Origin of the sequence: Acinetobacter sp. UBA801, assembly GCA_002296655.1 — a bacterium.
Classification (GTDB): domain Bacteria; phylum Pseudomonadota; class Gammaproteobacteria; order Pseudomonadales; family Moraxellaceae; genus Acinetobacter.
This window is the reverse complement of record DBIN01000029.1, coordinates 1-52,135: the sequence shown is the minus strand read 5'-3', so window position 1 is coordinate 52,135 and position 52,135 is coordinate 1. Positions and strand designations below refer to the sequence as shown.

Genomic DNA, 52,135 nt, shown 5'->3' with positions numbered 1-52,135 from the left:
GTGATGACACCGCGTCAAATTGAAATATTGGTGATTTTGGCACTTTGCCCACAAGGCATGAGTTTAGATACTTTACACCAAGCCCTATATGGTGAGCGTAAAGTTAGTATGGGGACGCTAAAAGCTGAAATGTCACAATTACGTGATATTCTAGGCGGGATGCTTGGTTCGCGTCCTTACCGAGTTTTGGCGCATATAGAAGCCGATTTTTTACAAGCCGAGCAGGCTTTAGATGCAGGTTATGTGCAGTCAGCCTTGCAAACGTGTGCAGGGGTATTTTTGGCGAAAACTGAAAGTCCATTTTTATGTGCATGGCGAGATTGCTTAGAATCTCGCCTGAGTGAAGCCATTTTTAATGCACAAGATACCGATGCATTGCTAAAACATTTGGCACGCAGCCCTGAAGCGATTGACGCGGTGGAACGTTTAATTGAATTGATGCCAAAGCATCATCCTGCACATCAAATTTTATTAAAATACAAAGCCTAAAGGACGACTCAAGTCATTTAGGCTTTCATTTCACTGTCCTTTAGTTTTTATAGCCCTTTGCGGTTTAACCAGTCAAACAAGGACTGATACACTTCTGCACGGACTTCGGGCGCAGAAAGTACCAAATCATGCACGCCATTTTCAATTTGGCAAAGCTGAATATCACCATGCATGTGATGCCCATATTTTTGCATATCTGCAACATCTAAAATTACGTCAGTGCGTTGCGCAATCTCATTCCATTTGCGTGGATAACTACTTTGACTCGCATGCATAATTAAGGTGGGTACACCCAAATGCACACTGGCATGAATTTCTTTTTGCGCTTCATGAATTGCACGTACAAAACTTAATCGTACTTTTGGATAACGCGGTTTCTTCCATTCCAAATTAAATAACCATTCACCATAATATTGTTTGTGTAGACTTGGTACATAAAATGGATTAAGGCGGCTTGGAAATTTCATTTCTGGCAGCAATTTGCCCAATTGGCTTAAACGAGGAATGCCGAATTTTTTCTCAATCTCGCTCATATTGAAATCATAAAAAGGGCTGTTGCACCATAAACCACGAATCAGTGGATGATTGGGGTGATGTGCCACATATAACGTGGTGATTAATCCACCTGTTGAATGTCCCGCCAAAATTACAGAATCATGTTCTTCTGTGGCAATTTGCTCAAGTGCAGCGGAAATTTCTGCATCATATTCAGACAAGCTGCGCACATTGTACCAATGTTGATGTGACAAATGCGAACGCCCATATTTACGCAAATCTAAGGCATAAAAGTCATAACCGTGCTGATTAAACTGGTGTGCCATTTCAGTTTGAAAAAAATAGTCAATAAAACCATGAATATAAAGTACGGCTTTACGGGTTTCCTGTTCAGCCTTTTTGCGTACCAACGTCGCAATGACTTTGCCTTCATAATCGGATGGAAAATCTAGCGTCATTTGTTGGTAATCTGCACCCAAAATATCGGGTTGATAGCTTGGTGTTGTTTTTTGTTTTTTGCTTAACAGCATAAGGTGCTCGTCATCCATTTTATTTTGTCTATATCCTTGATGAGCTGTGCGCATTTGTCAAATTGAATTATGCAAACCCTCTGCATCTAAATCGGTTTAGTTTTATGCTGTGAGTTCATTTTTATTCTGAACAACAAAAAAAGCAGAACGCATCTGAGATGGTTCTGCCAAAGGGAAGGATAAAAAAATAGCAACAGCGGAAAGTTGAAATAAGGATGGGAGATGCTGAGCAAATCGTGATTCACTCAGCAGGAGATTCAAATTACATCGCGGCTTTAAAAATTTCGACCACTTGTGCATGATTGGCTTTACGTGGGTTGGTGAGCATGCAGGCATCTTTTTGTGCATTTTCAGCCATAATCGCCAAGTCATCTTCTTTAACGCCTAACTCTGCTAAACCTGTTGGAATGCCAATTGAGCTAGATAATTCACGAATCGCATCAATCGCAGCATAGGCAGCTTCGGTGGTAGTTAATCCGTCAGTATTGACTCCCATCAATTTTGCAATGTCTGCATAACGCTCTGGGCAAGCAATCAGGTTAAATTCGCAAACATGCGGTAATAAAATCGCATTACAGACACCGTGCGGCAAGTTGTAGAAACCGCCGAGTTGATGCGCCATGGCATGCACATAACCCAATGAGGCGTTGTTGAATGCCATACCTGCTAAATATTGTGCATAGCTCATGGCATCACGCGCTTCAATGTTTTCACCATTTGCCACGGCAGGGCTGAGCCACTGGCTAATCATACGAATAGCTTTTTCCGCACAGGCATCGGTAATAGGATTGGCTGCAGTTGAAACGTAGGCTTCTACAGCATGGGTTAAGGCATCCATGCCTGTTGCTGCGGTTAAACCTGCAGGTTTGGCAATCATGAGTTTTGGATCATCAATCGCGATGAGTGGTGTGCAGCGCCAATCGACAATTGCCATTTTAACGTGCGTGTCGGTGTTGGTAATAATACAGAAACGGGTCATTTCCGATGCTGTACCTGCAGTGGTGTTAATAGCAATTAGCGGGGTCATTGGCACGGTACTTTTATCAATGCCTTCATAATCACGAATATGCCCACCACCTGCGGTCACTAAGCCAATGCCTTTGGCACAGTCGTGTGAAGAACCACCACCTAAAGACACAATAAAGTCGCAATGATTGGCATTGTAGGCATCGACACCTTTATGCACGTTAATGTCGGTTGGATTTGGCTCTGCACCTGCAAAGATATGGCTGGCAACGCCTGCTTCGGTGAGGTAGCCTGCGATGGTATCGGCAACGCCAAATTTAAACAGTCCTTCATCTGTCACAATTAGGGCTTTTTTAGCGCCTAAATTTTGTGCTCTTACGCCAATTTCTTTGGCACAACCAGGGCCAAAGAGTGACACACAAGGAATATAAAAACCGTTAGTTTGGTCTGCAATATTTTTAAAAGCCATGCTCAGATTCCTTCTTGCATTGGATATTGGAATAATGTGTTGTTATCGCGGTGTTGAACCGTGATTTGAGTATTCAATGCTTTGTTGTGAAATCCTACCTACCAAATACCAACCCTATTTGCTGATGAAAGAGTGAAAAATAATTAATTGAAAATTATGGAGTTTTAATTTGTTTTTTATCTGGAGTTGTGTGCAGTCTATAGGCAAGAGCACAAATCTTGTTTATAGTGTTTTTGTATCTCTCATTTTAAGGTGTGGATACAGCTCACAAATGCTTCAGATGTAATTTATTTAATAAGTGGTTTAATCTAGATTAAAAAACATCAACTGTTTATGATGGAAAATAAAAAAATAGGAATGTATCACCAGATGGATCTAGTCGCTGCAATTAAATAAAAATAAGATGCAACTTAGATAGACCGTACTTAAGCATGAGGAGTGTGTATGCAGCCAAGTCGCCAGCATAGCCAATTGCATGCCGTTGCACAGCAATTGGTACGTATTTCCAGTGTGGCCGCAGAAATATATCAAGATCAAATGCAGCTAGTTGGGCATCTCACTGCACAAAATATGTTCCGTATTGATCCTTTGCAGCATCGGGTTGAATTGCTAAACGGTCTATTTAGCCTTGAAATTTATCCGCCTAAATCTAACTCTAGTTTAATTCAGACGCAGTTTGAGTTTGCGGGGCAGTATCAAGAAGCGTTTGAAGATTTTTTTCTGCATGATTTACAGTTTCATACGGGCGATTTAAAGCCACAACACTCCTTATTTTTACGCAATCAGGCGCAGCAATTAAGACATCTAATTATGCAACAAGCCTATATGTGGGTGGATGGTGCTGCACGTGTTCAACAGTTGCTGCTGCATTTAGATGGTGTACAGGCTCAGATTTTAGATCAAGCCTTGATTCAGTCTGATTATGCCCAACACGCTGTTTTTACAGGTGCTGTACAGCATGGTGCGGTCATTCCAGAGGAAACTTTGACTGCTTTATCTGCATTGTGTGCTTTAGAATTTATTGAGGGTGATACCTTTTTGCCTGTGCAAGCCTTAATGCACAGTTATGATGATTTTTGTTTTAGTGCAGCACAGTTTTTGCCTAAAGCCATGTATCGTATTTTGGCGGTGTCCTTTCCTGAGCGTTTTAATTTACAAGATTTAATTGACCATCAGGATGATATTCAGTTGTTGTATCGGCATGCCGAAGAACATGGTCATTTACTGGGTTTTGCCCGTTTAATGCACCGAGAAGTGTGGCAGCGTTCCGATGCATTGGCAAAACCGCATTTCTTAAAATCCTGTCCTTTAATTTGGCAAAAGAAGGTTGCCAAACTGCCGTTATTTGATTACCCACGAGCGGTGAACTGGCTGTTTAAACAGTCTGCACCAGTGTTGGATTGGCTCAGTTTAAATATGCAGCATACCAGTGTGCGGGTCGCAGTGACTGCGCTCAGTTTTGTCGATTGTAGTCAGGTACATCCACGTATTATTTTAGCGACATTGCAATATTTTCAATATTCTGCGGCGCGTATGTTTATTCAAAGCTGTAATGTGTATGCGACACAGCAGGCGTGGTTTGCGCATGCACATAATGTCAGTCTAATGCCACATGGTGAAAAACAATCTGTAGATGATCCACGAGTTGCGATTAGTCCTTCTATTTTGTATTTGGATGAATGGATGAGTTTGCTTAAAACCGTGGCGCAGCAAGATGAGCATTTGGTGAAGCATGTATTTAGGCGTTTAAGTCGTGTCATGCAAAGTTATATGACTTATTTGCAGCAAATCACACAGGATTTACCACCCGCTTTGTTGGATTATATTCAGCCCGAGAGTCAGCAGCAGCGTGACTTTTATACGGTATTGCAGCGTTATCAGCTTCAACCCGATAATTTTAGGCAGCGTTTTTATTTACGGGCGCAACATACGCGAGTTTCAGTGTTTGACAGTTATGTGCGTGACTATTTACTGGAATATTTTGCAGCACATACGCATATTCCTAAAAGTTTGAGTTGGTTGGGGTTGTTTCATCAGGCGGTGCGTTGGCATCAACAGGTCTACAAAGCAGAGCTGATGGCCAAATTAAAAAAGGAAATTCTGTGCAGTGCATGGCAGGCCAAAAGCCCTATGACGACGCTAAAATTTTCAGGCTGGTGCTTTGAAGAAATGACTCATCTAGACCGTATTATTGAAGAATCACAAAACTTTAAACACTGTTTGGCACTTAGCTATGCCAAGCTAATGAGTGAAGGGCAATATGTGGCGTTTCACATGGCATCGCCACATTATGCGCAGCAATTGACCTTGGGTTGTCATTTTCGGCAAGGACAGCTTGAATTTGATCAGTTGGAATATCCGAATAATCAAAAAGCGGAACAGTTACTGGTGACCATTGCAGAGCAGTTTATTGCATGGCTGAATCCACAATTGCCAGCTAAAGCATAAGACAACAGTTGTCGTATTCGCAGACTTGAGCCTTAACTTTTGGGCAAAAACTCGTTAGGCTATAGCCGTTCAGCAATGGTATAGGTCTTATGAAACAGGAAACTGCACTTAAACTTTTAAAAGCAGGTGAAAATGTCTTTTTAACAGGCTCTGCTGGTGCGGGTAAAACCTATACCCTGAATCAATACATCAATTATTTAAAAGCGCGTAAAGTACCTGTAGCGATTACAGCATCTACAGGTATTGCTGCAACGCACATGAATGGCATGACCATTCACACGTGGGCAGGCATTGGCATTAAAGACTTTTTGTCCGATGCCGACCTGAAAAATATGAAAGAGCGCAAATATCTCAAAGAACATTTAGAAAATGCGCAAGTGCTTATTATTGATGAAATTTCGATGCTGCATGCCAAGCAGCTGAATCTGGTCAATCAGGTACTGAAATATTTTAAGGAAAGTGATGAAGCCTTTGGTGGGATTCAGGTGATTGTTGCGGGAGATTTTTTCCAGTTACCGCCTGTGGGGAAAAACGATGAGCGCAATCGTGACAAGTTCTGTTTTATGTCAGAGGCTTGGGTCGAAGCGAAATTTCGGGTTTGTTATTTAACCGAGCAGCATCGTCAGGGCGACGATTATTTAAATGACATTCTCAATGCAATTCGTGCACAAAGAATTGATCATCAACATCTTCAGGCTTTGGAACACACCCGTCATCAAGATATTGGCGACACTTTCACGCGTTTATATACGCACAATATGGATGTGGACAATATCAACTTTAAGCATCTGAATGAAATTGAAACTGAGAGCAAGCAGTTTGATGCCGTGTGTGATGGCAATGAAAAGTTGATTGAAACGCTGAAATCATCGGTACGTGCGCCTGAAATTTTAAATCTAAAAAAACATGCCAAAGTGATGTTTGTTAAAAACAACTTCGATATGGGCTATATCAACGGCAGTTTGGGTGAAGTGATTGGCTTTGAAGAAGATGATGATCACGGCATTTTGCCTAAAGTAAAATTAACCGATGGCACGGTATTACTGGTCGAGCCTGAAACTTGGTCGGTAGATAATGATGCAGGCAAAACCATTGCCAGTTTTCAGCAAATTCCGCTGCGTTTGGCATGGGCAATCACTATCCACAAATCACAAGGCATGACTTTAGAAGCGGCAGAAATCAATCTTAGCCATACTTTTGAAAAAGGGCAGGGTTATGTGGCCCTGTCACGTTTAAAATCGTTAAGCGGTTTGCGTTTATTGGGATTTAATAGCCAAGCTTTGGAACTCGACAGTTTGGCGATTAAGGCAGACCGCCGTTTTCAGGAATTGTCTGAAGAAGCTGAAACGCACTATGCGCTGATAGATTTAACTCCACAACATAATGCATTTATTCGTCACTGTGGTGGCACGTTGAACGAAACCGAAATTTTGCGCAATGAAAAGAAAATTGCCAAAGGTGGAAAAACCAATTATGCGACTGCTACATTGGATGAAACCCGCGTTTTATTTGAAGAAGGTTATGATATTCAAGATATTGCAGTTGAACGTGGTTTAACGCCTGCAACCATTATCAACCACTTGGCACGTTTGCAAAAAGAACAAAATCTGGATATTTCAGTGGCACATCCAGGTGATGAAGTGGTGGAAGAAGTCCGTAAAATTTATAAGCGTTTAATGAAGCGTCAAAATGCCGAGCACTTTAGCGAGGATGGTGCAATTAAACTGCGTCCGATTGTTGAAGCGACTAGTCCACGCATGGGCTATGATCAAGTGCGTTTAGCATTGCTGTTTATTCAGTAATTTATCTATTCAGATGATGACGTATACTGCAATTTTGCATTAAAAATGCCCGCTAAACGTCACATAAAATACTATCGTTTTAAGAAAAACTTCGGTTAAACTGCCATCACTGTAAGCCTTAAATATAATATTCGGTATGGCATTTACACCGTGGTACACCTTACGAAAATTTGTCTATAACAACTTACACGACGATGATTATGAAACATGGTTTAGTCGTTGCATTAACTATTTTTTAATTTTACTGATTTTAGGCAATGCCAGTGCGGTTATTTTAGAGTCAGTGAATGACGTCTATCTTGCCTATCAGGTATTTTTTAACCATTTTGAAAACTTTTCCATTGCAGTGTTTACGCTTGAATATTTGCTGCGGATTTGGAGTATTGCTGAAAAAGACCCATTTATTTCGCCATGGAAACAGCGGGTAAAATGGCTGACTAGTGGTGGAGCAATTATAGATTTATTGGCAATTTTACCTGCTTATATTAACTTCTTTGTACATCTAGATTTACGTTTCCTAAGAATTTTACGTTTACTTCGTTTGTTAAAGCTGACACGTTACTTTGTATCATTGCAAATTTTATTAAGAGTGATCGAGCGAGAAAAAGGGTCATTTCAGGCAGTTATTTTTATTCTCTTTATTATGATTGTGATGTCTGCTGCAGGTGTCTATGTGGTGGAAAGTAAGGCACAGCCTGAAGCCTTTAGCTCGATTCCTGCTTCGATGTGGTGGGCAGTAGTAACCTTAACTACAGTTGGTTATGGCGATGTCACACCCATTACACCTTGGGGTAGAATTTTAGGTGCATTAATTACGGTATTGGGTGTCGGCTTGGCAGCATTGCCCGCAGGTATTTTAGCCACAGGTTTAGCCAACGAACTTGAACAACGCAAGCAGCATTTAGGGCTGAAATTTAGAGAGCTATTGCAAAATAGTGAGATTGATTTGTTAAATGATCAGGAAAAAATTGAAGATTTACGCAAACAAGTCGGTTTAACCACTGAGCAAACCCAAGATATTTTATTGCAGTTAATTCGTGAACGTCGTGAACAAGAGTTGCGTTTAGAACAAGAACCTTATAAATACTGCCCGCATTGCGGAGAGAAGTTGTCGGAGTAAGCTAGGCTTGGGTTAAAAATTTTAAATTCTAGTTTGGCTCTACACATAGGCAGCCTAAAATATGTGTGCTTAAAGCCATACTATTTTTAAGGAATTGTATTGATTTCGTAGTAAATATCATCGAAAAAAATAAAGATGAAGGAAACTCATTATTCACATGATAAGATTAAATTAATTCATTATTAAATTGAATCATGTTTAGCTTTGTTTTTTATTTGGCAAAATAAAAATGCGACCTAGGTCTAAACATACAGTCAATAAGTTGAAAATTAGGAACAAGCAATGCTTGAAATTCGCCACTTAAAAATGCTGTCAGCCCTGCGTGAACATGGCTCTTTGGTTGCTGCTGCCAATGATTTATGTCTGACACCATCCGCCATTTCTCATCAGCTCAAAGAGTTAGATCATTGGTATGGTGTTGAAGTGGTGAACCGCCGTAGCCGTCCTGTGACATTTTCCAATGTCGGGCAGCGTTTACTGAAACTGGCGGATGATGTCCTGCCACAAATTCAAATTACCCAAACCGATATTACCCGCATTGTGCATGGGCAAACGGGGCGGATTATTTTTTCTTCAGAATGTCATAGTTGTTTTGACTGGTTGATGCCGCTACTGAATCAATATCGACAGCAATACCCAGATGTAGATTTAGATTTTGCTTCAGGTTTTGAAGCCAATCCGCATGAATTATTGCAAACTGCAGAATTTGATTTGTTGATTACTGCAGACCCGATTGCTTTAAAAGGTATCGAATATTTTCCAATTTTTGAATATGAATCGCGTTTGGTATTGTCAAATACCCATCCGCTCGTACGAGCTGAGCGCATTACCGTACAGGAGTTGGCAGAAGAAACCCTGATTACTTATCCTGTCGATAAACATCGTTTAGATATTATGTCTAAGCTATTCATTCCAGCCAATATTCAGCCTAAAGCCATTCGTACTACAGATTTAACCCAAATGTTGATTCAATTGGTGGCGAGTGGACGGGGTATTGGCGCATTGCCAGATTGGGTGGTGAATGAATATGAGCAAAAAGGCTGGGTGACTTCACGTCGTTTAGACTGCGTTTCTGCGGGAGGATTACGCCGTACTTTGTATGCGGGTTATCGTAGCGAGGAAAAAGAAAAGAGTTATTTTGAAGGCTTTTTGAAGCAATTAGAGAAATTTTCCCAAAAACGCACGCAGTATTATTCGAGTTAGAAGTCATACGATCCGCATTGTATAGTGGCTGCCAATAAATGCTAAAATCTCAGCTCATCTAAATCTAGAATAAAAACAGTGAGATGTTCTTGCTAAACTTGCCTTGGGACAATTATGGGAGAGCGCAGAGTTCGGTATGTTGGCTGACAAAGAATTTTTGGATTGTTGCTTCTGGTTTTATGGCAGCCATGCATATTGGCAAATTGCCACCGATTTTGCCCATCCTACGTGCTGAGCTTGGAATTAGTCTGGTTCAAGCGGGTTTTTTACTGTGTTTGGTAAAAGCTTCGGGCATGACTTTGGCTTGTTGCTAGGTCGTTATACCGCAAAAATTGGCTTAAAACGCTGTGTACTATTGGGCTTGTTATTATTGGTAGGTGCAAGTTTTATTGGTTGTTTTGTGGATAGATTTTCAGCGTTGTTTAGTCTGCGTGTTATTGAAGGTTTTGGTTTTTCCTGACTACACTCAGTGGCCCTGCATTTTTTGAAATTGGGTGATATAAGATGATTAATCTAAATATAATCATCTAAACTAAACGACCCAAATCAATATTAAGAATAGCCAATAAACAAGGTCAGAATCCCCGCAGCAATTAGTGGGCCGACAGGCACGCCACGTAGCACAGCAACACCAGCGACTGTACCAATCAATAAGCCTGCCACCACATCAGGTTGATTGGTCATGAGTTTTACTCCACGGCCACCCAACCATGCCACAAAAATACCAATTGCAATTGCAAGTAAAGACTTCCAACTTAGAAATGATTTTAGAATTGCTTCACCCGGAAGTTTGCCGCTGGCAATCGGTGTTAGAACACCAATGGTGAGAATGATAATGCCCAGATTTAAGCCATGCTGCTGCAAGAGTGGAAAAAATTCACTGAGCGGCGTAATTCTAAAAACGATGAGTACTGCTGCGGCAATGGTCACAGCTGTATTTTGGCTGAAAATACCACACGCGAGTAGGACGATCAGCACCACCAGGTTAAGGTCTAATTGAGAGAGCATGGTGATCCATAAAAGGGGAAACTGGAAAAGTATAGCTATTGTAGCGGTTTTCAATTGCAAACGGGCAATCTACGTACTGTGGCCAGAATTTACAGTGTATTTGGTTTAGAATAGTTACAGTAAATGTACTTATACTTTTTATTATTAGGTCGCTCATCATGTTGTTGGAAAAAATGTTGCAATCACAAGGCTTTGGATCACGTAAACATTGCCAGCAACTCATTAAAAATGGCGCAGTCACCATTATGGGCCAAACCCAGACCAATCCTAAATTTATATTAAAAATTGCGCCTGAAACGGTTTTGCAATTTTCGGTGTATGGACAAAATTATCAATATCGTGAAAAGGTCTATATTGCCTTACATAAACCACAAGACTATGAGTGTTCGCATCAGGCGACCCATCATTTTAGTGTGTTCGACTTGTTTGATGATGTTTTGCTAAATCGTGGTTTGCAATGTGTTGGACGTTTAGATCAGGACACCACAGGACTGTTATTGCTGACAGATGATGGGCAGTTTTTGCAAGCCTTGACTCATCCAAAAAAACACGTGGCAAAAGTATATGCTATGCACACCGCAGCCCCGATTAATGCGATACAAATCCAGCAACTTGAGCAGGGTGTCGCATTGCGCAATGAATTAGGGTTATTTGCGGCAACAGAGGTGCAGCAATTGGCAGAACATGCGTTACAGATCACCATTCATCAAGGCATTTATCATCAAGTTAAACGTATGCTGGCAGCGGTGGGCAATAAAGTAGAACAATTACATCGTCAGCAAGTTGGTGCATTAAACTTGACTGATTTGGCTTTAGATGTGGGTGAATGGATGTATTTAAGCCCTGAACAAGTCGAATTGGCAAAAAGCCGTATGGAATAAGTGAATTTCTACTGAGTTTTACCAATCGCTTACGCTAGCTAAAATTTATTTTTTGCCTAAAGCTGCACCCGCAAGATCAGGTGACTATTTTAAAAAACAGTGATAAGTCTGGAATTCATCATCTTTGACAAAGCCCATCTTTTCATACAATTGGTGGGATTGGTAATTACTTTTTTGCGTTTCAAGGCTGATGCGCAACGCATTTTCATGGCGTGCAAATAAAATCGCAGTATCAATGAGTTGTTTAGCCGAACCTTGTCGTCTAAAAATAGGGGTAACATAAACATCATCTAAAATATAGTAGGTCGAACAGGCAACTGAAGAAAAGCCTAAATAAAGTAATACAAATCCAGTGATTTTTTGATCTTTAATATGAATGAAAATCACACTTTCTTGATTTTCAAAACGCTGTTTTAAGAATGCTGCAGAAAGGCTTAAATTCGAGGATGCACCATAAAACTGACGATACTCATCGAACAATACAGCAAGTTGGTCTAAGTCTTCTAAAGTGGCGCGTTTTACAATCATTAGGATACTCCATGCTTTTTTATTGTCCTTGCATGAAGCATAGCTAAGTTTTTAAAGTAAATTTTTAAAGAATTGTTTAAAAATGCAACACTGTTAATTTTTGTCAGTTTCACCCAAAATTGCATTGAGTTCATCAAACAAGTCTAAATGTTCATCATCGAGTTCAAAATCTTGCACACTATTATTGCCAATTACAACTGCTTCAGTATTTGGACTTACATCCACTAACGTTGCTTTTTGCTCTTGTTTTAATTTACGTAACTTAATCAATTGTTCCAGATTAATATTCTGATTTTCTATTGAAAAGGGGATTGATTTAGTAAGCACGACTTGCTTAAAGAACAAGCGCACCGCTTGCGCAGGCGTAATCCCTAACTGTTTAAACACAGCAAAGGCCTGTTTTTTCTCTTGAGAGTCCAAGCGAACTTGGTAGACTTCAGTTTTTCTCATAATTTTTAATAGAAGGAAATAGATTTAAATTTTAGCAACATTGTAAACAATTCATTTGTAATTTCAATATGACTACAACGAAAATCCATTATTTTGTAATGACAAATATATTACAATGTCAGTTCTTGCTGTGCGCTAAAGTGGAATTGTTGCAGGCTAATCGGGTCAAAAAAACTTAAATGCTTGGCTAGCAATTGTAGCGGTGCAGAAAAATCATCTGCTTGTTTGTGCTGTAAGATGGGATAAAATGGGTCGTTTTTAATTGCAATGCCTAAGCTGTTTAAATGCACACGTAGTTGGTGTTGCTTGCCTGTTGTCGGCATTAATTCATATTTTGCCCAATTCTGATTATGTTCAAGCAAACGAATTTCTGTTTTGCTGTTTGGTGTTCCTGCCACAACTTGCATCAAATAAAAAGGTTCGCCTTTTTCCATGCGTAATTGCACGGTACAGGGCAGTGGCAAATCAGCTTGATAAGGTGCAATTGCATGGTAGGTTTTTTGCACTTGACGTTCTGCGAATAATTGCTGATACACTGCCCGAGTTTCAGGTTGCTTGGAAAAGAGCACCACACCTGCAGTTTCACGGTCTAAACGATGAATAGGCGTGAGCTGCTCATTCTTTGTTTGTTTTTTTAGGCGTACTAACAGAGTTTCTTGCACATATTGACCCGTAGGGCTCATGGTCAAAAAATGCGGTTTATCTACAACCAATAAGTGTTCATTTTCAAATAAAATTTGATGCAGAAAAGGCACAGCAACTTCATGCGCTAAAAAACGATAATAATAAATATCCTGATGCGCGCTATAAGGTGTGTTTAAATTTAAACGCTTACCTTCTGCATCATAAACTAAACCATCCTTAAAGCGTTGTTGCCATTCCTGTGCAGAAATATGGGCAAACTGGGTACATAAATAATGAAAAATTGAGTCAGGTTGTGTGCTTAATTGGGGTAAATGCAATTTGCTGGCACTCACACCATCTAGCATGGGGGGAACAAAGGTGTTGGAATGTGTCGATGTCATCTAAAAATTGCTCATATTCAGGTGGGGGAGTTTCTTTTTCATCATATTGTAAATAGCCTAAGCAGTTCGGGTGTTAAGCTCAATAATATTAAGCCATAGCCATGTCTCAACGTGTCATAAATTGTCCATATTTACACAGTTTTATCCATCAGTACATAGGCTTTAAAGCAGTGCGATGCTATCATAATTGGTCTTTTGAATCATGTCGTGAGCGTTATGCAGTATTCATTTAATTTGGCTTTAAATAATGAGCAAGATACCCAAAATTTGGCGCAGGTTTTGGCAACGCATTTTCGTTCGGGTGTGATTTATTTAATTGGTGATTTAGGTGCAGGAAAAACCACTTTATCGCGTTATTTTCTACAGCATTTGGGGCATCAAGGCGCGGTTAAAAGCCCGACTTACACTTTGGTAGAACCTTATCAAATTCAGGGGCAAGATATTTTTCATTTTGACTTATATCGCTTAAATGATCCTTATGAATTAGAGCTCATGGGTATCCGTGATTATTTAGAAACCCCAAATGCCTTGTTTTTATTTGAATGGCCATCAAAAGGTGGTGATGAAATTCCACCTGCAGATCTGATCATTGCAATTAAAAAATCGGAAGATGAATTAAGCCGTTCCGCAACCCTAAATTCATCTTCAGCTGAATTACAACAAGCTTTGGAGCAACAATTTAATCATGCCTAATGATGTGTTAAATCTACGTCGGATCCACACGCTTGAACCTGCCTTAGCCAACCAAATTGCTGCAGGTGAGGTGATTGAGCGTCCTGCCTCTGTGGTCAAAGAGTTACTCGAAAACTCCATTGACGCAGGTGCAACCGAGCTGATTATTCGTGTGGCACAAGGCGGTAGTACACTCATTGAAATTATTGATAATGGTCGTGGAATTCATGCTGAAGATTTACCTCTGGCGGTGACTCGTCACGCGACCAGTAAAATTCAAACGGCCGATGATTTGCACGCCATTGTTAGTTTAGGCTTCCGTGGTGAGGCGTTGGCTTCCATTGCAGCGGTATCGCGTTTGACTTTGGTCAGTAGCCAAACTGAAGATGGTGTAGGCTATCAGGTTGAAGTCAATGGTACTGCTTTCGATCACCAAGATATTCAAGCTGTCGCCGCACCAAAAGGCACGCATATTCGGGTACAGGATTTATTTTTTAATGTGCCTGCACGTCGTAAGTTCCTGAAAAAACCAGGTACAGAATTCGGGCATATTGAAGAAATTGTCCGTCGTTTGGCATTGACACATTTTGATATTCGTTTTGTGCTAGAGCACAACGACAACATTAAACTGAATCTACCCATAGCAGACAGTGGTGAATTGCGATTTCAGCGCGTGCAGCAACTTTTAGGTCGGAGCTTTGTTGAAAATGCCTATTGGATTGATGCCGATAGTGTCAGTATGCGCTTATCGGGTTGGTTGGGGCACCCTTCCGATGCACGTTCACAAGCCGACTTGCAGTATGTGTATGTAAATGGACGTATTGTAAAAGACAAAACCATCTCGCATGCTTTGCGTATGGCATACGAAGGTATTTTGCATGGACATCAACATGCTGCGTATTTGCTGTTTTTAGAAGTTGAGCCTGAAAATATTGATGTCAATGTGCATCCAACCAAGCATGAAATTCGCTTTTTAAATCAGCGGGAAGTGCATGAGTTTGTACGACATTATGCCAAAGAAACCTTAGCTCAATTTCAAACTGCAACTGCAGATTTAGCCACAGCCATGAAAGCTGATCCTGTAGAACAAGCTGCGCCTTATGTGGTGCAACCGCGTTATCAGGAACAATTTTTACTGCACAAACATGCCGAGGCGAATCCTCACAATTCCGCAAATGATGCAGCAGATGCATACACTATGCAGCCCGATTCACAAGCGGGAAGTGAGTTACTTACCGATTTTAATCAGAGTCAGCCTCAGATAGTTCAATATAACCGACCTGTGCAGAGTAATTATCAAGGTTCACAACCGCTCAACAATGCTATAAAAAGCTATCTCGCGCCTTTACGTGATCTAGATCAAGACTCAGCTAATCTTGGGCAAACAACCACAACACCTGCAGTGGATGAGCATCCACTGGGCATTGCAATTGCGCAACTGCATGGAATTTACATTTTGGCGCAAAACAGTGAAGGCTTGATTATTGTAGATATGCATGCCGCACATGAACGAATTGTGTTGCAACAGATGAAAGCCGCTTGGGATAAACCTGAGTTTTGGACTTCGCAGCAATTGCTTATTCCCAAAGTCATTAGTATTAGCCGTATGCAGGCCATGCGAGTGGGCGATTTAAAAGAACAATTGGCGCGATTGGGCTTGGAAATAGACCAATATGGGGATGAACAGGTCATTGTGCGCGGTGTACCTGCAATTTTGCATAAGGCAGATTTTGCTGAATTAATTCCTGAACTACTTGATGATTTAGACCCGAATGATGAAGCGCAAGCCTTGGTACAAAAGCGCGATCATATTTTGGCGGGAATGGCATGCCATAGCGCTGTACGTGCACATCGGATGCTTAGTCTTTCTGAAATGAATGCCTTATTGCGGCAGATGGAACAAACCGAATTTGCTAGCCAATGTAATCATGGTCGCCCGACTTGGCGTGCCTTTCCATTGGCTCAATTAGATAAACTTTTTGCTCGAGGAGAGTAGCGTTACATGTCAAATCAATTGCCGGTCATCAATTTAATGGGACCAACTGCAAGCGGTAAAACTGCTTTGGCATGTGAGTTGTATGAACTGGGGCATTTTGAGCTGATTTCAGTCGATTCTGCGCTAGTTTATCGAGATATGGATATTGGTACAGCCAAACCGACCAAAGCAGAACAGGCGCGCTATCCGCACCACTTGATTGATATTATCACCCCTCTTGAAGTGTATTCTGCTGCACAATTTGTTGAAGATGCCTGCACCTTGATTGACGATATGCATGCGCGAGGCAAAACCCCAATTCTAGTGGGCGGAACCATGCTGTACTTTAAGGCATTGCTTGAAGGTTTATCTTCAAATTTACCCCGTGCCAATTACCAAGTGCGTGCTGAAATTGAAGATAAAGCTGCACGCGAAGGTTGGGAAGCCGTCTATGCAGAATTATGTAGGGTAGATGCATTGGCAGGACAAAAATTCAAAGTGTCCGATAAGCAACGTATTATTCGTGCTTTGGAAGTTTACAAATTAACAGGTACACCGATTACCCAACTTCAAGCGGAACAACCTAAAAATGTACCATATCGTTACACTTTTCATAACCACGCCTTAGTGCCTGATCGGGTAGAATTACATCAGCGTATTGAAAAACGCTTAGAGATTATGTGGGAAATGGGTTTTTTGAATGAGGTGCGCCATCTTATTGAAAAATACGATTTAGATGCAAATTTACCCTCTATGCGCTCTGTCGGTTATCGTCAAGCTTTAGAATTTTTGCAAAAAGGTGATGAAAGTCGCGAAAAAATGCAGGAAATGGAGGATAAGGCGCTATTTGCAACACGACAACTTGCGAAACGTCAATATACTTGGCTCAGATCGTTGCAAGAATCGCATAAATTTCACACATATTTTACGATAAAGCAGGCTCAAGAAGACTTGCGAAACTGCTACGGATAAAGCAAAATTTACACACTGTCTTTTTTATAATTTTTAATTGAAAAATAAAGATAGTTTTTGCGCTGATTTTTAATTATTTTTGGAGTTATAACATGTCTAAAGGTCAAACTTTACAAGATCCGTTCTTAAATTCTCTCCGTAAAGAACGTATTCCTGTTTCCATCTTCCTTGTGAACGGTATCAAACTACAAGGTCATATTGAATCTTTTGACCAGTATGTTGTTTTGTTGAAAAACACAGTAAGCCAAATGGTTTACAAACATGCAATTTCTACAGTTGTTCCTGCACGTAACCCACGTCCAGCAGGTGCACCAGCAGGCGGTCAAGGCGCAGGCTTTGGTGGTCAAGGTGGCGGCTTTGGCGGTCAAGGCGCAGGCTTTGGCGGTCAAGGTGGCTTCGGTGGTCAAGGTGGCGGCTTCGGTGGTCAAGGTGGCTTCGGTGCTCAAGGTGGCGGCTTCGGTGCTCAAGGTGGCTTCGGTGCTCAGGGTGGCTTCGGTGGTCAAGGTGGCTTCGGTGCTCAAGGTGGCTTCGGTGGTCAATCTACAGGCGGTTTTGACAACGATTCTAAATTTGAAGAATCTCAAGAAGACGACAACAATCGTTAATTGATTTTCTGAAAAAAAGCCTCTCATTTTGAGAGGCTTTTTTATGTCTCGCTCTTTTTTCTGATCAATTTACAGACTTTGATTTATAAGCTTGAGTAAGGCTGCGTGTTGCTTAAAGTCGGACGGATGAGGAGATAAGTTTGAGCAACTTCGCTTGAAAATAATAAAACCAGTGCAGTGACACTGGTTTTGATTGTGATCTAAAGATTATAGGCGCTTAGGAGTTCTTTTTACGATCTAAGCTTGGGTCTTTGATTTCCACAAATGCATTGTTACGTGTTTCACGTAACCAACTGTCTAGTTCAGTATCAAATTGACGTTCACCTAAAATTTGACGTGCCATACGCTCTTGGTACTCACGTGTCATATCTTGCTGACGAGTATCGGTGACTTGTAATACATGCCAGCCAAACTGAGTTTGGAATGGGGCGCTAATTTCGCCTTTGGCGGTATTTTTCATTTGGTTTTCAAATTCAGGTACCATCACACCAGGGTTGACCCAACCTAAGCTGCCGCCATCACGTGCAGAGCCTGCATCGTTAGAAAACGTCGCAGCCAAGGTTGCAAAATCTTCACCTGCTTTTAAGCGGTTGTAAATGCTGTCAATCATGTGTTTGGCATTTTCAGGGCTAACCACTTCTGTCGGTTGAATGAGGATGTGGCGAGTTTGATATTGAGGTACCAATGCACGTTGTTCAGTGCTTTTGCGCTCTAAGAGCTTGACCACATGAATGCCATCACGGACTTCAATCAGTTCACTGGTTTGACCCACATTTAACGGTGTAATGCGTGCAGCAAGTTCTGCAGGAATATCTGTTAGGTTGCGTAAACCCATGTCTGCAGACTGTACGGTTACACCATTGCCTGTGTATTTTTTGCTAATGGTTTGAATATCATTGCTTTGTGCCAATTCAGCTTTTACTTTTTGCGCAACTTGTGCGGCATTTTCTGTTCCTGAAATACGCACATGCAAAATATGTACTTGATTGCCTAATGCTGCTTGACCTTGTGGGGTTTTCAGGAAATTATCAACATCTTGGTCGCTAATTTGGATACGTGACATTACGACTTGTTGACGTAAGCGATTGATTGCTAAATCTTCAGCAATACGGTTACGTAAAAAAGCATAACTGCCTGGCGCAGATTTATCTAATTTTTGCTGAAAAGCTTCTAGGCTGTTTGCGCCATTTTGCTGTGCAACTTTTAAAACTGCTTCATTTAAAGATTTTTCATCGGCTTTAATATTATAGCGTTTGACTTGTTCTAATTGTGCTTGGCGTACAATCAGTTGCTCTAAAGCTTGTTGTTCTAAAATGTGTTGCGGTGGAACAGGGCGCTTTTGCATTTCCAGTTGTTGTTTGAGTTCAACCACGCTTTGCGCTAAATCACTTTTTAAAATGACACTATTGTCAACTACAGCTACAATTTGATCATTCGCAGCAAATGCAGGCAGCGCTGCTGTCATGCAAAGTGCTAAGGTTGATGCTTTTAAAAATCGTTTTAACTGTTCTGTCTTCATTAACGTTGTGTCCAAGATTGATTAATTTTATTAAAACCTAAAATACGGTTTTCAAGCAAAGATGCAAGTTTATTATTGAAACCGCCTAAACCTTTCAAATTTAATTCTGCCATAATGGCACGTTTTGGTTTTACACCGACATCGGTAACTTCATCTAAATCATTATAGTAAGAGCGACCATAAACTGAGATGCCCCAGCAGCACGACTCATAGTTCACACCCAGTAAGTATTCACGCGCAACGCTGTTGTCTAGGTCATATTGCGCATGACCTAAAATACGCCAGTTGTTGTGAATAGGCTGAATAAACGATGCCACAACTTGATCATAATGATCTTGACGGTTTGGAATAACACGGCGGTTAATATAACCAAAGCTATACAAGTTGCCTTGATCACCCGTGTAAAGCATATTGACACTGCGCTGTGCATTATCACCATTAGACATCCAAGCTGCATTGGCACCGATGCTGAGGTTTGGGCTTAATTGGCTGGTGAGGCTGACAATTGGCCCTGTACGGCTTTGCGTATCAAAATCATCGCTGGTGTTTTCTAGTGTGACACGACGGTCTTCAAAGTAAAAGCTTTGACCAATTCCTGCTCTAAGGCGTTCTAAGCCAATTTCATCAAACAGGCTATAGCTTAAACCCAAAGACAAAAAGTTGTTATCTTCTAAACGGTCATGACCATAGAAACGGTTTGGACTGAACAACTGGTCATAATTAATCGAAGCCGTTGCAGAGTCAAAGTTCGGGTGGTCGTTTTGATTGCGGTACGGTGCATAGGCATAGAACGCACGAGGGGTGATGGTTTGCAAGTAGCGACCATCTTTTTCAAAGGTAATCCCTGTGTCCAATGTAAATTGTGGCACAGTGACAGATTCACTTTCACTAGATGAGTTGGATTGATTCAACGCATTTCGAGTGTCTTTGTTATAGAAGGTGTTGATGTTACGTAACGATACTTCAGGAATTACAAATGACCACGGGTTGCGGTAGTTATAACGCACTGCAAAGTCGTTATAAATACGGGTGCCGCTTGGTTCGGCTACATCTAATGCACCAATGTCTTTTTTGAAGTAAGCCGTGTCGTTATTAAACTCGACTTGGAAACCTTGAGGGTTGCCTGTTTTATAATTTAATAAAAATTGTGGTAGGCGTGCATAAGGGCGGTTTTCATAGGCAATAGATTGATCCAGCGTTTGGAAATCTTCAACTTTGAGCTGAGCTTTTAAGCCAGGAATACCATTGCGATAGTTAAGTTCCCAAGCACGACGTAAATTAAGATCGGTTTTGGAGTTAGGGTTATTATTTAAATCCGCAAAGTAATCTTTATCTGAAGCATAGTTGTATTCAAGATTGGTCGAAAACTGATTGTTAATTTTCCAGCTGTGTAAAAAGTGCAAGTCTTTACGGTCTTGGTCGTCATATTTGGCATCTGAAGCTAAATAACCACCCCAGATTTGGCCTGAACCAAAATTTTCTGTTAAATAACGGAATTCACCCTCTAGCATTGCACCACGATCGGCAATATAACGCGGGCTAACGGTAGCATCAAAATTCGGTGCAAGGTTTAAATACACAGGAACAGAAAGCTCAACGCCACCATCGTTGGTAAAGCCAAAACTAGGTGTCAAAATACCTGTAGTCCGGCGGTCATCAATTGGGAAATTGAAGTAGGGTACAGCCAAAACAGGAACATTCTTCACATACAATTTGGTGCCACGTGTTTCACCACGTCCCGTTTCCTGATTCAGCTTAATTTCATTGGCTTGAATTTTCCAAGTTGGCGCTTGTTCAGGTGGACAGGTACTATAAGTGGCATTATTTAGCACCATCGTGTTGGTTGAGGTGCGTGCAATTTTTTCTGCCATGCCGTGAGCATGTTGTTCTTCGGCAATATAGAAACTGTTGTTTAAGTCACCTTGCTGGGTTTTCAGGTTGTAATTAATTTCATCACTTTGCGCCAGTAAGCCCGCTTGCGCCATTTGTACCCGACCTTCGGCTTTGGCAAAGGTCTGAGTTTGATCAATGGTAATTTTATCGGCACGAATTTGACGACCCTCTTGGTCAATCACCACATTGCCCTCTAAGACTGAATCGCCATTTGGGTCATAGTGACCATAATCTGCAGTCACTGTAGAAGTTGCATTTTCAGCATCTGCCGCAACAGTACCCGAGCTGATCGGCGTTAGCCACGCACCTTCACAATAGGCAGAACTTTGGCTGTGACCAAATTGTTGTTGTGCTTCAGGTGCAGCTTTATCAACATAATATTGCTCAAAGAACTGCTGCCCAGGATAAGCTTCTTGTATGGTGTGCTTAAGCTGCTGGTTATTGAGATTTGTGACAGATGAAGTCTGATCTGTGGTCTGCGCATAGCTGGAAACAGAGTGACCACATAACAGAGTTAAGACCGCAGTCGCTAAAGGATTAAATTTAAACTGATGCTTCATTTATCTCATCAACCAAGAATGCTTAATCGCAATTAATTATTGTCGCATCATAGAGAAAAAGCGCAGAAGTAGCTACACTTAGCACTTTAAAAACTCAGCCTGTATTAGAATTTATTGCAAATGAATACACAACGCGAACAATTGATACAAACATGGATAACATCTGTACTTGGTTCAGATCAATTTGAAACTCATTTTTTAGCAGGTGATGCAAGTTTTCGTCGTTACGCACGAATCAAGTTGAATAATAAAACATTTATGCTCATGGATGCACCACCAGAAAAAGAAGATTGTGGTCCTTTTGTGACGATTGATGAATTTTTTGCTGCCCATGGCGTGCGCGTGCCAAAAATTGTAGCCAAAGACCTGACACAAGGCTTTTTGTTGCTTGAAGATTTTGGCGATGTTTTGTTATCGACCTTGCTAAATGATCAGACTGTAGATGACTACTATGCGCAGTGTTTTAAACAGTTAATTCAATTGCAAAGTATTGATGGTGCGGCACAATTCCCTGAATATTCCTATGACAAATTGATTAGTGAAATGGAGTTGCTCACTGATTGGTTATTGCCAGCCTTACAAATTCAGCCAAGTGCGGAAGAAAGTGCCTTAATTAAACGCACTTTTGCTATTTTAGCCAATGCTGCCGTGGCACAACCGCAAGTGATTGTGCATCGTGATTTTCATAGTCGTAACTTAATGAAATTAGGCGATGACACAGAGCTTGGTGTGATCGATTTTCAGGATGCGGTCATTGGTGCAGATACATACGACTTAATTTCGATTACCCGCGATGCTTATGTGCAGTGGAATGCAAAGCATGTTTATCGTTGGTTTAAAATGTTCTATGATTTGTTACCAGAAACATCTAAACAAGAACGCGATTTTGAACAATTTAAAAAAGATGCCGATATGATGGCGATTCAGCGTCATATCAAAATTTTAGGTATTTTTGTGCGTTTATATGAGCGTGATGGCAAATCGGGTTATCTCAAAGATTTACCGCGCGTGATGTGGTATTTATTGGAAGAAAGTAAGCCTTATTCAGAATTACAACCATTTATGCACTTTATTCACACGACTGTGATGCCAAAATTTATAGCAAAATATGGTCAGTATGAGGTGGTTGCCTAAATGAAAGCCATGATTCTTGCTGCAGGAATGGGCAATCGCATGCGTCCTTTAACGCTGCATACGCCTAAACCTTTATTGAAAGTCGGTGGAAAGCCTTTAATTGTGTGGCACATCGAAAAATTACAAAAGATTGGTGTGCAGGAAATTGTTATCAATACGGCATGGTTGGGTGAAAAACTCGTAGAAGCTTTGGGTGATGGTTCACAGTTTGGTGTGAAAATTTTGTGGTCGCATGAAGGCCAAGGTTTGGAAACAGCAGGTGGTATCATCAAAGCATTGCCATTATTGGGCAATGAACCTTTTATATTGGTGAATGGCGATGTTTGGACCACCATGGATTTTGCGCCATTATTAAATGTGCAGCTTCAAGATGATTTGGCACATTTGGTTTTAGTGGAAAATCCTGTGCAGCATCCACAAGGTGATTTCACTTTGGCTGCAAACAAGGCCTATACTTTTGAGCAAGCACGCTCAGGTGAAAATCTGACTTATAGTGGCGTAGCAGTGATGCATCCGCAAATGTTTGGCGGTTTGGAATCAGGTAAGCGTCCGCTTGCACCATTGCTTAAACAAGCCATGCAGGAAGAAAAAATTTCTGCACATAAATTGCAGGGTGTTTGGATGGATGTTGGCACTCCTGAACGATTAAATGCGCTAGATCAACAAATTCAGCAGGGTGTGTACGCTTAAGTGCATATTCACTAAGCATTCGCCCCTATGACTGCAACTATAAATCGGTATACTTCCATTAATTTTTTCGAGATGTGAATTGTGATGCATTTGTTTTTTCAGGAACTCAAGCAAGGTAGTCAGGCTTTAGGTTTAGAGCTCAGTGATGAGGCTTTAAATTTATTACTCAAATACCAAGATGCTTTGGTGCTATGGAACAAAGCGTACAACCTCACTGCAATTCGTGACCCGAAAGAAATGCTGGTTAAGCATTTGCTAGACAGTCTGAGCATCCTAAAAGATTTACCTGCTGGTCGTTTACTGGATATTGGGACAGGCGGCGGTATGCCAGGCATGATTATTGCCTTGTGTCAGCCTGAACGCGATTGCGTGTTATTGGATTCAAATGGTAAAAAGATTCGATTCTTAAAACAATTTATTGCCGATTTAAAATTGAAAAACGTAGTGGCGGTTCAAACTCGTGTTGAAAATGAAGACAGCATTCGCGAATTAGGTCAGTTTGATGTGGTGACCAGCCGTGCTTTTGCATCTTTGACGGATTTTGTGGCTGCGTCAAAACCATTTATGCATGAGCAAAGTATTATTGCATCAATGAAAGGTTTGATTCCTGCCGATGAAATAGAAGCATTGAAAGATGAATTTAGCTGTGAAATTATCGAGCTTGAAGTTCCGCGCTTAGACGAACAACGTCATTTACTTTTATTAAAACGTATTTAATTTTCAAAGGACTAGGGTGATCATGGCACAAATTATTGCGATTGCGAACCAAAAAGGTGGTGTCGGAAAAACCACAACCGCAGTAAATTTGGCAGCATCTTTGGCTGTTTTGAAAAAGCGCGTTTTGTTGGTCGATATGGACTCACAAGGCAATGCCACGATGGGTTCAGGCATTCAAAAAAATGATTTGCTGTATTCTGTGACCGATGTATTGTTGGGCGAAGTCCCGATTGAAACCGCAATAAGCAAAGCAGAAGTTGGTTATAAGGTTTTGGGTGCCAACCGTGATTTGGCAGGGGTTGAATTGGTGATTGCTGAGCAAGAAGGACGTGAGTTTATTTTGCGCAATGCTTTGCAGGAAGTCGCCAAAGACTTTGATTATATTATTGTCGATTGTGCGCCAAGTTTAAGCTTAATTACCGTGAATGCTTTGGCAGCAGTGCATAGTGTGATCATTCCAATGCAGTGTGAATATTACGCACTTGAAGGTTTGGCTGACCTGACGCAAACCATTGACCGTATTCAACAAGCACTCAATCCTGATTTAGAAATTATTGGTGTATTACGCACCATGTATGATGCGCGTAATGCCTTAACACGTGACGTGTCTGAAGAATTATCGCACTATTTTGGTAGAAAATTATACGACACCGTGATTCCGCGTAATGTACGTTTGGCAGAAGCACCTGCACACGGTTTACCCGTCATTTATTTTGAAAAAAGCTCAAAGGGCGCAGTTGCTTACTTGAATTTGGCAGCTGAAATGTTGAAAAAAAACAAAGTGAAAAAAGGAAGTAAAGCATGACCACAAAAAAACGCGGATTAGCCAAAGGTCGTGGTTTGGATGCATTATTGGGGTCAATCCAAAAAGAAAAACTACAACTTGAAGTGCAATCTTTGGATCATGGTCAGCTAAAACAAATTGATGTCAATTTATTAAAACGTGGTGAATATCAACCGCGTCGTTTTATTCAAGAACAAGATTTGCAGGAATTGGCGGCATCTATTGAAAAACATGGTGTAATGCAGCCGATTGTGATTCGTCCGATTGATGACGAGCAACATCCTTATGAAATTATTGCAGGTGAACGTCGCTGGCGTGCTGCACAGTTGGCAGGCTTAACTGAAATTCCTGCGATTGTGCGTGATTTGACCGATCAGGTCGCGATTGCTTTGGCATTAATTGAAAACATTCAGCGTCAAGATCTTAATCCGATTGATCAGGCAATGGCGCTGCAACGCTTTCATGATGAGTTTGGCTTGAGTCATCAAGAAATTGCTGAAACAGTCGGTAAAGCGCGTACTACAGTCAGTAATTTATTGCGTTTACTTACTTTGGCTGAGCCCGTTAAAGAGTTGATGCAGCAAGGCTCGCTAGATATGGGGCATGCACGTGCTATTTTAACTTTGAAAGCTAAAGATCAGCTCAAGGTCGCGCAGCATGTGATTGAAAAGAATTTATCGGTGCGTCAAACCGAACAATTGGTGCGTGACTTTAATGCACCAAAACAAGAAAAGCCGAAAGCGGCTATTGCGCCTGATATTCAACAACTCACGCAACGTCTCTCTGAGCGTTTTAGTGCAGATGTTAAAATTGATTATAACAAGCAAGGTAAGGGCAAATTGACCATCAGCTATCACTCTCTGGAAGAGCTGGATGGTATTTTAAATATTTGCCTGTCCGATTAATTTAATTCGTATTTATTGGGGAAAGCGAATGTGGGAATTGGTAAAAGCGGGTGGTTGGCTGATGCTGCCTTTGGTATTGTGCTCGGTATTTACCGTTGCAATTACCATTGAGCGTTTTATGCGTTTAAAGCGTGCAGGTATTTTGCCTAATGCGTTGTTACTCAACCGTGGGCAAAGTTTAGCGACTGTGTTACAACAACTAAATCAAAGCGCCAACTTAAAAAACAGCACATTAGGCCGTATTTTTGAGGCGGGTGAGCGTAACAAACAACAATCAGAACACTATGCGCGTGCACAAATGGAAGCTACCGCCTCGCAAGAAATTGGTTATTTGGAAAAAAATATCAACTTCTTGGGTACGCTCAGTGCAGTAGCGCCATTATTGGGTTTGTTGGGTACAGTGCTTGGGATTATTGAATCATTTTTAGTGATTGATGTGGGTGCAAGCAATCCCACCTTAATGATTCCAGGGATTTCTAAAGCCTTAATTACCACTGCAGCTGGTATGTTGATTGCAATTCCAGCTTTATTTGCCTATCGTTATTTTCAGCGTTTGGTGCAAGAATATACGGCTGAGCTAGAGCAACAAGCGACTTTGTTTCACGCAGGATTATTTTATCAGCGTCAGCCTCATCAGCTTGATGAAGATGTGCAAGATGTGAAAAAAGTTAGCTAAGGTGAGTTTATGAAGTTCAAACGCTCGCAAGTTGAAGATATTCATATTAACTTGACCCCAATGATTGACTGTTTACTGTTCATCTTGGTGTTTTTGTTGCTTTCGACCACATTTAACCAATTTAGCCGTATGAATTTAACTTTGCCAGATGCGCAAGGTGTACCACCAAAATCTTATGAACATAAAATTGAAGTGGTGGTAGATTCTTCAGGGCATTATTCTGTCAATGGTCAAGCGCTTTCGACTAAGGGGGTGGCAGATTTAAGCACAGCAATTAAACAAATCTCTCCAGATCGGCGCGATTTAATGTTTATCATTGCTGCAGATGCCAAAGCCACTCATCAAGATGTGATTCGAGTAATGGATGTCGCAGGACAACTTGGTTTCGTCAACATCAATATCAGTACGAAAGTCCCAACTCGAGGTTATTAGTGAAGAAGGATTTACAGGTCTATCGCCGTCTTCTGAGATATTTGCTCCCATTTTGGGGTCTGGCAATCTTGGTGTTTATTGGTTTCGCCATCAATGCAGCCACAGAGGTATCTGTGGCAAAACTCTTGGAAAAAATTATTAATGCCATTCAGGAGCGCGATCAATCTTTCACTACGCTATTTCCGCTGCTAGTCATTGCGCTGATGTTTTTCCGTGGTTTAGGAACTTTTATTGGCGGTTACTATACAGCAGTGATTTCACGTAATTTGGTATTCAATATCCGTCAGGAAGTCTTTGCTAAATTGCTGCGTTTACCTGCACAGTATTACTTAGATAATACCAGTGGGCACATTACTGCCAAAATTATGTATAACGTAGAGCAGTTGACCGCTGCATCTACAGAATCGCTGCGTACATTGGTACAACAGGGTTTGATTACACTCGGCTTGCTCGGCTATTTGCTATATACCAACTGGCGTTTGACCTTATGTATTTTGGTCTTTGGCCCATTAATTGGCTTGCTGATTCGTAAAGCTGCAAAACGTATGCGTCGTTTATCTATTCAAGTGCAAGACACCATGGGTGATGTAAACCACGTGGTGCAAGAAACTGTAAATGGTAATTTAGTGGTGAAAGGCTTTGGTGGCCAAAGCTATGAACAAACCCGTTTTAAAGAAAATTCTTTAGAAAATTTACGTCGTGGTCTAAAGATGGTGGCTGTGCAACAATTGAACAGCCCAGTCGTACAGTTTATTATGTCGATTGCGTTGGCCATTATTATTTGGATTGCATTACGACCTGAAATTTTGCGTGATATTTCAGCAGGTGAGTTTGTGGCATACATTACTGCAGCAGGCATGTTGAGTAAGCCAATCAAAGCCCTGACCGATATTAATGAAAAATTACAACGCGGTTTGGCAGCAGCGCATTCGGTCTTTGAATTGCTAGATATGCCGGAAGAAGACAATCACGGCACGCTTACACCGGACTTAAAAGGTAATTTGCAATTTAAAAATGTGAATCTAGTGTATTCCGATGGACATCATGCCATTCATGATTTTAATCTGGATGTCAGGGCGGGTGAAACTGTGGCTTTGGTCGGTCGTTCAGGTGCGGGAAAAACCTCATTAGTCAATCTGTTGGTACGTTTTCAAGAAGTATCTTCAGGGCAAATTTTGTTTGATCAGCATGATATTCGTGACATTGAGTTGAATAGTCTGCGCTCCCAAATTGCTATGGTCAATCAGCAAGTGGTATTGTTTAACCGTACGGTACGAGAAAATATTGCCTATGGTCAGCTTGAAGGTGCGAGTGATGACGCGGTGATTGCTGCAGCCAAAGCCGCCTATGCACATGATTTTATTATGGCTTTACCACAAGGCTATGACACACCATTGGGTGCGCAGGGTTTGAATTTGTCAGGTGGTCAACGCCAGCGTATTGCCATTGCCCGTGCTATTTTAAAAAATGCACCAATTTTAATTTTAGATGAAGCCACCAGTGCTTTAGATAATGAATCTGAATATTTTATTCAGCGTGCATTTGATGCAGCCATGCAAGACCGTACGACCATTGTCATTGCACACCGTTTATCTACCATTGAAAATGCTGATCGTATTGTGGTGATGGATCAGGGACGTATTTTAGAGCAAGGCACCCATCAGGAGCTCATAGCCCGAAAAGGTGCGTATTTCCAGTTGCATCAACGTAACTTCGAGGAACATTAATTCATGTCTTTGGCACAATTTATTCAGGACGCTTGGCAGCAACAAGCCAAATGGCTGGTTGTGCTTAGACCCTTGTCTTTATTGTACCGTGGCGTGAGTTTGCTCAATCAAAACTTATATCGTTCAGGGGTTAAAACCGCTTATACCGCTCCCGTACCTGTGATGGTGATTGGTAATATAACCGTAGGGGGGAGTGGCAAAACTCCTTTGTTAATTCACTTGGTGAAATATCTGCAAAGCCTAAATGTCCGTGTTGGTGTGATTAGCCGTGGATATGGCGGCAAAGGTCCATTTCCAGCCTATGTGGGTATTGATGCCGATGTTGAGGCAGTAGGCGATGAGCCAACCTTGATTGTGCAATCAACAGGTGTGCCGATGGCTGTCGGGCCAAACCGTCAAAAAAGTATTGAGCTATTGCTTGAACAGCATGATTTAGACTTGATTATCAGTGATGATGGTTTGCAGCATTTGGCTTTAAACCGTCAACTGGAATGGATTGTTTTAGATAATAACCGTGGATTGGGTAACGAGAGAATTTTGCCTGAAGGTTATTTGCGAGAACCAAAATCACGTTTGGATGATGCCACCGTGATTGAACATGCAGCACAACCGCACTCGAACTTAAATATGCATCTCGCAGTGGCTGCACCGTATTTGTTGCATCCTCAACAAGAACTGATTTTTGACCGAACCCAAAATTTTTATGCGGTGGTTGGTATTGGTTTTCCTCAACGATTTTACACAACTTTAGAGTCAATGGGAGTAACGCAGTTTCAATGTCACGAATTTCCAGATCACCATGACTATGAAATTACCGATTTGCAGTTTGACGACTCGCAACCGATCATTACCACAGAAAAAGATGCAGTGAAATTATTAGCATTGTTGAAGCAATATCCAGATTTTCAGCGTGAAATTTGGGTCGTGCCTGTAGAGGCAGTATTGTCATCGGCCTGCTATGCCACCTTACATCAACAATTGAAACAATTAGGTTTAAACCTGCCTGAAGGAACATTATGAAGCACATTGTTATCCCTGCACGTTATGCCAGCTCACGTCTACCAGGCAAACCTTTGTTGGAAATTCATGGTCGCGCCATGATTTTACGTGTAGTCGATCAGGCTAAAAAAGTGGCAGGTTTTGATGACTTGTGTGTGGCGACCGATGATGCTCGTATTGCTGAGTTATGTCGTGCCGAAGGAGTTGATGTAGTGCTGACCTCGGCAGATCACCCATCAGGCACAGACCGTTTAAGCGAAGTGGCGCGCATTAAAGGTTGGGATAAACACGATATTATTGTCAATGTGCAGGGTGATGAACCACTTTTGCCTGCACAACTGGTACAACAAGTGGCGCAGTTGCTCGAGGCTCAACCTGAATGTTCGATGTCTACGCTGTGTGAGCCGATTCAGCAACTTGATGAATTTACCCGCGACAGCATTGTTAAAGTGGTCATGTCTAAACACAATCAGGCTTTGTATTTTAGCCGTGCCACAATTCCGTATGACCGCGATGCTGCAAAAGTAGAAACACCAAAATTGCATGCACATGCTTATCGTCATTTAGGTTTGTATGCTTACCGTGTGGAATTACTGCAAGAATATGTGACTTGGGAAATGGGAACATTGGAAAAGTTAGAAAGCTTAGAACAATTGCGTGTCTTGGAAAATGGACACCGTATTGCTATTGCAGTAGCAGAAGCCAATTTACCACCAGGTGTAGATACTCAAGCAGACTTAGACCGTTTAAATGCAATGGATATTGCCCATTTTGAGTAAGTGAACCACCTACCATGCAACGTGATATAATTGGACAAGTGTATCCATGGCAGCAACAAGTTTGGGAAAATCTGACTGGACGATTTCCCAAAATGGGGCATGGTTTATTGTTTTATGGCAAACAGGGTTGCGGTAAAGATACTTTTGCACAGCAATTTGTGGCTTGGATTTTATGCCAGCAGCGTGATGTGCAGTCACAGCCTTGTGGTGAATGTAGTAGTTGTCAATGGTTAAAATCAGATACACATCCGAATTATGTCTATATCAGCACCGATGAAGAGAATAAAAAGCAAAACGCGAAAATTAAGATCGAGAAGATCCGTGATTTATTACCTTTTGTCCAGCAAACGGTAGATGGTTGGCGGGTAGTTGTGATTGAACCTGCCGAAGCCTTAAATATTGCATCTTCCAATGCCTTGCTGAAAACCCTCGAAGAACCGGGTGATCGCATCGTGATTATTTTGCTGGCAGATCATTATCTTAAATTGCCTGCAACCATTCGCAGTCGTTTACAGCACTTCGCTTTAGACCGTATTGATGCAGCACAGGCTGCAGCATATTTACAGCAGCATTTGCCTGATTTAGATGCAAACAAACAGCAATTGTTGATGAATTTGTCCAATCAAATGCCGTTACAGGCTCTGCAGTTAGCACAGGCAGAATGGCTAGAGCAGCGTACAGACTTTATTAAAGACTGGTATAAACTGGTGACGCAAAAAAATATGCCCATGGCAATCGCAACCAAGTGGAACAAGGCGCTGAGCTTTACTGATTTTAGTCAGATGTTTGAATACTTGTTGTGTGATTTAATTTGTGTCAAGCTAAACCAAAGCATTAAAAATTTGGATTTAAGCACCGCTTTGCAGCATTTGGCTGAACAATATGACTTGGAAAGTCTGTTTGGTTTATACGCAGAATTACAGCAAGCCAAGCCACTGCTTGAGCAAAACGTGCAAAGTAATCTGGTGCTTGATCAGCTCTGTATTAAGTTAATGAATATTTAAGGGGAACATGATGCAACCACGTATGGGCGGTATTATTCAGGCCAATATTCCTGATGTCGAAACGCTATATTTAAGTTATATGCCATACGTTGTGGGCGGTGGCTTATTTGTACCCTCTAAACAGCCTGTGAAAATGGGTGAAGAAATCTTTGTGCTCGCAACTTTGCCTGAACAATCACAAAAAATTCCACTCACAGGAAAAGTCATCTGGATTTCGCAAAAACAAAACGGCATTAAATTGCAAGGCTTTGGCATTCAACTGAGCGGTGAAAAAGGCGTTTATTACAAATCTGAAGCCGAAAGAATCCTTGCGGGGCTTAAGTCTGACAACCGTAACAGTTACACTATGTAGGTTGTTTGCTTTTAGGAAAAAATCGTGTTTGTAGATACACATTGTCATTTAACGATGTTGGATTTAAGCCCTTATGATGGTGACTTAGATGCAGCAATTGCACAGTCACGCCAAGCGGGTGTGTCTAAAATTATGGGTATCTCTGTCGATTTAGACGATCATATTGCATTGTCAAAAATTGCAGCACGGCATGCCGATGTCGGTTATAGCGTGGGTGTGCATCCTTGTGAAAACGCTGAAAATATGGCACGCGCCACTACCGAACAACTGATCGCTTTGGCACAAGCAGACAAGGTTTGGGCTTTGGGCGAAACAGGTCTGGACTATTTTCACAGTACCGATTTTGTCTCAGAGCAAAAAGCCTGTTTTGCACGACATATTCATGCGTCACAAGCCGTAAAAAAACCAGTGGTAGTTCATACCCGTGCTGCTAAGCATGATACAGTGGATATTATTCGTGCTGAAAAATCGACGCATGGCATATTACATTGCTTTACAGAGGACTGGGCAACTGCCAAAGCGGTGTTAGATTGCGGTTATTATGTGTCGTTTTCAGGCATTATTTCCTTCAAAAATGCACAAGATTTACGTGATGTGGCCAAGCAAGTGCCTTTAGATCGTGTCTTAATTGAAACTGATAGTCCATATTTGGCACCTGTGCCATATCGCGGTAAGACAAATGAGCCAAAATACGTTCCGTATGTAGCCAAAGCCCTATGTGATGTATATGATAAGTCCTTAGAGGAAATTGCTTTCATAACAACACAAAACTTTGAAAACCTGCTCAAAGGACATTAATTTGAATTGTGGATCGATGTAAATACCGAATGTTGTGGTGGTATATTAAAAATTTCAATTGATTGAATAGTGAAAAGAGAGTTTATCGGGTGAAGATGGATCGTCAGGCTCAGTTTCGAGCAAGAGAAACGTTAATTTTCCAAGTGGCAGAGCAGTTGCTTTTGGAAAATGGTGAAGCAGGAATGACCCTTGATGCTTTGGCAGCAGAACTGGACTTGGCCAAAGGTACTCTATACAAACACTTTCAAAGTAAAGATGAACTCTATATGTTGCTCATTATTCGAAATGAGCGCATGTTGCTAGAAATGATTAAAGACGCGGAAAAACAGTTTCCTGAACATCTAGCATTTTTTATGCTGCATCACTTGCATCATCCAGAGCGTACCGTACTTTTTCACCAAATTGAAGAACGCCTTTCTACAACGGGTGTTGGCATTGGCTTGTTATTTAGTGAACTATACCAAGTCCGCAAAAGCCGATTACGCATCATTATTCGTATGACTGAACAATATTTGAAATCTATTAACAGCCAGATGGAAGTGCGTGATTATTTGGCTTCAATTTGGGCACTTACGCATGGTGCAGCGGCTATTTTAAACTCAAGTTTCTATCAGCGTTATTTAGGCTCGCGGGATACTCTGCGGGTGGCCTATATTGACCAAGCGTTGGCGATGCCCAAACAAGCACAATCTTTCGAGCAATTGAATTAATACGCTATGAACACACCACTGTCTTCGGTTCGCGGTTTTACGCTCATTGAATTGATGGTGGTGATTGTTATTATGGCGATTATGGCATCGCTGGTTTTAATGAATATTGGCGGTGTTGATCAGCGTAAAGCCATGCAGGCGCGTGAAGTGTTTTTATTGGATTTGCGTAAGCTGAATCGTGAAGCCAATGATCAAGCGCGTATTTTTGCACTCAATTTGCATCAATCAACCGATGTTTCACCTGCACGTTATGATGTGTTGGAATATCAGCCTTATGCCACAGAACAACAGTTAAGCCTGCAAAATAATCAAAAATGGCAAAGCTACAGCGAATTTAAAAGCAGAACGTTGCCTGAACAAGTTTCTATCCAAATTTTATCTTTAGAACAAAGCTATCCGAATGCCAACAATAGCGAGTTGCTGCAAGGTAATGCGCCTGCATTGATTTGGCTAGGCAATGGCGAAGCCAAACCTGTGCGTATTCAGTTCTATTTAGAACAGCGTCCTGTGGGTGCGGAAATAGAGGTCGATCATTTAGGAAAAATCCATGAAAGCTAAAGGATTTACACTACTTGAAGTTATGGTGGCTTTGGCAATTTTCGCAACAGCAGCCATGGCAATGACCAAAGTGGCGATGCAATATACCCAATCCACCGCCAATGCGATTTTAAGAACAAAAGCGCAATTTGTGGCTTTGAATGAAGTGGCATTGATGGAAATGAATCGGCAATGGTTAAGTGGTACAGAGTCCAAGCAAGTGACCCAACAGGGTGAATCATGGCAGATTGACAAGTCCACACAGCCGACCATTAGCCCAAATGTGCAGCGTGTTGATCTTCAAATCAGTTTATATAATGAAGATACAGGGCAAGTTGAAGCAGGGGTGACTTCTGTGGTGTTTTTTAATGCCCGCGAGCAGCAGTCATGAACGCAAAGAAAGGCTTCACTTTGGTTGAACTATTAGTCGCCATTGCAATTTTTGCAGTGCTGTCTGCTTTGGGTTGGAAAGAATTTGATTATCTCGCCAAAGTCAAAGACCGCAATGCGATGCACGAGGCTGATTTAGAACAGTTGCAAGAAAGCTATCAACAAATTTTACGTGACACGATGCAGGCTGTTCCATTAACAGCCAATATTAAAGGACAGCAACAACCTGCTTTAGTTTTACAAAACGGACGTTTTAATTTCAGTAAAACTGGTGTGACGGATCCTTTGCAGCAAGGTATTTCACCCCATGAACGCGTAGAATATCAATATCGTGCCGATGAAAAAAAATTGTATCGTTTAAAATATCGTAACTTGCATCAAACGGGCAATGATCAGCCTGAATCGAGCGTAATGTTGGATGAAGTCGAAGCTTTTGAGATTGTGGTATTGAATCCAAATGAATTAAGCAGTTGGCCGGAAAGCAGTGTTGATTCGCAGCAAACTGAACAATTAAGGCTGCTCCCGAAAGGAATAAAAATAAATTTAACCGTGCGCGACGTGCAATATGAATGGATATTTAGCTTATTGCAGACAGATTTTTTAAAGAAGAAAGACAATTAAAGGCGCAATGGCAATGTATGCAAAATCGATTCAGCGCTTAGGTAGCATCACCAAATCACAACAAGGTATCGCCTTGATTACGATTTTGATGCTGGTTGCTTTAGCTACAATTTTGGCCGCAACCATAGCCAAACGGCAAATGTACACCAGTGAAAATACTGCGTATTTGATGCGTCAAAATCAAGCATTGTTATATGCCAAAAGTGCCGAATTATTTTTTGCAGAATTACTGCAAGATGATGCTAAAAATGCAGGCCAAGTTGATCACTTACAAGAAAATTGGGCAAAACCGATGCCGCCATTTCCAGTCGAAGATGGTTATGTATCGGGCGTGTTGCAAGATGAGTCCGGGAAATTTAATTTAAATAGTTTGCTGACAACCGAAGATCAGGTGAACGAAAAAGCAAAAAAATATTTTGAAAAACTGTTACAGCGTGTCGGGCTGCCTGCCCAATTAAGTGAAGCCGTGATTGACTGGCAAGATGCAGATGATGAACCGAGTGGTGCAATGGGTGCAGAGTCGAGTTATTACCAAGGTTTAGCAATTCCTTATTTACCGCCCAATAGCTTATTTCACAGTGCAGAAGAATTAAAACAAGTCCGTGGTTTTGAGGGTGCGAAGTATCAGCAAATTGCGCCTTATGTTAGTGCCTTGCCAAAACGGGATACCACTATCAATATTAACACCGCACCTGCTTTGGTTTTGGCGAGCTTAGATGAAAAGCTGGATGTGGTAGCAGTACAAAATCTACTTGATCGTCGTAATGCCAATTTAGAGCACTTTAGCAATGTAAATGGTTTGTGGGAACTAGAAGGCTTTCAAGCTGTCGATAGCGCGATACGCAATGAATTTACAGGTTTATTGGGTGTGCAATCACAATATTTCAAAGCCAAAATTGAAGTGGTGTTGGGCGAGCGCAAACGTCAATTTAGCAGTAATTTGGTGCGTAGCGAAAAATCTGTCATTGTCAGTGGGCGAAGTCTGGCGCCATTTTAATTTTTATCATTAAATGTTAACTTAGTTGTCATCATTTAAAAGTAATTGCATTGCATGTCTGTACTGAAACCGATCATTATGATTTTTGTCTGGCAATCTGCGGGCTAAAATTGGCTTATTGTTTACGTTTTGCATTATAATTACAAAGAATATCCCCTAAATATTTTGATGACGTTAAGCCCCATGTTAATTCGAAAGTTATTTAAGTTTGAAAATGCGCATATTGTGCGTAATTGCACTTCAGACCGCTGTAAGCGCTCGATTCATGGTCATAGCTACAAAGTAGAATTATTACTGAAAGCTACAAAACTTGATCATGGTCAAATGGTATATGACTTTGGTTTGCTAAAAGGCGTAATCAAAGAATTATTTGATGCCTTTGATCATGCCATTTGTTTTTGGCAGCAGGATGATCCTGCATATATTCAAGCCTGCAAAACATTCAGCGCACGTTGGGTATCTTTACCCGTATCACCATCGGCAGAACAGTTTTCACGTATTTTCTTTTATTTGGCACAGCAAGTTTTGGCATCAACTATCACACAAAATGGGGAAGGTGATGTGGAAGTCTATTCGGTAATTGTGCATGAAACCGATACAGGTTATGCACAAAGCTTTTTGGAAGACATTGAAAATGCACAGATGGGATTGCTAAGTTTGGATCAAATTCATTTCTCTGAGCAAGTACAGACAGAATGGTCAGACCCACAGATGTATGAAAAATTAAAACAGGGGATGACATTCCAAAACCCGAATGTAGAGTTACAAGTTAAACTTTAAATCACATCTTTAGACATCAACAAGGATTGATAGCAGTATGTCTTTTACTGAGCAGCAATATGCGAGCTTAAATAAAGTTCAGTTAGATGAGAGTTGGAAATATAATCTAGCCGAATTTTTATTGAGTCCAAAAATGGATGCGCTACGCGATTTTTTGTTGCAAGAAAAACAACAGAATAAGGTGATTTATCCACCAAGTTCACTGATATTTAATGCGCTAAATACCACGCCTTTAAATCAGGTGAAAGTCGTGATTATTGGGCAAGACCCTTATCACGGACCTAACCAGGCACATGGGCTTAGCTTTTCTGTACAAAGAGGGGTTGCATTGCCACCATCTTTGCGTAATATTTTCCATGAGTTACATACAGATTTAGGTGTGCCTATTCCAAAACACGGTGATTTAACGCACTGGGCAGAGCAAGGGGTATTGCTGCTTAACAGCGTGTTAACGGTAGAAGCAGGACAACCTACCTCGCACCAAAAGCAGGGTTGGGAAGATTTTACAGATCATGTGATTGATGTGTTAAATCAACAACGTGAGCATATTGTGTTTATTTTGTGGGGCGCATATGCACAACGTAAAGGACAACGTATAGATCCAAATAAACATCTGATTTTGAAGGCAGCGCATCCATCGCCATTGGCAGCAAACCGTGGTGGTTTCTTTGGGTGTAAAGTATTTTCAAAATCAAATAATTATCTTAAACAAAATGGCATTGAGCCTATAGACTGGCAGCTGGACGCATGACACATTCTCCCATTTCTAAAGAATATCATCCGGATTTAATTGTCGAAGAAGCAAATAACGGTTGGCGCATTGTTCGTTTGAATCGCCCAAAATCTTTGCATGCTTTAGATGAATCTATTGTTTCTGCATTATTGGCAGTATTTCAAGATTTCCATACAGACGATAGCGTAAAAGCAATTTGGCTAGATTCGACGACACCAAAAGCATTTTGTGCAGGTGGTGATGTACGCAAGTTACGTCAGCTTGTCATTAATGATGAAGTTGCAACTGCAAATAAGTTCTTTGAGCAAGAATATGCGTTGGACTTGTTGCTACATAACTATGCTAAGCCTGTTTTAGTGTGGGGTGAAGGTTATGTCATGGGTGGTGGTTTAGGCCTATTTATGGCTGCACCATTTCGTTTGGTCACACCGTATTCACGTTTAGCTATGCCAGAAATTAACATTGGTTTATACCCAGATGTAGGTGCAACCCGTTTCTTGGCAGACCGTGGTGCGATTGGTTTGTTCACTGGTTTAACAGGTTCAATCATGACTGCAGCGGGTGCTTATGGCATTGGTTGGGCAACGCATATTTGTGATGCACAGCGTGCAGCAGTCTTAGATAAAGTCATTAATATCGACTGGAATCATTACCCTGCAGGTGACTTCCGTGCCATTGATGATACCTTGAACAGCATGCACCGTCCTGTAGGACCAGGTCCGTTACAAAACTCTTTGGATGTCATTCAAAGCGTGTGCCGTGGTGTGAGTTTTGAAAGTGATTATGAGTCGATTATTGGTTTGAGTGATGCGCGTAGTGATTGGCTACGTCAAGCCAGTGAAAACTTACAAAAAGGTTCACCAACCACAGCGGCGTTAACGTGGTTATTATGGCAATGGGGCAAAAAAGTTCACGCTTGGAATGAAGTATTCGAACTGGAAACGCAAATTTCAGACTGGAAAATTCGCCACCCAGATTTTGTCGAAGGCGTTCGCGCACGTTTGGTTGATAAAGACCTTGCACCAGCTTGGCAGCAAAATGGACCTGTGCAGCTTAAAACCATTTTTGCAGACAATCCACCTGTGACGAGCATTGAAAGCTGGAATGAGTTATTGAAACAATACGAGATTATTTGATTTATATTGATTTTTTACTCATATTTAAATGTCAGAACAAAACTATAGCGATGAAGATTGGATGCAGCTTGCCTATGCGCAGGCTGCTTTGGCCGCAGCACAGGGAGAAATTCCTGTGGGAGCTGTTATTGTCAGTCAAAATCAGGTGATTGGCGCGGGTTATAACGCGCCTATTTCTTTACACGATGCCACTGCACATGCCGAAATTGTGGCAATTCGTGCAGCGTGTGATCATGTTCAAAATTATCGTTTACCTGAAAATGCTACGCTTTATGTCACACTGGAACCCTGTACCATGTGTGTGGGCGCGCTCATTCATGCGCGAATCAAACGGGTGGTGTTTGGGGCAACTGAACCTAAAGCTGGCTCATTGATCAGTGCCAGAAAGCTTTTAGAGTCAGGTTATTACAATCATATTTTTGAGTATCAATCAGGTTGTTTAGAGCAGCAATGTTCAGCCCAATTGAGTGCTTTTTTTAAAATGCGCCGTGCGCAAAAGAAACAACAAAAACAGCAACAGTGTATAAATGACCTTCATGATCAAAACCAGTTCTGAGTCTTAGGCTTGATTTGCGTTAAACTAAATCAAACACAATCCAGCATTCATTATCAGGACAAACCATGCACGCTATTCAAATAAAAAAAGAATTTAATGCGCCAGTTGCGCAAGTATTTGAATTACTTTCTAAACATGCAACTTATAATATCGCATTTGCACCAATGCAAGTGGTACGTATTAAAGACTCTACCGATCCTGAACGTCCAGATGGTGTAGGTTCAGTGCGTCGTATGGGAATTGGGCCGATTAAACCTTTACAAGAGCAAATTACCTTACTCGAACCGAATCAGCGGATTGAATATAAAATCATTAAAAACCCATTGGTGAAACATCATTTGGGTATACTTGAATTTCAGCAAGTGGCGGATCACAAAACCTTAGTCACGTATCGCATTGAGTTACAAACGCGTGTTCCGTTTGTGAGTAAAGCTATTCTCGCGCAGTTGAAAACTGCAATTAAAATTGGTTTATCCAAACTTGCAAAATCTCTTTAATCATTTCGGAAACATCATGACGGTTCAAATTATTACCATTGATGGCCCTAGCGGTTCAGGTAAAGGCACACTCGCGGCAAAATTGGCAGCACATTATCAATTTCATTTGCTTGACTCTGGAGCGTTGTATCGTTTGTTGGGTTTGGCTTTGCATAAGCAGGATTTGCTAGATCAGCTTGATACTCAATTGAATCAATGCGTTGCTATTGCAACACAGCTCAATATTCAATTTGTGACCCAATCAGAGGGCACACAAGTGTTACTTGATGGTGAAGATGTCACGCAAACCATACGTACCGAACGAGTGGGGGAATATGCATCAAAAGTTGCAGCAGTACCTGAATTGCGCACAGCATTACTCGCACGCCAGCATGCCTTTGCTCAAGCACCGGGTTTGGTTGCAGATGGACGCGACATGGCGACCAGTATTTTTCCAGATGCACAGGCTAAAATTTATTTAACTGCTTCGGCAGAGTCGCGTGCACAAAGACGTGTAAAACAGTTGCAGGGTATGGGGCTGGATGCTAAAATAAACGACATTTTAGCGAATATACAGGCTCGCGACAAACGAGATATGGAGCGCACAGTTGCTCCGCTCAAGCCCGCAGAAGATGCTTACATCATTGATAGTTCTGAGTTGAATATTGATGAAGTTTTTGTATTAATGACGGCTTATGTCGATCAGAAGCTTGCTATTTGCCGCGCTTAATCGCGTGAAATAAATCTATTCAGCGAACGCATAGCTTGATCAGTTCTATATGGACTATGTAGACGTTTAACTAAACCGGCCTTGTCTGATCCAAGACCGCTGACTTTATCAGGTATATCATGACCGAATCTTTTGCAGCCCTCTTTGAAGAAAGCGAATTAAACCTCAACGTTGAAAAGGGTGCTGTCATCCAAGGCGTTGTAGTAAGCATCGACTCTGACTGGGTAACAGTTGATACTGGCCTTAAATCAGAAGGCGTTGTTGATCGCGCTGAATTCTTAAACGAACAACGCGAACTTGAAGTTCAAGTTGGTGACACCGTTGATGTTGTTGTTGAAGCACTTGACAACGGTATGGGTCAAACTGTTTTATCACGTGAAAAAGCGAAACGTGCTGAAACTTGGACTAAACTTGAAAAAATCTTTGAAGACGGCGAAATCGTTACTGGTGTTATCTCTGGTAAAGTTAAAGGCGGTTTCACTGTAGACATCGGTCCAGTTCGTGCGTTCTTACCAGGTTCTTTGGTAGACACTCGCCCTATCCGTGACACAACTCACCTTGAAGGTAAAGAGTTAGAGTTTAAAGTAATCAAACTTGATGCTAAACGTAACAACGTTGTTGTATCTCGTCGTGCAGTGATGGAAGCTGAATCTTCAGCTGACCGTGAAGCGCTTCTTGCTCAGCTTGAAGAAGGTCAAACTGTTACTGGTACCATTAAGAACCTTACTGACTACGGTGCATTCGTTGACCTTGGTGGTATTGACGGTCTTCTTCACATCACTGACATGGCTTGGAAACGTATCAAGCATCCATCAGAAGTGGTTGAAGTGGGTCAAGAAGTTACTGTTAAAGTACTTAAGTTTGACAAAGAGCGTAACCGCGTATCTTTAGGTCTTAAGCAATTAGGCGAAGATCCATGGTTAGCGATCATGAGCCGTTATCCTAAAGGTTCTATCGTTAAAGCTCGCGTAACGAACTTAACAGACTACGGCTGTTTCGCTGAAATCGCTGAAGGCGTTGAAGGTTTAGTACACGTTTCTGAAATGGACCACACCAACAAAAACATCCACCCATCTAAAGTTGTTCAGATTGGTGACGAAGTTGACGTTATGGTTCTTGAAGTTGACGAAGAGCGTCGTCGTATTTCTCTTGGTATCAAACAAACTCGTGCTAACCCATGGGAAGAGTTTGCTAAGAACCACGACAAAGGTGAAAAAGTTTCAGGTACGATCAAGTCTATCACTGACTTCGGTATCTTCATCGGTTTACCAGGCGGTATCGATGGTCTAGTTCACTTGTCTGACATTTCTTGGAACGAACAAGGCGAAGAAGCAATTCGTCGTTACAAGAAAGGTGACACTGTTGAAGCGGTTATCCTTTCTGTAGACGCTGAAGGTAATCGTATCAGCCTTGGTATCAAGCAACTGAACAGCGATCCATTCAACGATTTCTTAGCTGCTAACGAACGTGGTGCTTTGGTTAAAGGTACTGTAACTGCTGTTGACGCTCGTGGCGCAACTGTTAAGTTAGCTGACGAAGTTGAAGCAACACTGAAAGCATCTGAAATCAACCGTGATCGCGTTGAAGACGCAACTAAGTTCTTAGAAGTTGGTCAAGAAGTTGAAGCGAAAATCATCAACGTAGACCGTAAATCTCGCTCTATCAACTTGTCTATCAAAGCGAAAGACGAAGCTGAAGAGAAAGAAGCTGTTGCTAATTTGAAAACTGCAGCTGGCGGTCAAGACAATGGTCCTAAGACCATTGGTGACTTGATCAAAGCTCAAATGGGCAACTAAGTTGCGGGTAAACTGTATTGTTAATGTAAACTAACACATACTTTTTGCACAAATACTGTAAACGGTAGCGTAGTATTCAATTATTACGCTACCGTTTTGTATTTAAACAGGTTATTATCAGTTTATGTAAAAGTAGCTTGATAATTAAAGAGGTCGCAGATGACTACTGAAGCACTGAACAAGTCTGACTTGATAGAACGAATTGCTTTAAAAAACCCCCATTTGGCTGAGCCATTGGTGGAAGAAGCTGTTAAAATCATGATTGATCAAATGATTGCATCACTATCGGCAGATAACCGAATTGAAATTCGTGGATTCGGTAGTTTTGCATTACATCACCGTGAACCGCGAGTAGGTCGTAACCCAAAAACAGGTAAGTCTGTAGAAGTTGCGGCTAAAGCTGTACCGCACTTTAAACCAGGTAAAGCACTACGTGATGCAGTAAATGAGTCTGTAAACAAATAAAATTCCTAGGGGTGTTTATGCGTTACGTTCTAGTCGCTATTTTAATTATTCTATTTGGATATTCTTTAGCATTGGTTTTGCAAAACGGCACGGAACTTTCGGTTGACCTGTTATTTACTCAAGTGCCTGCAATGCGTTTGGGTTTATTGCTACTGATTACATTGGCACTTGGTTTGGTGCTAGGGTTATTGCTGGGTGTGCAAGTGTTCCGTGTATTCCAAAATAGTTGGGAAATTAAGCGACTGCGTAAAGATATTGAGCATCTGCGTAAAGAGCAAATTCATGCAGCTCAACTTGCTGCTGCTGAAGCTGCTGCGCATACTCGTCATGAAAAAACGGTATTAGATGTGCATACTGAAGATCGTTCTTCTAATGCACTATAAACTATTCTGTTGAGCGAATTTATCATCAACACCTCAAGGTTTTCTTTGGGGTGTTTTTTTATTTGTGTCTTTCAGGAACGGCTGATTATTGTTGCGATGGGGGATAAGCTGTCTTTTTGACTATCTGCTTGGCACGAATCACTTTATAATAGCGGCTCTTTGTCAAATCCATAGGTAATTCTCTTGAGTATCATTGTTGCCCTCGATGCTAAAAGCCAATGTGACGCCTTAACCATTGCAGAACAATTAGACCCTGCATTGTGTAGAGTAAAAGTAGGTAAAGAGTTATTTACCCATGAAGGTCCAACCGTCGTGAAAGCCCTACACGACAAAGGTTTTGAAGTCTTTCTGGATTTGAAATTTCACGATATTCCAAACACAACAGCTCAGGCAGTATGTGCTGCAGCAGATTTAGGCGTGTGGATGGTCAACGTGCATGCTGCAGGTGGTCGTAAAATGATGGAAACCTGTGTGGAGCGTTTAAAAGCAGGAAATTATCAAACCCAATTGATTGCAGTGACTGTTCTAACTTCTATGGGGCGTGAAGATTTAAAAGATATAGGTTTAGATATTGAGCCTTTTCAACAAGTTCAGCGTTTAGCTAAACTCACTCAAGAAAGTGGTTTAGATGGTGTGGTGTGTTCTGCACAAGAAGCCAAAATGCTACGCGAAACTTTAGGACAAGATTTTGCCTTAGTAACTCCAGGGATTCGTCCTGACGGTTCAAATGCTGATGATCAAAAACGTATTGTGACCCCAAAACAAGCCATGCTTGATGGTTCTACGCATATGGTCATTGGTCGTCCAATTACAAAATCTGATAACCCGCGTCAGACTTTGAAAGATATTTTAGCGACGCTTTAATCTTAACCTATGTAACTCTTTTTTTTAAGCAAGATAAGCCCTCTCTCTAACTCTCTCCAAGAGGGAGAGAGCACAATTAGCGCAAATCCTCTCTAACTTTCTCTCAGAGAGAAAGAGAACAATTGTTGATTCTTGTTAAATCGCTGCCAACACACTTACAGCAATGGGTGCGAGAATTGACAGTACAAATCCACTGACCATGGCATGTGGAATAAAATCATTGCCACAGGCTTGTTTGACCATGGGCAAAGTGACATCCATGGCAGTTGCGCCTGCGGCAGAAATCGCAGCGCGGGGATAACGCCATCCCAAAATATACATTAACAATATTGCAAAAATTTCTCTAAATAAATCATTCATTAACGCAATGCTACCTAATTCGGCATTGCGAAGCTCAGATACGACTATTCCGCTCATGGAATAAAACCCATAGCCTTGTGAGAGCATGAGCAAGTCTTGTAGAGTGATGGGGAGCCAAAATGAGCAAAGTAGTACACCTGCAATCGAACCTAATATGCAGCCTACGGGCACCATCAAAATTTTCCAATTCAGCCAAGAACGATCTAAAGGCGAATAAGCAAGATCGAGTCCAATCATCCACATAAACAGCAACAGTAAATACCAAGTGTTGATCTGAACTTTCAACTCCATAACACTGAAAACGAGATGCAGTAGGTAGCCTACCAATAGTGCAAAAAAGGCATAGCTGATATTAATGCAAGATTGAATCAATAACTGTAGTGAAACTTTACCTTGTGATGCTTGAAGCCCCAAACTTTTGTAAAGTAAATAGCAACATAGAAATGCACCAATTGAGGTGGCAAGCGCAATTTGTAAAGCTGTAGAGAGAAGATGCGATGGCTGCTGTAGTGAACCGAGCGTTTGTGAAAATTCCATCGCAATTGCAATGAGTAAGATATAGCTAAAATACGGAAGCAGTTGAAACGCAATTTTTTCGATTATAGGAGGAAGGCGTTTTGCCAGTACAAAGCCTAAGCCTAAACAGCAGAGTAATTCGAAAATCAGCCAAAGAGATTGCATGAGATCAACAGGTAGGAGATAGATAAAAACCTCTTGATTATGCCAGTTTACTTTTAAAAGCAGAAATTTATGCCACTTTGCTGATTAATCTGAAATCACTAGGATGTAGCGACTTGGTTTTTAGCCAATATTTCCAAGTATAGGTTGGCCAAAGAGCAAAGTTTTTTCCACCATCTTGTTGATACCAACTTACACAGCCTGATTGCCAAACTGTGTTATTCAGCATATCTTGCACATCGTGGTTAAATTGATCTTGTACTTGATCTTTCACTACAATTGCATTGCTCTGTGATTGTGTTACCAAATCCATCATTTGCAGAATATAATCGACTTGCGCTTCGATCATAAAAATAACTGAGTTGTGCGCCAAAACTGTATTTGGCCCAAGCAACTGAAACAAGTTTGGAAAACCTTTGTGGCTAATGCCATAATAACTCTCAGCGCCATCTTTCCATGCCTGTTTCAGCTCAATGCCATTACGACCGACACAATCAAAATGCTTTAAGTAGATACGTGGATCGGTAATAAAACCTGTACCATAAATCAGGCAGTCAATCTGACGTTCTTTACCATCTTTGGTGATGATGCCATTTGCAGTAATTTCCTGAATAGCATCTGTAACCAGTTCAACGTTTTTACGGTTAAAGGTTGGAAAATATTTGTTGGAAATCAAAATACGCTTACAACCCATGACGAAATCAGGAGTTAGTTTCTTGGCGAGTTCTTTATCTTTCACCTGAAAACGAATAAACGCTTCTGCCAGTTTTTGGGTATATTTCATCACACTAGGTTGCATGATTGGAATCGCGCGTGACTCATTTGACCAATACAAACGCGCACGATGTAATTTTCTAAACCAGTCTGCTTGTTTAAATAGTTTTTTCTCTACATTCAGATATTTGCGTTCATCTCGTGGAATGACCCATGCAGCCGTACGTTGCATCACATATATTTGTTTGACTTGGGGTGCAATTTCAGGAATGTATTGAATTGCGCTGCCGCCAGTACCAATAGATGCCACAACTTTACCATTTAAGTCGTATTGATGATCCCATTGTGAGGAGTGAAAAACCTTGCCCTGAAACTTTTCAATCCCTTTAATGTGAGGGATTTGCGGCACATGTAGTGGACCAGAAGCAAAGATTAAATATTGACAACTCATTTGTCTGCCATCTTTTAATGTAACGTGCCACAGACATTCTTTTTCATGGTATTCCGTATGCACCACTTCGCTGTTAAATTGGCAATATTCACGCAGATTAAACTGTTGCACCACATCTTGAATATACTGAAAAATTTCTGGCGCATCGGCATAACGTTTTGACCAGTCAGTTTTGGGTGCAAAGGACAATGAATATAGATGCGACTGTACATCACAAGCTGCGCCAGGGTATTGATTTTCACGCCAAGTACCACCCACTTCATTAGACTTTTCTAAAATCAAAAAGTTATGAATATTGCGCTGCAGCAAACGAATCGCCATGGCTAATCCACCAAAGCCTGCACCAATAATTGCGACTTGATAATGCGCTGCTGCAGCCTGCATGAAGGTATCCTTATATTTATTTTGTTTGACTTAGGTCTGTTTAACTTGTGTTTGTTTATGTCAGGATAGAATAAGCCAGCATGCGCTAACATGATCGTGCTGACATAAAAATTGATATTTTCGGCAATTTCTATCTGGGGACGAATCGGGTAAAAAAGATATTCCATTTCACATTGTTCAATTTATGAAAAGATCCATACTCGGCTTGATGTATTTAATACAAGGCATGCGTAAAGCAGGCGTTGATGTCGATGCAAAATTGCAAAGTATCGGCTTGTGTGCAGATGCATTGGACACCAGTTCTGTGATTCATCCCAGTCTGGAATGGGATATTTTAAACGTTATAGGCGCAGATGTTGAACCTGAAACGGGGTTGTTTATTGGACAGCATTATGCTTTGGCAGGTTATGGTCCATTATTGATGTTATTGGTAACCAGTCCAGATATTGCAACTGCACTAGAAAAAGGGATTCAATATCAAGGATTGACGCATTTAAGCGGGAAACTGAGTTTACAGCATAGCACGCGACATATTGCTTTGTGTTATCAACCCAATGATTTGCATAGTAATTTAGGTGTATTGCGTGCGCAGTGTGAAATTTCAGGCACATTTAAATTTATTCAAGACCTATATAAAATGATGGGGATGAGTGCGCCACGTATTCGCATAGAATTGCCATTTACACAGCCGCAGCAAAGTGAAGTTTTACAAACTTTTTATGATTATTACGGTCAAGATATTGTTTTTAATCAATCACAAGCAGCATTTTGGTTTGATGATTCAGTCCTCACTGCACGTATTCCATCTGCCGATTCGGTCACTTTTGGTAGTTACGAAGTCAAGTGTGTAATTGAGTTAGAGCGACTTAAACTTGAAGATGATGCGCCTTCGGTGGTACAGCGCGTAAAAGATTATTTGGAATTACAACAGGGTAGTATGCCGAGCATGGCAGAAACAGCACATGCTTTGCAAATTCCTGAACGGACTTTGCGCCATCAACTGCAACAACTTAACACCAGTTATAAACAAATTCGTGAAGATCTCATCAAAGATAAAGCATTACGATTAATTGAATATCAGGAATATTCAATTGAAATGATTGCAGAGTTACTTGGTTATTCAGAACCCGCAGCATTTAATCATGCCTTTAAGCGGTGGTTTGGACAAAGTCCACGCCAATATACGAAGTAGCCTAAGTAATTTGCAAACTATGCCAAAGTGCTATATCTCCCGATTCGATCTTCGTTATAATCTACAAGTCAAAATAAGTACTGATGAATATGTCTGATTTTAATTCGCCACAAGCCACAGCCTTTACTCCATTATCGCCTGCTGAGCGTTATGCACAAGCGTTAGCCTCTGGACAATTTATGCCAGATGATGCGCAGGCGCAGGCTGTACACGAACTTGAGCGTGTGTGGCAGGAATTAATTCAACGCTATAAAGCATCAAAAAAAGCGTTCCGACGTTTCCGCCGCCAAACAGCACCACAGGGTGTTTATATGTGGGGTGGTGTAGGTCGTGGTAAAACATGGCTTATGGATCAGTTTTATGACTCGATTCCATTTAGACGTAAAACACGTATGCACTTTCACCACTTTATGCAGCATGTTCATCGTGAACTGAACAAACTTTCGGGGCAGCGTAATCCGCTCGATTCTGTTGCAGACCAAATTTATAAAGATGCAGTGGTGATTTGTTTTGATGAATTTTTCGTATCTAACGTGACTGATGCGATGATTCTAAGTGACTTATTCCAAAAATTATTCCATAGAGGTATTACCTTAGTGGCAACCTCTAACATCGCGCCAGACGGTTTATATAAAAATGGTATCCATCGAGATCGTTTTATTCCAACCATTGAAATGGTCAAAAAACATTGCCAAGTGCTAAATGTCGATGCTGGTGTAGATTATCGCTTACGTGTTTTGAAACAGGCGCAATTATTTAAATCGCCCTTAACGCAAGATAATCAAAACTGGATGGCACAGCGTTTCAGTGCTTTGACCAATACACAACATCATTCTTCTGAGCCAATTATCATCAACCAACGTGTTGTCGAAACAATTGCGCATACTGAAGATGTGTTGTGGTGTGAATTTTCAGAACTGTGCTTTAAACCGCGTAGTCCTGCAGACTTTATTGAAATTGCAAATATCTACAATACTGTTTTGGTGAGCAATGTACCGCATTTAACCGATTTCTTGTCTGAAGGTACACGTCGTTTTATTTATTTGGTCGATGAATTTTATGATCGTGGTGTTAAATTATTATTGACCTCTGAAGATTCGATTATTGAAATCTATCAGGGCGAAAAGTTAGCATTTGAAATTGAACGCACGCGTTCACGTTTATTGGAAATGCAATCCGATGACTATTTAAATGCAGAACACCGCCAAATACAGGCAACAGAAGCCGAACAGCAAATTAGTTGATTTTAAAGCGCCTAGAATTAGGCGCTTTTTTATGTTAGAAATTCAGTGACTGCTGGTTTTATCGACATTTTGTTATAAACGTGGCTTAATCTTGAAAGGTTGAAATAAGACTGAAGCCGATTTTTACAACAAAATCTGAACTTAAGTCTAATTTCGACATTTAAAAAACTTTATACACTGTAAAAGTATATTTAGATGAGCAATAGTGTCGTGTTTCTGATCAGCATTTATGATGATTGTTGTCATTCATCTTGTAATAAATGATCGTTATTTTGAAATGTGATAATACTATTCAGCTAAATATAAATCAGTATACTAGAATCTCTTGTATAAAAAGTAGCAATATCAGGAAAGACAATGACTGCACGTATTCAAAAAGGCAAGTTAGCGATTGCTAAAGAACTTTACGATTTCATCGAAAATGAAGCATTACCAGGTTCTGGTTTAGACAGTGATACATACTGGAAAAACTTTGAGCAAGTCGTTGTCGATCTTAGCCCTAAGAACAAAACATTACTCGCAAAGCGTGATGAGCTTCAGGCTAAAATTGATGAATGGCACCGCAATAATACATTTGAATTAGAAGCTTACAAAGCTTTCTTGACTGAAATTGGCTACTTGCTACCAGAAGTAGAAGATTTTCAAATTACCACTGAAAATGTCGATGAAGAAATTGCACTACTTGCTGGCCCGCAGCTAGTAGTTCCTGTACGTAATGCGCGTTACTGCCTGAACGCAGCGAATGCACGTTGGGGTTCATTGTATGATGCACTTTATGGTTTCGATGTCATTTCTGAAGAAGGTGGCGCGGAAAAAGGTAAAGGCTATAATCCGAAACGTGGTGAAAAAGTTATCGCATTTGCGAAAAACTTCTTGGACGAAACTTTTCCACTGGCACAAGGCTCACATGCTGATGCCACTCAATATGCAGTTGAAGGCAATGTACTGGTTGTAACGTTAAAGGACGGCACTACTACGACTGTGGCTGATGCATCTAAATTTGTTGGCTATAACGGCGAAGCTGCTGCACCGAATGAAATCGTACTGAAAAATAATGGCTTGCATGCGCTGATCCAAATCGATGCAAATAGCCCGATTGGTCAAACTGATGCAGCTGGCGTTAAAGATGTGGTGCTTGAAGCCGCTGTAACAACAATCCAAGACTTGGAAGACTCTGTTGCAGCAGTAGATGCCGAAGAGAAGGTAGAAGGCTACCGTAACTGGCTAGGCTTAATGCGCGGTACGCTTGAAGAGTCTATCGAGAAAAATGGCAAGACTATTACTCGTAAGCTGAATGCTGACCGTACCTTCAAGAATCTGGAAGGTGGTGAAACTAAAGTTCACGGTCGTTCATTGATGCTTCTTCGTAACGTGGGTCACTTGATGACAAACCCGGCAATCCTGGTGGATGGCGAAGAAATTTATGAAGGCATCATGGATGCATTGGTTACTCCATTGCTTTCTGTAGCTGATATCCGTGGCGAAAACACGATCAAAAACTCTCGTAAAGGGTCTATGTACATCGTGAAGCCGAAAATGCATGGTCCTGAAGAGGTTGCATTTGCAGTAGAGCTGTTTGAGCGTGCTGAACAGGCGCTTGGCTTACCTGCGAAAACCCTGAAAATCGGTATCATGGATGAAGAGCGTCGTACTTCGGTTAACCTGAAAAACTGTATTGCTCAGGCGAAAGACCGTACCATCTTCATTAATACAGGCTTCATGGACCGTACTGGTGACGAAATCCATACCTTAATGGAAGCAGGTCCATTCGTTCGTAAGGGTGAAATCAAAGGCCAAAAATGGTTCCCAGCTTACGAAAACCGTAACGTAATGATCGGTCTGCAAGCAGGTCTGCGTGGTAAGGCACAGATTGGTAAAGGCATGTGGCCAAAACCAGACATGCTGTTAGACATGTACAAAACCAAGACTGAGCATCCGGAAGCGGGTGCAAGCTGTGCATGGGTACCATCTCCAACAGGTGCAGTGATTCACGCGATTCACTACCATCAAATCAATGTAGCAAACCGTCAGCAAGAATTACTTGCAACTGAAGTGCTACCTCTAGATGACCTGTTGACTCCACCATTGGCAACAGACACCAACTGGACCGAAGAAGAGAAACTGAAAGAACTGGAAAATAACTGTCAGGGTATTCTGGGTTATGTGGTTCGTTGGGTTGACCTTGGTGTGGGTTGTTCAAAAGTTCCTGACATCAATGATGTAGGCTTGATGGAAGACCGTGCAACTTTACGTATTTCTTCACAACACGTTGCAAACTGGTTACGTCACGGTATCGTAACACGTGCACAAGTTGAAGACGTGATGCAGCGCATGGCGAAAATTGTAGATCAACAAAATGCTGATGATCCACTATACACGCCTATGTCTAATGACTTTGCTAACAACATTGCGTTCCAAGCTGCATCTGACTTGATCTTCAAAGGTGGCGAGCAACCTTCTGGTTATACAGAGCCACTTTTACACGCAGCACGTTTAAAATTAAAAGGTTACACAGGTGACTAATCCTCAAGGATTTTGATTTACTGATTATGTAATACAAACAAATGAGCCTCTTCGGAGGCTTTTTTGTGATCTGTAATTGCAGTATTTTTCGTGATAATTTTATCGCTGAATGGGTACAGAATGTACTTTTTCTGTTAGAAAACGCCACTAAACGTCAAATTGAGGAGTAGAGTGAAAGCTAATTTAGAAAGTTGCGAAACGACAAATAAAGCAAAATTCTAAATCACTTGCACAGGAAAATATGTGTAAAAATGCTTCGACTATGGTTTTAGCTGTGATGATAAATTAAGTATTCAGCGATATATGAAATTTGCCGTTTAAAGAGATGGTAGGGTTAAGAAGAAAATGTTTGATCTGCGAATAAGATTAGCATGGATCCCTCTGACCATGTTTCGATGAAGTAATTTCATGTGCATGGGGCTGTTAAACGCACTGTTATTGTTATTCCACTTGCACGTTTAGATGAAGTGCTGACTCTGAAACCACCGCACATACACTCCTTTGTGCAGGTCTTTCCTGTAGATGAGTTGTAAGCGTCCGCTGAATCCCATACCAATTTTTAATTCAATTTAGGTTTCCAGCAGTGTGGCAGTAACTCTTCAATCTGGGTCACTTTATGTGTCGGTAACCTTTTCAGCACATCACTTAAATAGGCATACGGATCCAGCCCATTCAGCTTTGCTGACTGGATTAACGTCATGATGTTTGCCGCTCGCTGACCACTGCGCAGCGAACCTGCAAACAGCCAGTTCTTGCGCCCCAACGCCCAGGGACGCATCTGATTCTCGACCCAATTATTGCAAATAGG

Annotated in this window: 52 protein-coding genes and 1 pseudogene; 42 read left to right on the top strand and 11 right to left on the bottom strand. The window is 41.2% G+C overall.

The genetic code is table 11. The features are described 5' to 3' along the window. Window positions 1-489, top strand: a pseudogene (locus B2W49_RS06400) (transcriptional regulator); the annotation flags it as partial. 47 nt (window positions 490-536) lie between these two features. Here B2W49_RS06400 and B2W49_RS06395 read toward each other — a convergent pair. Then, entirely contained in the window at window positions 537-1,532 is a 996-nt protein-coding gene (locus tag B2W49_RS06395) for an alpha/beta hydrolase (RefSeq protein WP_291335639.1), read from the bottom strand. Between the two features lie 244 nt (window positions 1,533-1,776). Further along, window positions 1,777-2,949 (bottom strand): iron-dependent methanol dehydrogenase, encoded by a 1,173-nt coding sequence (gene mdh / locus B2W49_RS06390; protein WP_291335637.1) that lies wholly within the window; start codon window positions 2,947-2,949, stop codon window positions 1,777-1,779. Window positions 2,950-3,393: 444 nt separating this feature from the next. Between mdh and B2W49_RS06385 the strand changes: the two genes are divergently transcribed. The 5 genes from B2W49_RS06385 to B2W49_RS06365 all read left to right on the top strand — a co-directional run bounded on the left by B2W49_RS06385 (window position 3,394) and on the right by B2W49_RS06365 (window position 9,982). Next, a complete protein-coding gene (locus B2W49_RS06385) occupies window positions 3,394-5,397 on the top strand; it encodes a hypothetical protein (protein ID WP_291335636.1) in 2,004 nt (667 codons plus the stop codon). Between the two features lie 89 nt (window positions 5,398-5,486). Beyond that, the gene (locus B2W49_RS06380; protein WP_291335634.1) at window positions 5,487-7,199 is read left to right on the top strand and encodes an AAA family ATPase; all 1,713 of its coding nucleotides are present in this window, start codon (window positions 5,487-5,489) and stop codon (window positions 7,197-7,199) included. Window positions 7,200-7,335: 136 nt separating this feature from the next. Beyond that, window positions 7,336-8,319, top strand: coding sequence for an ion transporter (locus B2W49_RS06375; protein WP_291335632.1), 984 nt, complete (start codon window positions 7,336-7,338; stop codon window positions 8,317-8,319). 282 nt (window positions 8,320-8,601) lie between these two features. Next, a complete protein-coding gene (locus tag B2W49_RS06370) occupies window positions 8,602-9,522 on the top strand; it encodes a LysR family transcriptional regulator (RefSeq protein ID WP_291335630.1) in 921 nt (306 codons plus the stop codon). A gap of 271 nt (window positions 9,523-9,793) precedes the next feature. Further along, a complete protein-coding gene (locus tag B2W49_RS06365; RefSeq protein WP_291335628.1) occupies window positions 9,794-9,982 on the top strand; it encodes a hypothetical protein in 189 nt (62 codons plus the stop codon). A gap of 92 nt (window positions 9,983-10,074) precedes the next feature. Here B2W49_RS06365 and B2W49_RS06360 read toward each other — a convergent pair whose 3' ends face one another. Next, window positions 10,075-10,530 (bottom strand): DUF441 domain-containing protein, encoded by a 456-nt coding sequence (locus B2W49_RS06360; RefSeq protein ID WP_291335626.1) that lies wholly within the window; start codon window positions 10,528-10,530, stop codon window positions 10,075-10,077. Between the two features lie 158 nt (window positions 10,531-10,688). On the opposite strand from B2W49_RS06360, the gene B2W49_RS06355 reads away from it, so the two are divergent. Further along, complete coding sequence (locus B2W49_RS06355) at window positions 10,689-11,411, top strand: pseudouridine synthase (RefSeq protein ID WP_291335624.1); 723 nt, start codon at window positions 10,689-10,691, stop codon at window positions 11,409-11,411. Window positions 11,412-11,495: 84 nt separating this feature from the next. Here B2W49_RS06355 and B2W49_RS06350 read toward each other — a convergent pair whose 3' ends face one another. The 3 genes from B2W49_RS06350 to B2W49_RS06340 all read right to left on the bottom strand — a co-directional run bounded on the left by B2W49_RS06350 (window position 11,496) and on the right by B2W49_RS06340 (window position 13,414). Then, a complete protein-coding gene (locus B2W49_RS06350; protein WP_291335622.1) occupies window positions 11,496-11,939 on the bottom strand; it encodes a GNAT family N-acetyltransferase in 444 nt (147 codons plus the stop codon). 93 nt (window positions 11,940-12,032) lie between these two features. Beyond that, window positions 12,033-12,389, bottom strand: coding sequence for a type II toxin-antitoxin system RelB/DinJ family antitoxin (locus B2W49_RS06345; protein WP_291335620.1), 357 nt, complete (start codon window positions 12,387-12,389; stop codon window positions 12,033-12,035). A 110-nt stretch (window positions 12,390-12,499) separates the two neighbouring features. After that, entirely contained in the window at window positions 12,500-13,414 is a 915-nt protein-coding gene (locus B2W49_RS06340) for a pseudouridine synthase (protein WP_291335619.1), read from the bottom strand. A gap of 216 nt (window positions 13,415-13,630) precedes the next feature. Between B2W49_RS06340 and tsaE the strand changes: the two genes are divergently transcribed. From tsaE to hfq, 4 genes are all read left to right on the top strand, one after another. After that, window positions 13,631-14,107, top strand: coding sequence for a tRNA (adenosine(37)-N6)-threonylcarbamoyltransferase complex ATPase subunit type 1 TsaE (tsaE, locus tag B2W49_RS06335; RefSeq protein WP_291335650.1), 477 nt, complete (start codon window positions 13,631-13,633; stop codon window positions 14,105-14,107). Next, window positions 14,100-16,082, top strand: coding sequence for a DNA mismatch repair endonuclease MutL (gene mutL / locus B2W49_RS06330; protein ID WP_291335617.1), 1,983 nt, complete (start codon window positions 14,100-14,102; stop codon window positions 16,080-16,082). Before tsaE ends, mutL begins: the two co-directional genes overlap by 8 nt. Before the next feature lie 6 nt (window positions 16,083-16,088). Beyond that, window positions 16,089-17,033, top strand: a complete 945-nt coding sequence (gene miaA, locus B2W49_RS06325; RefSeq protein WP_291335615.1) for a tRNA (adenosine(37)-N6)-dimethylallyltransferase MiaA — start codon at window positions 16,089-16,091, stop codon at window positions 17,031-17,033. A 92-nt stretch (window positions 17,034-17,125) separates the two neighbouring features. Further along, entirely contained in the window at window positions 17,126-17,638 is a 513-nt protein-coding gene (hfq, locus tag B2W49_RS06320) for an RNA chaperone Hfq (RefSeq protein ID WP_291335613.1), read from the top strand. 217 nt (window positions 17,639-17,855) lie between these two features. On the opposite strand, the gene B2W49_RS06315 is transcribed toward hfq, so the two are convergent. Both B2W49_RS06315 and B2W49_RS06310 read right to left on the bottom strand, forming a co-directional pair. Beyond that, window positions 17,856-19,157, bottom strand: coding sequence for a peptidylprolyl isomerase (locus tag B2W49_RS06315; RefSeq protein WP_291335611.1), 1,302 nt, complete (start codon window positions 19,155-19,157; stop codon window positions 17,856-17,858). After that, window positions 19,157-21,610: an LPS-assembly protein LptD gene (locus B2W49_RS06310; protein WP_291335609.1), complete on the bottom strand. Its 2,454-nt coding sequence runs from the start codon at window positions 21,608-21,610 to the stop codon at window positions 19,157-19,159. Before B2W49_RS06310 ends, B2W49_RS06315 begins: the two co-directional genes overlap by 1 nt. Before the next feature lie 120 nt (window positions 21,611-21,730). On the opposite strand from B2W49_RS06310, the gene B2W49_RS06305 reads away from it, so the two are divergent. From B2W49_RS06305 to pyrF, 28 genes are all read left to right on the top strand, one after another. Further along, on the top strand, window positions 21,731-22,744 hold the full coding sequence (locus tag B2W49_RS06305; protein ID WP_291335607.1) for an aminoglycoside phosphotransferase family protein: 1,014 nt from the start codon (window positions 21,731-21,733) through the stop codon (window positions 22,742-22,744). Continuing rightward, entirely contained in the window at window positions 22,745-23,434 is a 690-nt protein-coding gene (murU, locus tag B2W49_RS06300) for an N-acetylmuramate alpha-1-phosphate uridylyltransferase MurU (RefSeq protein WP_291335605.1), read from the top strand. Window positions 23,435-23,518: 84 nt separating this feature from the next. Continuing rightward, window positions 23,519-24,151: a 16S rRNA (guanine(527)-N(7))-methyltransferase RsmG gene (gene rsmG, locus B2W49_RS06295; protein WP_291335603.1), complete on the top strand. Its 633-nt coding sequence runs from the start codon at window positions 23,519-23,521 to the stop codon at window positions 24,149-24,151. A 22-nt stretch (window positions 24,152-24,173) separates the two neighbouring features. Next, window positions 24,174-24,956 carry a ParA family protein gene (locus B2W49_RS06290; protein ID WP_291335601.1) on the top strand — a complete coding sequence of 261 codons (783 nt, stop codon included), beginning with the start codon at window positions 24,174-24,176 and terminating at the stop codon, window positions 24,954-24,956. Continuing rightward, window positions 24,953-25,840: a ParB/RepB/Spo0J family partition protein gene (locus B2W49_RS06285; protein ID WP_291335599.1), complete on the top strand. Its 888-nt coding sequence runs from the start codon at window positions 24,953-24,955 to the stop codon at window positions 25,838-25,840. Before B2W49_RS06290 ends, B2W49_RS06285 begins: the two co-directional genes overlap by 4 nt. Window positions 25,841-25,868: 28 nt before the next feature. Continuing rightward, window positions 25,869-26,516, top strand: a complete 648-nt coding sequence (locus B2W49_RS06280; RefSeq protein WP_291335597.1) for a MotA/TolQ/ExbB proton channel family protein — start codon at window positions 25,869-25,871, stop codon at window positions 26,514-26,516. Between the two features lie 9 nt (window positions 26,517-26,525). After that, window positions 26,526-26,948: an ExbD/TolR family protein gene (locus B2W49_RS06275; RefSeq protein WP_291335595.1), complete on the top strand. Its 423-nt coding sequence runs from the start codon at window positions 26,526-26,528 to the stop codon at window positions 26,946-26,948. Beyond that, window positions 26,948-28,675, top strand: a complete 1,728-nt coding sequence (msbA, locus tag B2W49_RS06270) for a lipid A export permease/ATP-binding protein MsbA (RefSeq protein ID WP_291335593.1) — start codon at window positions 26,948-26,950, stop codon at window positions 28,673-28,675. The genes B2W49_RS06275 and msbA overlap by 1 nt, the downstream gene beginning before the upstream one ends. A gap of 3 nt (window positions 28,676-28,678) precedes the next feature. Next, on the top strand, window positions 28,679-29,695 hold the full coding sequence (lpxK, locus tag B2W49_RS06265) for a tetraacyldisaccharide 4'-kinase (protein WP_291335591.1): 1,017 nt from the start codon (window positions 28,679-28,681) through the stop codon (window positions 29,693-29,695). After that, window positions 29,692-30,453 (top strand): 3-deoxy-manno-octulosonate cytidylyltransferase, encoded by a 762-nt coding sequence (gene kdsB, locus B2W49_RS06260; RefSeq protein WP_291335589.1) that lies wholly within the window; start codon window positions 29,692-29,694, stop codon window positions 30,451-30,453. The genes lpxK and kdsB overlap by 4 nt, the downstream gene beginning before the upstream one ends. Before the next feature lie 14 nt (window positions 30,454-30,467). Then, window positions 30,468-31,457 (top strand): DNA polymerase III subunit delta' C-terminal domain-containing protein, encoded by a 990-nt coding sequence (locus tag B2W49_RS06255; protein ID WP_291335565.1) that lies wholly within the window; start codon window positions 30,468-30,470, stop codon window positions 31,455-31,457. Window positions 31,458-31,467: 10 nt separating this feature from the next. Further along, window positions 31,468-31,809 (top strand): PilZ domain-containing protein, encoded by a 342-nt coding sequence (locus B2W49_RS06250; protein WP_026438361.1) that lies wholly within the window; start codon window positions 31,468-31,470, stop codon window positions 31,807-31,809. Window positions 31,810-31,833: 24 nt separating this feature from the next. After that, window positions 31,834-32,607: a TatD family hydrolase gene (locus B2W49_RS06245; protein ID WP_291335564.1), complete on the top strand. Its 774-nt coding sequence runs from the start codon at window positions 31,834-31,836 to the stop codon at window positions 32,605-32,607. A gap of 95 nt (window positions 32,608-32,702) precedes the next feature. Then, complete coding sequence (locus B2W49_RS06240; protein ID WP_291335647.1) at window positions 32,703-33,317, top strand: TetR/AcrR family transcriptional regulator; 615 nt, start codon at window positions 32,703-32,705, stop codon at window positions 33,315-33,317. A 6-nt stretch (window positions 33,318-33,323) separates the two neighbouring features. Further along, on the top strand, window positions 33,324-33,875 hold the full coding sequence (locus B2W49_RS06235; protein WP_291335562.1) for a prepilin-type N-terminal cleavage/methylation domain-containing protein: 552 nt from the start codon (window positions 33,324-33,326) through the stop codon (window positions 33,873-33,875). Beyond that, window positions 33,865-34,245, top strand: coding sequence for a type II secretion system minor pseudopilin GspI (gene gspI / locus B2W49_RS06230; RefSeq protein ID WP_291335560.1), 381 nt, complete (start codon window positions 33,865-33,867; stop codon window positions 34,243-34,245). Before B2W49_RS06235 ends, gspI begins: the two co-directional genes overlap by 11 nt. Then, window positions 34,242-34,865 carry a type II secretion system minor pseudopilin GspJ gene (gene gspJ, locus B2W49_RS06225; protein ID WP_291335558.1) on the top strand — a complete coding sequence of 208 codons (624 nt, stop codon included), beginning with the start codon at window positions 34,242-34,244 and terminating at the stop codon, window positions 34,863-34,865. The genes gspI and gspJ overlap by 4 nt, the downstream gene beginning before the upstream one ends. Window positions 34,866-34,878: 13 nt before the next feature. After that, window positions 34,879-35,862 (top strand): type II secretion system minor pseudopilin GspK, encoded by a 984-nt coding sequence (gene gspK / locus B2W49_RS06220; RefSeq protein ID WP_291335556.1) that lies wholly within the window; start codon window positions 34,879-34,881, stop codon window positions 35,860-35,862. A 183-nt stretch (window positions 35,863-36,045) separates the two neighbouring features. Further along, the gene (locus B2W49_RS06215; RefSeq protein WP_291335554.1) at window positions 36,046-36,642 is read left to right on the top strand and encodes a 6-pyruvoyl trahydropterin synthase family protein; all 597 of its coding nucleotides are present in this window, start codon (window positions 36,046-36,048) and stop codon (window positions 36,640-36,642) included. A 37-nt stretch (window positions 36,643-36,679) separates the two neighbouring features. After that, a complete protein-coding gene (gene ung / locus B2W49_RS06210) occupies window positions 36,680-37,393 on the top strand; it encodes a uracil-DNA glycosylase (RefSeq protein ID WP_291335552.1) in 714 nt (237 codons plus the stop codon). After that, window positions 37,390-38,511, top strand: coding sequence for an enoyl-CoA hydratase/isomerase family protein (locus tag B2W49_RS06205; RefSeq protein WP_291335550.1), 1,122 nt, complete (start codon window positions 37,390-37,392; stop codon window positions 38,509-38,511). The genes ung and B2W49_RS06205 overlap by 4 nt, the downstream gene beginning before the upstream one ends. A gap of 28 nt (window positions 38,512-38,539) precedes the next feature. Further along, entirely contained in the window at window positions 38,540-39,067 is a 528-nt protein-coding gene (gene tadA, locus B2W49_RS06200; protein WP_291335548.1) for a tRNA adenosine(34) deaminase TadA, read from the top strand. A gap of 65 nt (window positions 39,068-39,132) precedes the next feature. Then, window positions 39,133-39,564 (top strand): SRPBCC family protein, encoded by a 432-nt coding sequence (locus B2W49_RS06195; protein ID WP_291335546.1) that lies wholly within the window; start codon window positions 39,133-39,135, stop codon window positions 39,562-39,564. A 16-nt stretch (window positions 39,565-39,580) separates the two neighbouring features. After that, a complete protein-coding gene (gene cmk / locus B2W49_RS06190) occupies window positions 39,581-40,273 on the top strand; it encodes a (d)CMP kinase (protein ID WP_291335544.1) in 693 nt (230 codons plus the stop codon). Window positions 40,274-40,392: 119 nt separating this feature from the next. Then, the gene (rpsA, locus tag B2W49_RS06185) at window positions 40,393-42,069 is read left to right on the top strand and encodes a 30S ribosomal protein S1 (RefSeq protein ID WP_291335542.1); all 1,677 of its coding nucleotides are present in this window, start codon (window positions 40,393-40,395) and stop codon (window positions 42,067-42,069) included. Between the two features lie 159 nt (window positions 42,070-42,228). After that, the gene (locus B2W49_RS06180; protein ID WP_004976773.1) at window positions 42,229-42,534 is read left to right on the top strand and encodes an integration host factor subunit beta; all 306 of its coding nucleotides are present in this window, start codon (window positions 42,229-42,231) and stop codon (window positions 42,532-42,534) included. Between the two features lie 17 nt (window positions 42,535-42,551). Then, window positions 42,552-42,917: a lipopolysaccharide assembly protein LapA domain-containing protein gene (locus B2W49_RS06175; protein WP_291335539.1), complete on the top strand. Its 366-nt coding sequence runs from the start codon at window positions 42,552-42,554 to the stop codon at window positions 42,915-42,917. A gap of 183 nt (window positions 42,918-43,100) precedes the next feature. Beyond that, on the top strand, window positions 43,101-43,781 hold the full coding sequence (gene pyrF / locus B2W49_RS06170) for an orotidine-5'-phosphate decarboxylase (protein WP_291335537.1): 681 nt from the start codon (window positions 43,101-43,103) through the stop codon (window positions 43,779-43,781). 135 nt (window positions 43,782-43,916) lie between these two features. Here the strand turns inward: pyrF and B2W49_RS06165 are convergent, their stop codons facing one another. Continuing rightward, a complete protein-coding gene (locus B2W49_RS06165) occupies window positions 43,917-44,822 on the bottom strand; it encodes a lysine exporter LysO family protein (RefSeq protein ID WP_291335535.1) in 906 nt (301 codons plus the stop codon). A 67-nt stretch (window positions 44,823-44,889) separates the two neighbouring features. Beyond that, on the bottom strand, window positions 44,890-46,368 hold the full coding sequence (locus B2W49_RS06160; RefSeq protein WP_291335533.1) for a flavin-containing monooxygenase: 1,479 nt from the start codon (window positions 46,366-46,368) through the stop codon (window positions 44,890-44,892). A gap of 184 nt (window positions 46,369-46,552) precedes the next feature. Between B2W49_RS06160 and B2W49_RS06155 the strand changes: the two genes are divergently transcribed. The 3 genes from B2W49_RS06155 to B2W49_RS06145 all read left to right on the top strand — a co-directional run bounded on the left by B2W49_RS06155 (window position 46,553) and on the right by B2W49_RS06145 (window position 51,327). Beyond that, window positions 46,553-47,560, top strand: coding sequence for a helix-turn-helix transcriptional regulator (locus B2W49_RS06155; protein WP_291335531.1), 1,008 nt, complete (start codon window positions 46,553-46,555; stop codon window positions 47,558-47,560). 89 nt (window positions 47,561-47,649) lie between these two features. Beyond that, window positions 47,650-48,804 carry a cell division protein ZapE gene (gene zapE, locus B2W49_RS06150; RefSeq protein ID WP_291335529.1) on the top strand — a complete coding sequence of 385 codons (1,155 nt, stop codon included), beginning with the start codon at window positions 47,650-47,652 and terminating at the stop codon, window positions 48,802-48,804. Window positions 48,805-49,161: 357 nt separating this feature from the next. After that, window positions 49,162-51,327 (top strand): malate synthase G, encoded by a 2,166-nt coding sequence (locus B2W49_RS06145; protein ID WP_291335527.1) that lies wholly within the window; start codon window positions 49,162-49,164, stop codon window positions 51,325-51,327. A gap of 559 nt (window positions 51,328-51,886) precedes the next feature. On the opposite strand, the gene B2W49_RS06140 is transcribed toward B2W49_RS06145, so the two are convergent. Then, on the bottom strand, window positions 51,887-52,135 hold a 249-nt coding region (locus B2W49_RS06140; RefSeq protein ID WP_291335525.1), incomplete at its 5' end, for a transposase domain-containing protein.

What these genes read in the sequence shown, in the direction of transcription:
- B2W49_RS06395 (WP_291335639.1), bottom strand. Translation starts at nt 1,532, where the DNA reads ATGGATGACGAGCACCTTATGCTGTTAAGCAAAAAACAAAAAACAACA.
- mdh (WP_291335637.1), bottom strand. Translation starts at nt 2,949, where the DNA reads ATGGCTTTTAAAAATATTGCAGACCAAACTAACGGTTTTTATATTCCT.
- B2W49_RS06385 (WP_291335636.1), top strand. Translation starts at nt 3,394, where the DNA reads ATGCAGCCAAGTCGCCAGCATAGCCAATTGCATGCCGTTGCACAGCAA.
- B2W49_RS06380 (WP_291335634.1), top strand. Translation starts at nt 5,487, where the DNA reads ATGAAACAGGAAACTGCACTTAAACTTTTAAAAGCAGGTGAAAATGTC.
- B2W49_RS06375 (WP_291335632.1), top strand. Translation starts at nt 7,336, where the DNA reads ATGGCATTTACACCGTGGTACACCTTACGAAAATTTGTCTATAACAAC.
- B2W49_RS06370 (WP_291335630.1), top strand. Translation starts at nt 8,602, where the DNA reads ATGCTTGAAATTCGCCACTTAAAAATGCTGTCAGCCCTGCGTGAACAT.
- B2W49_RS06360 (WP_291335626.1), bottom strand. Translation starts at nt 10,530, where the DNA reads ATGCTCTCTCAATTAGACCTTAACCTGGTGGTGCTGATCGTCCTACTC.
- B2W49_RS06355 (WP_291335624.1), top strand. Translation starts at nt 10,689, where the DNA reads ATGTTGTTGGAAAAAATGTTGCAATCACAAGGCTTTGGATCACGTAAA.
- B2W49_RS06350 (WP_291335622.1), bottom strand. Translation starts at nt 11,939, where the DNA reads ATGATTGTAAAACGCGCCACTTTAGAAGACTTAGACCAACTTGCTGTA.
- B2W49_RS06345 (WP_291335620.1), bottom strand. Translation starts at nt 12,389, where the DNA reads ATGAGAAAAACTGAAGTCTACCAAGTTCGCTTGGACTCTCAAGAGAAA.
- B2W49_RS06340 (WP_291335619.1), bottom strand. Translation starts at nt 13,414, where the DNA reads ATGACATCGACACATTCCAACACCTTTGTTCCCCCCATGCTAGATGGT.
- tsaE (WP_291335650.1), top strand. Translation starts at nt 13,631, where the DNA reads ATGCAGTATTCATTTAATTTGGCTTTAAATAATGAGCAAGATACCCAA.
- mutL (WP_291335617.1), top strand. Translation starts at nt 14,100, where the DNA reads ATGCCTAATGATGTGTTAAATCTACGTCGGATCCACACGCTTGAACCT.
- miaA (WP_291335615.1), top strand. Translation starts at nt 16,089, where the DNA reads ATGTCAAATCAATTGCCGGTCATCAATTTAATGGGACCAACTGCAAGC.
- hfq (WP_291335613.1), top strand. Translation starts at nt 17,126, where the DNA reads ATGTCTAAAGGTCAAACTTTACAAGATCCGTTCTTAAATTCTCTCCGT.
- B2W49_RS06315 (WP_291335611.1), bottom strand. Translation starts at nt 19,157, where the DNA reads ATGAAGACAGAACAGTTAAAACGATTTTTAAAAGCATCAACCTTAGCA.
- B2W49_RS06310 (WP_291335609.1), bottom strand. Translation starts at nt 21,610, where the DNA reads ATGAAGCATCAGTTTAAATTTAATCCTTTAGCGACTGCGGTCTTAACT.
- B2W49_RS06305 (WP_291335607.1), top strand. Translation starts at nt 21,731, where the DNA reads ATGAATACACAACGCGAACAATTGATACAAACATGGATAACATCTGTA.
- murU (WP_291335605.1), top strand. Translation starts at nt 22,745, where the DNA reads ATGAAAGCCATGATTCTTGCTGCAGGAATGGGCAATCGCATGCGTCCT.
- rsmG (WP_291335603.1), top strand. Translation starts at nt 23,519, where the DNA reads ATGCATTTGTTTTTTCAGGAACTCAAGCAAGGTAGTCAGGCTTTAGGT.
- B2W49_RS06290 (WP_291335601.1), top strand. Translation starts at nt 24,174, where the DNA reads ATGGCACAAATTATTGCGATTGCGAACCAAAAAGGTGGTGTCGGAAAA.
- B2W49_RS06285 (WP_291335599.1), top strand. Translation starts at nt 24,953, where the DNA reads ATGACCACAAAAAAACGCGGATTAGCCAAAGGTCGTGGTTTGGATGCA.
- B2W49_RS06280 (WP_291335597.1), top strand. Translation starts at nt 25,869, where the DNA reads ATGTGGGAATTGGTAAAAGCGGGTGGTTGGCTGATGCTGCCTTTGGTA.
- B2W49_RS06275 (WP_291335595.1), top strand. Translation starts at nt 26,526, where the DNA reads ATGAAGTTCAAACGCTCGCAAGTTGAAGATATTCATATTAACTTGACC.
- lpxK (WP_291335591.1), top strand. Translation starts at nt 28,679, where the DNA reads ATGTCTTTGGCACAATTTATTCAGGACGCTTGGCAGCAACAAGCCAAA.
- kdsB (WP_291335589.1), top strand. Translation starts at nt 29,692, where the DNA reads ATGAAGCACATTGTTATCCCTGCACGTTATGCCAGCTCACGTCTACCA.
- B2W49_RS06255 (WP_291335565.1), top strand. Translation starts at nt 30,468, where the DNA reads ATGCAACGTGATATAATTGGACAAGTGTATCCATGGCAGCAACAAGTT.
- B2W49_RS06250 (WP_026438361.1), top strand. Translation starts at nt 31,468, where the DNA reads ATGCAACCACGTATGGGCGGTATTATTCAGGCCAATATTCCTGATGTC.
- B2W49_RS06240 (WP_291335647.1), top strand. Translation starts at nt 32,703, where the DNA reads ATGGATCGTCAGGCTCAGTTTCGAGCAAGAGAAACGTTAATTTTCCAA.
- B2W49_RS06235 (WP_291335562.1), top strand. Translation starts at nt 33,324, where the DNA reads ATGAACACACCACTGTCTTCGGTTCGCGGTTTTACGCTCATTGAATTG.
- gspI (WP_291335560.1), top strand. Translation starts at nt 33,865, where the DNA reads ATGAAAGCTAAAGGATTTACACTACTTGAAGTTATGGTGGCTTTGGCA.
- gspJ (WP_291335558.1), top strand. Translation starts at nt 34,242, where the DNA reads ATGAACGCAAAGAAAGGCTTCACTTTGGTTGAACTATTAGTCGCCATT.
- gspK (WP_291335556.1), top strand. Translation starts at nt 34,879, where the DNA reads ATGTATGCAAAATCGATTCAGCGCTTAGGTAGCATCACCAAATCACAA.
- B2W49_RS06215 (WP_291335554.1), top strand. Translation starts at nt 36,046, where the DNA reads ATGTTAATTCGAAAGTTATTTAAGTTTGAAAATGCGCATATTGTGCGT.
- ung (WP_291335552.1), top strand. Translation starts at nt 36,680, where the DNA reads ATGTCTTTTACTGAGCAGCAATATGCGAGCTTAAATAAAGTTCAGTTA.
- B2W49_RS06205 (WP_291335550.1), top strand. Translation starts at nt 37,390, where the DNA reads ATGACACATTCTCCCATTTCTAAAGAATATCATCCGGATTTAATTGTC.
- tadA (WP_291335548.1), top strand. Translation starts at nt 38,540, where the DNA reads ATGTCAGAACAAAACTATAGCGATGAAGATTGGATGCAGCTTGCCTAT.
- B2W49_RS06195 (WP_291335546.1), top strand. Translation starts at nt 39,133, where the DNA reads ATGCACGCTATTCAAATAAAAAAAGAATTTAATGCGCCAGTTGCGCAA.
- cmk (WP_291335544.1), top strand. Translation starts at nt 39,581, where the DNA reads ATGACGGTTCAAATTATTACCATTGATGGCCCTAGCGGTTCAGGTAAA.
- rpsA (WP_291335542.1), top strand. Translation starts at nt 40,393, where the DNA reads ATGACCGAATCTTTTGCAGCCCTCTTTGAAGAAAGCGAATTAAACCTC.
- B2W49_RS06180 (WP_004976773.1), top strand. Translation starts at nt 42,229, where the DNA reads ATGACTACTGAAGCACTGAACAAGTCTGACTTGATAGAACGAATTGCT.
- B2W49_RS06175 (WP_291335539.1), top strand. Translation starts at nt 42,552, where the DNA reads ATGCGTTACGTTCTAGTCGCTATTTTAATTATTCTATTTGGATATTCT.
- B2W49_RS06165 (WP_291335535.1), bottom strand. Translation starts at nt 44,822, where the DNA reads ATGCAATCTCTTTGGCTGATTTTCGAATTACTCTGCTGTTTAGGCTTA.
- B2W49_RS06160 (WP_291335533.1), bottom strand. Translation starts at nt 46,368, where the DNA reads ATGCAGGCTGCAGCAGCGCATTATCAAGTCGCAATTATTGGTGCAGGC.
- B2W49_RS06155 (WP_291335531.1), top strand. Translation starts at nt 46,553, where the DNA reads ATGAAAAGATCCATACTCGGCTTGATGTATTTAATACAAGGCATGCGT.
- zapE (WP_291335529.1), top strand. Translation starts at nt 47,650, where the DNA reads ATGTCTGATTTTAATTCGCCACAAGCCACAGCCTTTACTCCATTATCG.
- B2W49_RS06145 (WP_291335527.1), top strand. Translation starts at nt 49,162, where the DNA reads ATGACTGCACGTATTCAAAAAGGCAAGTTAGCGATTGCTAAAGAACTT.